The 57,671-nt window shown below is 58.6% G+C and carries 52 protein-coding genes (2 of these 52 cut by a window edge); 34 read left to right on the top strand and 18 right to left on the bottom strand.

Features of this window, described 5'->3' with window-relative positions; all coding sequences use genetic code 11:
- Window positions 1-254, bottom strand: partial view of a glycosyltransferase family 2 protein gene (locus HYH07_RS05925; protein WP_220001604.1) — the 5' end (the start) only. The gene continues 700 nt to the left of window position 1, outside the view; 254 of the gene's 954 nt are visible here — the first part of the coding sequence; the start codon lies at window positions 252-254; the stop codon falls past the left edge of the window.
- A gap of 123 nt (window positions 255-377) precedes the next feature.
- On the opposite strand from HYH07_RS05925, the gene HYH07_RS05920 reads away from it, so the two are divergent.
- From HYH07_RS05920 to HYH07_RS05905, 4 genes are all read left to right on the top strand, one after another.
- Window positions 378-1,151 (top strand): WecB/TagA/CpsF family glycosyltransferase, encoded by a 774-nt coding sequence (locus HYH07_RS05920; protein WP_220001603.1) that lies wholly within the window; start codon window positions 378-380, stop codon window positions 1,149-1,151.
- A 1-nt stretch (window position 1,152) separates the two neighbouring features.
- Window positions 1,153-2,277 (top strand): non-hydrolyzing UDP-N-acetylglucosamine 2-epimerase, encoded by a 1,125-nt coding sequence (gene wecB / locus HYH07_RS05915; RefSeq protein ID WP_220001602.1) that lies wholly within the window; start codon window positions 1,153-1,155, stop codon window positions 2,275-2,277.
- Complete coding sequence (gene wecC / locus HYH07_RS05910; protein ID WP_220001601.1) at window positions 2,270-3,532, top strand: UDP-N-acetyl-D-mannosamine dehydrogenase; 1,263 nt, start codon at window positions 2,270-2,272, stop codon at window positions 3,530-3,532. The genes wecB and wecC overlap by 8 nt, the downstream gene beginning before the upstream one ends.
- Window positions 3,533-3,705: 173 nt before the next feature.
- Window positions 3,706-4,698 carry an NAD-dependent epimerase/dehydratase family protein gene (locus tag HYH07_RS05905; protein WP_220001760.1) on the top strand — a complete coding sequence of 331 codons (993 nt, stop codon included), beginning with the start codon at window positions 3,706-3,708 and terminating at the stop codon, window positions 4,696-4,698.
- Window positions 4,699-4,756: 58 nt separating this feature from the next.
- On the opposite strand, the gene asnB is transcribed toward HYH07_RS05905, so the two are convergent.
- Together asnB and HYH07_RS05895 are read right to left on the bottom strand one after the other, a co-directional pair.
- On the bottom strand, window positions 4,757-6,424 hold the full coding sequence (asnB, locus tag HYH07_RS05900; RefSeq protein ID WP_220001600.1) for an asparagine synthase B: 1,668 nt from the start codon (window positions 6,422-6,424) through the stop codon (window positions 4,757-4,759).
- Window positions 6,425-6,499: 75 nt separating this feature from the next.
- Window positions 6,500-7,423 carry a thioesterase domain-containing protein gene (locus HYH07_RS05895; RefSeq protein ID WP_220001599.1) on the bottom strand — a complete coding sequence of 308 codons (924 nt, stop codon included), beginning with the start codon at window positions 7,421-7,423 and terminating at the stop codon, window positions 6,500-6,502.
- A 410-nt stretch (window positions 7,424-7,833) separates the two neighbouring features.
- On the opposite strand from HYH07_RS05895, the gene HYH07_RS05890 reads away from it, so the two are divergent.
- From HYH07_RS05890 to HYH07_RS05875, 4 genes are all read left to right on the top strand, one after another.
- A complete protein-coding gene (locus HYH07_RS05890) occupies window positions 7,834-8,976 on the top strand; it encodes an acyl-CoA dehydrogenase family protein (RefSeq protein ID WP_220001759.1) in 1,143 nt (380 codons plus the stop codon).
- A complete protein-coding gene (locus HYH07_RS05885) occupies window positions 8,973-10,904 on the top strand; it encodes an amino acid adenylation domain-containing protein (RefSeq protein ID WP_220001598.1) in 1,932 nt (643 codons plus the stop codon). The genes HYH07_RS05890 and HYH07_RS05885 overlap by 4 nt, the downstream gene beginning before the upstream one ends.
- Window positions 10,901-12,232, top strand: coding sequence for a methyltransferase (locus HYH07_RS05880; RefSeq protein ID WP_220001597.1), 1,332 nt, complete (start codon window positions 10,901-10,903; stop codon window positions 12,230-12,232). The genes HYH07_RS05885 and HYH07_RS05880 overlap by 4 nt, the downstream gene beginning before the upstream one ends.
- A gap of 115 nt (window positions 12,233-12,347) precedes the next feature.
- Window positions 12,348-13,226 carry a polysaccharide deacetylase family protein gene (locus HYH07_RS05875; protein ID WP_312016647.1) on the top strand — a complete coding sequence of 293 codons (879 nt, stop codon included), beginning with the start codon at window positions 12,348-12,350 and terminating at the stop codon, window positions 13,224-13,226.
- Between the two features lie 23 nt (window positions 13,227-13,249).
- Here HYH07_RS05875 and HYH07_RS05870 read toward each other — a convergent pair whose 3' ends face one another.
- Complete coding sequence (locus HYH07_RS05870; protein ID WP_312016646.1) at window positions 13,250-14,290, bottom strand: glycosyltransferase family 2 protein; 1,041 nt, start codon at window positions 14,288-14,290, stop codon at window positions 13,250-13,252.
- 174 nt (window positions 14,291-14,464) lie between these two features.
- Window positions 14,465-15,907: an oligosaccharide flippase family protein gene (locus HYH07_RS05865; RefSeq protein ID WP_220001595.1), complete on the bottom strand. Its 1,443-nt coding sequence runs from the start codon at window positions 15,905-15,907 to the stop codon at window positions 14,465-14,467.
- Window positions 15,908-16,235: 328 nt separating this feature from the next.
- Between HYH07_RS05865 and HYH07_RS05860 the strand changes: the two genes are divergently transcribed.
- Genes HYH07_RS05860 through HYH07_RS05850 form a run of 3 tightly spaced genes read left to right on the top strand, consistent with a single transcriptional unit; the run spans window position 16,236 to window position 19,514 of the window.
- Window positions 16,236-17,069 (top strand): class I SAM-dependent methyltransferase, encoded by an 834-nt coding sequence (locus HYH07_RS05860; protein ID WP_220001594.1) that lies wholly within the window; start codon window positions 16,236-16,238, stop codon window positions 17,067-17,069.
- A gap of 51 nt (window positions 17,070-17,120) precedes the next feature.
- On the top strand, window positions 17,121-18,641 hold the full coding sequence (locus HYH07_RS05855) for a hypothetical protein (protein ID WP_220001593.1): 1,521 nt from the start codon (window positions 17,121-17,123) through the stop codon (window positions 18,639-18,641).
- 39 nt (window positions 18,642-18,680) lie between these two features.
- Window positions 18,681-19,514, top strand: a complete 834-nt coding sequence (locus HYH07_RS05850; RefSeq protein ID WP_220001592.1) for a TylF/MycF/NovP-related O-methyltransferase — start codon at window positions 18,681-18,683, stop codon at window positions 19,512-19,514.
- A gap of 135 nt (window positions 19,515-19,649) precedes the next feature.
- Here HYH07_RS05850 and HYH07_RS05845 read toward each other — a convergent pair whose 3' ends face one another.
- Window positions 19,650-20,954, bottom strand: coding sequence for an O-antigen ligase (locus tag HYH07_RS05845; protein ID WP_220001591.1), 1,305 nt, complete (start codon window positions 20,952-20,954; stop codon window positions 19,650-19,652).
- Window positions 20,955-21,105: 151 nt separating this feature from the next.
- Between HYH07_RS05845 and HYH07_RS05840 the strand changes: the two genes are divergently transcribed.
- The 4 genes from HYH07_RS05840 (at window position 21,106) to HYH07_RS05825 (ending at window position 25,270) form a co-directional block, all read left to right on the top strand.
- A complete protein-coding gene (locus HYH07_RS05840) occupies window positions 21,106-21,900 on the top strand; it encodes a glycosyltransferase family 2 protein (protein WP_220001590.1) in 795 nt (264 codons plus the stop codon).
- Window positions 21,897-22,970, top strand: a complete 1,074-nt coding sequence (locus tag HYH07_RS05835) for a hypothetical protein (RefSeq protein ID WP_220001589.1) — start codon at window positions 21,897-21,899, stop codon at window positions 22,968-22,970. Before HYH07_RS05840 ends, HYH07_RS05835 begins: the two co-directional genes overlap by 4 nt.
- Window positions 22,971-23,036: 66 nt before the next feature.
- The gene (locus HYH07_RS05830; RefSeq protein ID WP_220001588.1) at window positions 23,037-23,981 is read left to right on the top strand and encodes a bifunctional 2-polyprenyl-6-hydroxyphenol methylase/3-demethylubiquinol 3-O-methyltransferase UbiG; all 945 of its coding nucleotides are present in this window, start codon (window positions 23,037-23,039) and stop codon (window positions 23,979-23,981) included.
- 236 nt (window positions 23,982-24,217) lie between these two features.
- Window positions 24,218-25,270: a right-handed parallel beta-helix repeat-containing protein gene (locus tag HYH07_RS05825; protein ID WP_220001587.1), complete on the top strand. Its 1,053-nt coding sequence runs from the start codon at window positions 24,218-24,220 to the stop codon at window positions 25,268-25,270.
- Here HYH07_RS05825 and HYH07_RS05820 read toward each other — a convergent pair.
- Both HYH07_RS05820 and HYH07_RS05815 read right to left on the bottom strand, forming a co-directional pair.
- Entirely contained in the window at window positions 25,205-25,978 is a 774-nt protein-coding gene (locus tag HYH07_RS05820) for a class I SAM-dependent methyltransferase (RefSeq protein ID WP_220001586.1), read from the bottom strand. The two genes, HYH07_RS05825 and HYH07_RS05820, sit on opposite strands and share 66 nt — an antisense overlap.
- Window positions 25,979-26,157: 179 nt before the next feature.
- A complete protein-coding gene (locus HYH07_RS05815; RefSeq protein ID WP_220001585.1) occupies window positions 26,158-26,448 on the bottom strand; it encodes a hypothetical protein in 291 nt (96 codons plus the stop codon).
- Between the two features lie 114 nt (window positions 26,449-26,562).
- Here HYH07_RS05815 and HYH07_RS05810 point away from each other — a divergent pair, with 114 nt between their 5' ends.
- Both HYH07_RS05810 and HYH07_RS05805 read left to right on the top strand, forming a co-directional pair.
- Window positions 26,563-27,462, top strand: coding sequence for a GNAT family N-acetyltransferase (locus HYH07_RS05810; protein WP_220001584.1), 900 nt, complete (start codon window positions 26,563-26,565; stop codon window positions 27,460-27,462).
- Between the two features lie 16 nt (window positions 27,463-27,478).
- Window positions 27,479-28,771, top strand: a complete 1,293-nt coding sequence (locus HYH07_RS05805; RefSeq protein ID WP_220001583.1) for a glycosyltransferase family 4 protein — start codon at window positions 27,479-27,481, stop codon at window positions 28,769-28,771.
- 308 nt (window positions 28,772-29,079) lie between these two features.
- Here HYH07_RS05805 and HYH07_RS05800 read toward each other — a convergent pair whose 3' ends face one another.
- On the bottom strand, window positions 29,080-29,307 hold the full coding sequence (locus HYH07_RS05800) for a PilZ domain-containing protein (protein WP_220001582.1): 228 nt from the start codon (window positions 29,305-29,307) through the stop codon (window positions 29,080-29,082).
- Window positions 29,308-30,472: 1,165 nt separating this feature from the next.
- Here HYH07_RS05800 and HYH07_RS36715 point away from each other — a divergent pair.
- The 3 genes from HYH07_RS36715 (at window position 30,473) to HYH07_RS05785 (ending at window position 35,558) form a co-directional block, all read left to right on the top strand.
- Window positions 30,473-32,215 (top strand): Ig-like domain-containing protein, encoded by a 1,743-nt coding sequence (locus HYH07_RS36715; protein WP_220001581.1) that lies wholly within the window; start codon window positions 30,473-30,475, stop codon window positions 32,213-32,215.
- A 70-nt stretch (window positions 32,216-32,285) separates the two neighbouring features.
- The gene (locus HYH07_RS05790; protein ID WP_220001580.1) at window positions 32,286-34,241 is read left to right on the top strand and encodes a type I secretion system permease/ATPase; all 1,956 of its coding nucleotides are present in this window, start codon (window positions 32,286-32,288) and stop codon (window positions 34,239-34,241) included.
- 3 nt (window positions 34,242-34,244) lie between these two features.
- Window positions 34,245-35,558 (top strand): HlyD family type I secretion periplasmic adaptor subunit, encoded by a 1,314-nt coding sequence (locus HYH07_RS05785; RefSeq protein ID WP_220001579.1) that lies wholly within the window; start codon window positions 34,245-34,247, stop codon window positions 35,556-35,558.
- A gap of 38 nt (window positions 35,559-35,596) precedes the next feature.
- On the opposite strand, the gene HYH07_RS05780 is transcribed toward HYH07_RS05785, so the two are convergent.
- Both HYH07_RS05780 and HYH07_RS05775 read right to left on the bottom strand, forming a co-directional pair.
- On the bottom strand, window positions 35,597-36,673 hold the full coding sequence (locus tag HYH07_RS05780) for a nucleotidyltransferase family protein (RefSeq protein ID WP_220001578.1): 1,077 nt from the start codon (window positions 36,671-36,673) through the stop codon (window positions 35,597-35,599).
- Window positions 36,660-37,715, bottom strand: coding sequence for a PqqD family peptide modification chaperone (locus HYH07_RS05775; RefSeq protein WP_220001577.1), 1,056 nt, complete (start codon window positions 37,713-37,715; stop codon window positions 36,660-36,662). The genes HYH07_RS05780 and HYH07_RS05775 overlap by 14 nt, the downstream gene beginning before the upstream one ends.
- 204 nt (window positions 37,716-37,919) lie before the next feature.
- Here HYH07_RS05775 and HYH07_RS05770 point away from each other — a divergent pair, with 204 nt between their 5' ends.
- The gene (locus HYH07_RS05770; protein WP_220001576.1) at window positions 37,920-38,180 is read left to right on the top strand and encodes a hypothetical protein; all 261 of its coding nucleotides are present in this window, start codon (window positions 37,920-37,922) and stop codon (window positions 38,178-38,180) included.
- 1,293 nt (window positions 38,181-39,473) lie between these two features.
- Here HYH07_RS05770 and HYH07_RS05765 read toward each other — a convergent pair.
- Complete coding sequence (locus tag HYH07_RS05765; protein ID WP_057747573.1) at window positions 39,474-39,815, bottom strand: H-NS family nucleoid-associated regulatory protein; 342 nt, start codon at window positions 39,813-39,815, stop codon at window positions 39,474-39,476.
- Window positions 39,816-40,640: 825 nt separating this feature from the next.
- Here HYH07_RS05765 and HYH07_RS05760 point away from each other — a divergent pair.
- The 4 genes from HYH07_RS05760 to HYH07_RS05745 all read left to right on the top strand — a co-directional run bounded on the left by HYH07_RS05760 (window position 40,641) and on the right by HYH07_RS05745 (window position 43,327).
- Complete coding sequence (locus tag HYH07_RS05760; protein WP_220001575.1) at window positions 40,641-41,339, top strand: response regulator transcription factor; 699 nt, start codon at window positions 40,641-40,643, stop codon at window positions 41,337-41,339.
- Window positions 41,340-42,176: 837 nt separating this feature from the next.
- Complete coding sequence (locus HYH07_RS05755; RefSeq protein ID WP_220001574.1) at window positions 42,177-42,437, top strand: hypothetical protein; 261 nt, start codon at window positions 42,177-42,179, stop codon at window positions 42,435-42,437.
- 51 nt (window positions 42,438-42,488) lie between these two features.
- On the top strand, window positions 42,489-42,905 hold the full coding sequence (locus HYH07_RS05750) for a hypothetical protein (protein ID WP_220001757.1): 417 nt from the start codon (window positions 42,489-42,491) through the stop codon (window positions 42,903-42,905).
- Between the two features lie 185 nt (window positions 42,906-43,090).
- Window positions 43,091-43,327, top strand: a complete 237-nt coding sequence (locus HYH07_RS05745) for a hypothetical protein (RefSeq protein WP_228749264.1) — start codon at window positions 43,091-43,093, stop codon at window positions 43,325-43,327.
- Between the two features lie 33 nt (window positions 43,328-43,360).
- On the opposite strand, the gene HYH07_RS05740 is transcribed toward HYH07_RS05745, so the two are convergent.
- Window positions 43,361-44,566 (bottom strand): hypothetical protein, encoded by a 1,206-nt coding sequence (locus HYH07_RS05740; protein ID WP_220001573.1) that lies wholly within the window; start codon window positions 44,564-44,566, stop codon window positions 43,361-43,363.
- 182 nt (window positions 44,567-44,748) lie between these two features.
- Between HYH07_RS05740 and HYH07_RS05735 the strand changes: the two genes are divergently transcribed.
- The gene (locus HYH07_RS05735; RefSeq protein WP_220001572.1) at window positions 44,749-45,000 is read left to right on the top strand and encodes a hypothetical protein; all 252 of its coding nucleotides are present in this window, start codon (window positions 44,749-44,751) and stop codon (window positions 44,998-45,000) included.
- Between the two features lie 75 nt (window positions 45,001-45,075).
- Window positions 45,076-45,315 (top strand): hypothetical protein, encoded by a 240-nt coding sequence (locus HYH07_RS05730; RefSeq protein ID WP_220001571.1) that lies wholly within the window; start codon window positions 45,076-45,078, stop codon window positions 45,313-45,315.
- A gap of 195 nt (window positions 45,316-45,510) precedes the next feature.
- On the opposite strand, the gene HYH07_RS05725 is transcribed toward HYH07_RS05730, so the two are convergent.
- Window positions 45,511-46,173, bottom strand: a complete 663-nt coding sequence (locus HYH07_RS05725; RefSeq protein WP_220001570.1) for a hypothetical protein — start codon at window positions 46,171-46,173, stop codon at window positions 45,511-45,513.
- 60 nt (window positions 46,174-46,233) lie between these two features.
- Entirely contained in the window at window positions 46,234-46,971 is a 738-nt protein-coding gene (locus HYH07_RS05720) for a metallophosphoesterase family protein (RefSeq protein ID WP_220001569.1), read from the bottom strand.
- Between the two features lie 228 nt (window positions 46,972-47,199).
- Here HYH07_RS05720 and HYH07_RS05715 point away from each other — a divergent pair, with 228 nt between their 5' ends.
- Window positions 47,200-47,829 (top strand): transglutaminase-like cysteine peptidase, encoded by a 630-nt coding sequence (locus HYH07_RS05715; protein WP_220001568.1) that lies wholly within the window; start codon window positions 47,200-47,202, stop codon window positions 47,827-47,829.
- A 10-nt stretch (window positions 47,830-47,839) separates the two neighbouring features.
- On the opposite strand, the gene HYH07_RS05710 is transcribed toward HYH07_RS05715, so the two are convergent.
- The 3 genes from HYH07_RS05710 to HYH07_RS05700 all read right to left on the bottom strand — a co-directional run bounded on the left by HYH07_RS05710 (window position 47,840) and on the right by HYH07_RS05700 (window position 50,176).
- Window positions 47,840-49,102: a hypothetical protein gene (locus HYH07_RS05710; protein WP_220001567.1), complete on the bottom strand. Its 1,263-nt coding sequence runs from the start codon at window positions 49,100-49,102 to the stop codon at window positions 47,840-47,842.
- A gap of 180 nt (window positions 49,103-49,282) precedes the next feature.
- Entirely contained in the window at window positions 49,283-49,558 is a 276-nt protein-coding gene (locus HYH07_RS05705) for a hypothetical protein (protein ID WP_220001566.1), read from the bottom strand.
- 75 nt (window positions 49,559-49,633) lie between these two features.
- Entirely contained in the window at window positions 49,634-50,176 is a 543-nt protein-coding gene (locus HYH07_RS05700; protein ID WP_312016645.1) for a hypothetical protein, read from the bottom strand.
- A 269-nt stretch (window positions 50,177-50,445) separates the two neighbouring features.
- Between HYH07_RS05700 and HYH07_RS05695 the strand changes: the two genes are divergently transcribed.
- The 6 genes from HYH07_RS05695 to HYH07_RS05670 all read left to right on the top strand — a co-directional run.
- Window positions 50,446-51,648, top strand: a complete 1,203-nt coding sequence (locus HYH07_RS05695; RefSeq protein WP_220001564.1) for a polysaccharide biosynthesis/export family protein — start codon at window positions 50,446-50,448, stop codon at window positions 51,646-51,648.
- Window positions 51,649-51,848: 200 nt separating this feature from the next.
- Window positions 51,849-52,430: a hypothetical protein gene (locus HYH07_RS05690; RefSeq protein ID WP_220001563.1), complete on the top strand. Its 582-nt coding sequence runs from the start codon at window positions 51,849-51,851 to the stop codon at window positions 52,428-52,430.
- A 60-nt stretch (window positions 52,431-52,490) separates the two neighbouring features.
- Window positions 52,491-54,017, top strand: a complete 1,527-nt coding sequence (locus tag HYH07_RS05685; protein ID WP_220001562.1) for an O-antigen ligase — start codon at window positions 52,491-52,493, stop codon at window positions 54,015-54,017.
- 86 nt (window positions 54,018-54,103) lie between these two features.
- Window positions 54,104-54,697, top strand: a complete 594-nt coding sequence (locus HYH07_RS05680; RefSeq protein ID WP_228749263.1) for a hypothetical protein — start codon at window positions 54,104-54,106, stop codon at window positions 54,695-54,697.
- Window positions 54,698-54,980: 283 nt separating this feature from the next.
- The gene (locus HYH07_RS05675; RefSeq protein ID WP_220001561.1) at window positions 54,981-57,221 is read left to right on the top strand and encodes a polysaccharide biosynthesis tyrosine autokinase; all 2,241 of its coding nucleotides are present in this window, start codon (window positions 54,981-54,983) and stop codon (window positions 57,219-57,221) included.
- 37 nt (window positions 57,222-57,258) lie between these two features.
- Window positions 57,259-57,671, top strand: partial view of a hypothetical protein gene (locus tag HYH07_RS05670; RefSeq protein ID WP_220001560.1) — the 5' portion only. It continues 307 nt past the right edge of the window; only the first 413 of its 720 coding nucleotides appear in the window; its start codon is at window positions 57,259-57,261; its stop codon lies beyond the right edge, outside the window.

Here is a 57,671-nt window from a genome sequence, read left to right as displayed (position 1 = left end):
GGGGTGATCTCGCGGAGCAGTGTTGCGCCTGGGTGCCTGGCAACGGCTTCGATCGGAACTGTTGCGGAACCGTTATCGACCACAATGACCTCAAACTTGTCGCGGTCCAGCAGCTGGCGATCGAGGGTGGAGAGGCAAATCTCCAGCGCCGCAGCTTGATTTAAATGCGGAATAATTACCGAGACCGTCGGTTTAATCTCGCGTGGGATGGCGCCGCTACTCCAGGCGCTTGTATCCGGCTCTTTTCCAGCCATTCGCCGCCTCATTTTTCCGCCGATTTTAGATCGCTTGCATATTAAATTGTGCTGGACATTATATGTATTATAAATTTAAATCTATAATGTTTTGATTTTAGGTCAGTCGAATTAGGGGTTCCCATGCGTGCATCTTTTCTGGATTGCCCCATTGATATTCTCACGATGGACGAGACGGTCGAACTTGGGCGTCAAGCCATGCGGACACGAAAGCGACTGCAGCACGTCGCACTGAACGTCGCCAAATTCGTCAACATGCGCTCCGATGCGGTGCTCGCCGCGGATGTGACCAGCAGCGACATCGTCGGCATCGACGGCATGGGAATCGTCTGGGCCGCGCGAGCACTTGGGCTTCCGGTCACCTCGCGCGTGGCTGGCGTGGACCTCCTTTGCGAATTGCTGAAGGTCTGTGCGGAGGATGGTTTCAGACCATATTTCTTGGGAGCCACTCCCGCCGTGCTCGATCAGGCCGTTCGTCGCGTCCGCGACAAGCATCCTGCCCTCGTCTTCGCCGGTTGGACGGATGGCTACTTCGATGATCACGAAGAGCGCGAGATTGTCCGAAAGATCCGATCGAGTGGGGCCGACTGCCTTTTTATTGGAATGCCCACGCCGCGCAAAGAGCGATTTCTCGCGGCTCACCGCGACGAACTAGGCGTACCCTACATTATGGGGGTCGGTGGCGCGTTTGATATTCTGGCCGGCGCGGTTCGACGAGCACCGGTTCGCATCCAGCAACTCGGCTTTGAGTGGCTGTATCGGATCTATCAGGAGCCCCGGCGCATGTGGTGGCGTTACGCCAAGACGAATACTCTGTTTGCGGCCATGCTAGCGCAGGCGATGATCATGCGACCGTCCGTACAAGGAGCACTCCCGCCCAGCCGAGTCGGAGGATGAGATGCAGAAGCATTTCCTGATCCTGCTGGGGACCCGGCCGGAGGCGATCAAACTCTTTCCAGTGATCAATCGACTGAAGTCCGAAAAGAGAAAGGACGTCGCGATCACCGTCTGCGCGACGGCTCAGCACCGGCAGTTGCTCGATCAGGTGCTCAAGTTGGCCGAAGTGATACCGGATTTCGATCTGGACATAATGACAAGCAACCAGACTCTCGATCATCTCACGGCCCGGTTATTGGCTCAGATCGGGGACATGCTCGAGAAAGTCAGGCCCACAAGGGTCATCGTTCAGGGCGATACGGCGACTGCGATGACGGGAGCGCTTTCAGCTTACTACCACAGAATTCCAGTCTCGCATGTCGAGGCTGGATTAAGAAGTGGAGATATCTTCGCTCCATGGCCCGAGGAGGTGAACCGAAAAATTGTTGGCTCGATTGCGGACCAACATTTTGCGCCGACCGAGCGGGCCGCGCAGGCCTTGCGATCCGAGAATGTCCCGAAAAACCGTATTCATGTGACAGGCAACACTGTCGTTGATGCGCTGATCCTTGCGAAGGCCAGGGTTGAAGGCGATCCCGCGCTTTCGGCGCGATGGAACGGGATCAGGCAGTGCCACGGAAACCGCCGCATTATCCTGGTAACGTGTCATCGGCGTGAGAATTTCGGAGGCGGTATCCTCAACATCGTAGCTGCTTTGGAGACAATCCTTGCACGGGAGGATGTTGCGGTGGTTCTGCCTGTTCACCCGAATCCAAACGTCAGGGACGTGTTCGTTAGCAGGTTCTCCAATCACCCGCGCGTCGTGCTCATTTCCCCTCAGGAATACACCGACTTTGTCAGTCTGCTATCTCTGTCATATCTCGTCCTAACCGATTCTGGTGGCGTGCAAGAAGAGGCGCCGACATTCGGAAAGCCGGTGCTCGTCATGCGTGACACGACCGAGAGGCCGGAAGGCATTGAGGCAGGAACCGCCCGCCTTGTCGGCGCGAGCCACGAGCGAATTGTGGGCGAAACATTCCGTCTGCTGGATGACGATGAAACTTATGCATCAATGGCGCGCTCTCACAATCCATTCGGGGATGGCCATGCGAGCGAGCGAATCGTGAAGGTTCTACTCGATGCCTGAATTTGCCAAAGTCGCAGTTCTTGGTCTCGGCTATATTGGACTGCCGACCGCTGCGCTGATCGCGAGCCGCGGTTTACGGGTCGTTGGAGTTGATACCAACGAGCGCATCGTGGACACGGTCGGATCCGGTAAGATCCACATTGCTGAGCCCGACTTGGACGGGCTGGTTTCGAAGGTCGTCTCGAGTGGAGCGCTCGCGACCTCCTGCAAGCCCCAGCCGGCCGACGTTTTCATCATCGCGGTGCCGACTCCAATCGACGGAGAAAATCGTCCGGATCTATCAAGCGTGGATGCTGCCATCGAGAGCATCGTCGACCTTCTTACACCTGGTAATCTAGTCATTCTCGAGTCCACCTCTCCGATCGGAACCACTGAAGCAATCGCAAAACGGATTGGTGAACGGAGGCCAGACCTGCACATCGGCACCAACGGCAAGGAGAGCGGTGCGATCTACGTCGCGTATTGTCCGGAGCGCGTGTTGCCGGGACGCATCTTGACCGAGCTTGCCAACAATGACCGCTGCATTGGCGGCATCACCCCGGCGTGCACACGCCGCGCCCAACGCTTCTATAAGATGTTTGTACGTGGTGCTTGCGTCGGCACGACGGCGCGGGCGGCTGAGCTGGTGAAGCTGACGGAAAATGCCTTTCGCGACACCAATATCGCGTTTGCAAACGAGCTCTCGTTGATTTGTGATAGGTTGGAGATCAACGTGTGGGAGGTGATCGACATTGCAAATCGTCACCCGCGAGTGAACGTGCTACGGCCTGGCCCAGGCGTGGGAGGGCACTGCATTGCGGTGGACCCCTGGTTCATAATCGACTCTGCACCCGATCTGGCGCGTATCATGCGGATGAGCCGAGAGGTGAACAAGACCAAGACGCGCACGGTCATCGAGCGTGCGGAGGCGTTGATCGAGGAGCATTCTTACGCCCACATCGCCTGCTGTGGCTTGACCTTCAAAGCCAATGTCGACGACTTGCGCGAGAGCCCGGCGCTGGAAATAGTTTTGCATCTAGCGGAAAAGTATGGTTCGCGCATAAAGGTGGTCGAGCCAAATCTTCGACGGTTGCCACCCGAGCTGGCTGATTGCCGGGTCGGTTTTGTGAGTATCGACGAAGCGCTACGAAGCTGTGAAGTGGCCATCATTCTTGTCGATCACGATGAATTCAGGATGGTCCCGTTAGCTGAACGCCGTCATCTTGACGTCATCGATACGCGCGGCATCTGGCAGGATATGCCGATGAGGGCGTAGTCCTCCGATCTTGATCACCGAGATGGATCCGCTTCATGGCAATGGCTGGTCCCGATAACTTGGTTATCATCGATGAAACCGCCAAGGCTTGCAAAGCGAGGGTCGCGAACACCTCCGACTTGGGATGTTTCAGATGCCTAGTTGCAGACTAAAGGAGAGTGGCGTTGAGTGACCTGAAGGGCAAGCGCATTCTCGTCACGGGCGCTTCCGGCTTCATCGGATCGCATATCGTCGATCTGCTGTGCGAGGAGGGCTGCATCGAGATCGTGGCGCTCGACAACATGCTAACGGGTCGACCGGAGAACCTGCGCAGGGCGCTGACTCGAGGGCCGGTGCGGGTGGTACATGGCGACATGCGTGATATCAAGTTGATGGCCGCGTTGACCAAGTCGACGGACATAGTCTTTCACCAGGCCGCACTACGAAATGCCCGTTGTGCTGCTGAGCCGCGCCTCTTCATGGAGGTAATGGTAAGTGGCACGTTCGAACTGCTTGAGCTTTGTGTGAAGCACGACGTCGAGAAGGTCATAGCGGCCTCTTCAGCTTCCGTGTACGGGCCGGCAGAGGAGCTGCCAACCACGGAACGTGAAGCGCCTTACCGGAACCGTACTCTTCATGGTGCGGGGAAGGCTTTTAGCGAGGGACTGTTGCGCGCCTATAACGAGATGTATGGTCTGGACTACGTGGCGCTCCGATACTTCAACGTCTATGGTAGTCGGATGGGCATTCACGGCCGCTACACTGAAATGCTGATTCGTTGGATGGAGCGAGTTGAAGCGGGATGGCCTCCTATCATCTTTGGCGATGGTCAGCAGACGATGGATTTTGTGCACGTACGTGACGTCGCCCGCGCCAACATACTTGCGGCCAAGGCTCATGTCACGGACGAGGTATTCAATGTGGGGAGCGGCACGGAGACTAGCCTAACGCAACTCGCGGAAGTGCTCGTAGAGATAATGGGGCGTCGCGGACTGGCCCCAGAGTTCGCTCGCGAGCGCTGCCCCAGCCCTGTGCCGCGTTGGTGCGCCTCAACTGGGAAGGCAGAGCGGTTACTGGACTTCCGCGCGTCCATGTCGCTCGAAAAAGGTCTTGCCGAACTGGTGAAATGGTGGCGGCTCGAGCGTGGGCTCGCGGCAGATCGTCAAAGATCCGAGCTGGCCTCGTAACTCCCGCTAACAACCTGCCGCGATTTGCCCAGAGTATCGCTGCGAGTGCTGGCGCTGGTCAGATGGCATCGATCGCACGCACGTGGATCCCCTTGACGGCTCTGCCGGATGGATCATCCATCTTTGTAAACTCCTGCGACCAGCGGAACGCAGCGGGGCTCGAACACGCAATGGAAGGCCCGACAGGTACAGTCAAACAAGCCGTTGGGTTCTTGAAGATGGTGTCAAAGATCATTCTATAGAGATATCCCTCCTTCGAGGTCGGCGTTTGCTTCGGAAAGCGATCGGCTGCCCGGGCCAGCATCTCATCGGAGACTGTTTGCGCCGCCTGTTGCTTCAGGCAATCGATCCAGTTGTACCCGACTCCGTCTGAGAATTGCTCCTTCTGGCGCCACAGGACGTCTTCCGGGAGGAGATCCCGAAACGCCTCCCGCAGTATGTACTTTTCAATTCTTTTGCCCGGACACATCTTGTCGGCGGGGTCTATAGACATTGCGTAATCCAGAAAATCCTTGTCCAGGAACGGTACGCGTGTCTCCACCCCCCACGCTGCCGTTGCCTTGTTCGCGCGACAACAATCATATTTGCTGAGCGCGAATAGCTTGCGCACCGTTTCCTGGTGGAATTCCTCGGCGGTCGGGGCCATGTGAAAATACAGATACCCCCCGAACACTTCATCGGCGCCTTCCCCCGAGAGGACCATCTTGATTCCCATCGATTTTATCTTGCGGGCCATCAGGTACATCGGCGTGGCCGCGCGGATCGATGTGACATCAAAGGTTTCGAGATGGCGGATAACGTCCTTGAGGGCATCGAGGCCCTCCTCGATCGTGAAGATGATCTCGTGATGCACGGTACCAATGTGCGCCGCCACCTTCCGAGCATACTGCATGTCCGGAGCCCCTTCGAGGCCGACCGAGAACGAGTGGAGCCGCGGCCACCATGCCTCCTCGACTTCTCCCGTTTCAATTCTCTTGAAGCGATGCTGCGCGACGATTGCCGCGATCAGCGACGAATCCAAGCCACCTGATATGAGCACGCCATACGGGACATCGCACATCAGCTGCTGTTTGACTGCGGAGTCAAGGGCAGCTCGCAGGGCCGGCAAAGAGACCTTTCGCGCCGGGATCGTGTGTGCCCACTCGGGATCGTACCACTTCACGAACTGTCTATCGCGACTTGTGTAATAGTGGCCTGGCGGGAACTCTTGGATCGTTTCGCATACGTCGTCCAGCGCCTTCATTTCGCTTGCGACGTAGCTCGTCCCGTCGATGCCCCATCCTATATAGAGAGGAACGATGCCCAGATGATCTCGGGCAATGAAAAATTCATTCTGTCTTTCGTCAAACAATGCAAACGCGAAGATGCCACTTAACATTTTGCATACGGCAGGCCCATATTCGTCGTATAGGTACAGAATGATTTCGCAATCTGAATTCGTCGCCCACGGGTGGGCGCGCTTCAGCTCCTGACGCAACGCGAGGTGGTTGTAGATCTCCCCATTCACGGCGAGCACGCGGCGGGCACTTGCATCGATGAGGGGCTGCGCGCCGTGGTCGACGTCGACGATTGAAAGTCGCTCGTGGGCAAGCACCGCGCGATCGTTTACGTAAACTCCACTCCAGTCCGGGCCCCGATGTCGGATGGTCTTGGCCATATCGAGGGCGCGGGCGCGCGCAAATTCCAGCGATTCCTTAAATTCGAAAAGTCCGACAAAGCCGCACACGATGTTTGTCCTATTGCTTGGAAAAAATCGATTGCTCGAAGACCAGATCCGCGGCGTGAAAAAGATTATGCAATGCTAATTCTGAAGTTGATCTAGCCTTCGTTGAAGCGAAGCAGCAAGGAGGCCGACTTTGGGGCCGAGCAAGAGGTCATTGACGGGGTAGTCGCCAACGTGATGCTCGCGCAGGCTTCGGGCAAATCGTCCCCATTGGTGGGATCGGTGCCACTTGTCGCCCGTGACAAATAGGTCGATATGACCGGGATAAGGGCGCGGCGTGTATTTGCGGACCGCCGCTACAGTGGCGCTTTCGACCCGCTCTCTCGCCCTTCGTGCAGCGGGATCCATGAGTGCTTGGGCCCGTTGCCGCTCCAGTCGTTGCCGCAGTCTGCGTAAGAACTCTGCGGGCGCCAGCGCAGTCGCATAGCCGGCAAGGCGAACCCACAGCAGTGAGGTGCGCCCGAACACCGCGGGAAATGGGCTGCCGATGAGCGCGAGGAGGGAGACCTCATGCCCCGCGGCGACGAGTTGTTGTGCAACCTCGAATGCAAGGGTCCCGCCAGCGCAGTGGCCCGCAATTCGATAGGGGCCGTGAGGCTGATACCGGCGTATCTGCTCGATCTCATAGCGTGCCAGCGCTTCGATGGAATGCAAAGGTTCGGTCCCGTCGAGCCCTGGTGGCTGAACGCCGATAACCGGCTGCGCAGCATCCAGGTGGCGTGCCAATGGCAAAAGACAAAAGACATCGCCAGCGTGACCGGATACAGCGAAAATCGGCGCCCTGCTTCCCTCTGGCTTAATCGGAACAATGGAGACAGGTCCGCTCTGCAGCGCCTCCGCCTGGCGCAGCAAGGCGATTATCTCGTCCTTACGGCCCTTCAGCGCTTCGCGCAATGCGAGGTCGAGCGCCCCCACCGGCGCGCTGCACCTGAGCTGGGCATTCTCAATCCACAGCTTCACGTCTCGGGATCGAAGCGTCGACAGCAGTGCGGCAGCATCCATTACAACCAACCTCTCGCGCAGGCGTTGACCCCTAAAGTGCGTCCTCCGCCTCGGCCCTCCAGCCGCTTCTCTCCACTCGAGTCAGCAAGCGGCATTGTTACTTTAAAATTTAATATATGGCAATTAAATCCATGAAAGAAAATACTTGCGAATTATTATATCTGTGTCAGATTAATAATGGCGATGCTTTTTTGGTATTTCCGTTGAGTTCTCGGCGCGAAGTGCATTGGGCGTTTAAATATGAATTTAATGCAGCCATCATTTCGGCCGCGGTTGGCTTCCGGGCGATCGGAGCGCTCCGTGGACATGCTTGCCATCGAAGCAGAATCCGGACTCGCAAAATGGCCTGACCGATCTCGTGGCGATCCGCGGATCCCGACCAAAAGCTGCGCGGAAGAGAAGTGGCGCTGATGAACTGCGAAGCGCCCTGGACCACCGATGATACGCGGGTCTTCAGGAAGACGGCGCGCGAGTTCATTGCAAAGGAGTTTCTCTCGCGCCAGGCCCAGTGGGATGAGCAGGGGCGGCCCGATCGGGAAGCATGGCGCAAGGCAGGCAGGGTCGGCCTGCTGCTCCCAGACGTACCGGAGGAGTACGGCGGGGCTGGTGGGACGTTTGCTCACGAAGCGGTTGTCATTGAGGAGCTCGCCCGGGCAGGAATTCATTCGGGCTTTGGTGTTCAGAGTATCGTCGCGCACTACATTCTTGCTTACGGAAACGAGGAGCAGAAGCGCCGTTGGCTGCCGGGTATGGCCGCCGGCGAGCTGATCGGCGCAATTGGGATGACGGAGCCCAATGCAGGATCTGATGTTCAGGCAATTAAGACAACGGCCCGCAGGGAAGGAGATGAGTACGTCGTCAATGGCTCCAAGACGTTCATCACGAATGGCTCGCAGACAAACCTTCTCTGCCTGGCTGTCCGGACAGGGGGGGCAGCGCCGGGGCCAAGGGCACTCTCTTTGCTCGTGTTGGAAACCAACGATCTGGCAGGTTATCGCGTCGGACGTTCGCTGCACAAGATAGGTCGACATTCTCAGGACACGACTGAGCTGTTCTTCGACGATGTGCGCGTGCCGGCCCGAAATTTGCTCGGTTCGAGTGAGGGTAGGGGATTGTTCCAGATGATGGATCAGCTCTCGTACGAGCGGTTGTCAATCGCAGTGAGCGCGGTCGCTGCCGCGGAGAGCGCGGTGGACCTCACAACGCGCTACGTAAAGGAGCGCAACGCATTCGGCAAGCCGCTCATCGATCTGCAGAACACGAGGTTCAAGCTCGCAGAGTGCAAGACCGACGTGCACATCGGTCGGATCTTCGTGGACAAGTGCATTCAGCAGTTCATCGCGGGCCGGCTCGACTCGATCACCGCGGCGATGGTGAAGTACTGGCTCACCGATTGCCAATGTCGAGTGATCGACGAGTGTGTGCAGTTGCACGGCGGTTACGGCTACATGCAGGAATATCCGATTGCGCGCATGTGGGTCGATAGCCGCATCCAAAAAATCTACGCCGGATCGAATGAGATCATGAAGGAAATCGTAGGGAGCTCTTTATGACGACGCTGAGCGAGGTCCGGGTGCAGGGGGCGACGAAGGCTGCAGGATGGCAATCAGACCATCTCGTCAACAAATGGAACAACACGCGGGCCGAGTTCCCGCAGGTCTGCGCACACGAACTGTTCGAACAGCAAGTCAGTCGTGAACCCGCGGCGATCGCATTGGAGCATGGCCGAGTGCAGATCAGCTATCAGGAGCTGAACGAGCGCGCCAATAAAGTGGCTCATCACTTGCGTCGAAGTGGGGTTGGGCCAGACGTGCTGGTTGGGGTGTGCTTCGACCGCTCTCCGCAAATGGTCGTCGCGCTGCTCGCAGTCTGGAAGGCCGGGGGAGCCTACGTGCCCCTCGATCCGAGTTACCCGCTCGAGCGACTGGCGTTCATGATCGAAGACTCGCGAACGCCCATCCTACTCACCGAGGAGAAGCATCGGCGGCTCTTCGAGGCGGCGGCCACCAGGCTGATCTGCCTTGATTCCGATTGGCCGATGCTGTCCCGAGAGCCGCGCGAGAATCCCTCGCCGATCACGGCTCCAACGAACCTTGCTTACGTGATGTATACCTCCGGCTCGACCGGCAAGCCCAAAGGTGCCATGATCCTTCACCGGGGACTGGTCAATTACCTCTGGTGGGCAATCAAGGCCTACGAGGTCGGGCCCGGGAGTTCGGTGCCCCTTCATAGTTCTATCTCTTTCGACCTTACAGTGACCAGTCTGTACACGCCGCTTCTGGCGGGTGGGTCCGTCGAGCTGCTTTCCGAGGACGTTGCAGCGCAGAGCTTGGTGGCTGCGCTGCTCAGATCGGGGGATCGCGGACTTGTTAAGATCACGCCGGCGCACCTGGAACTGCTGAGCCGTCAGATCGATCGCAGCGAGGCCATGAACTTTTCACGAGCTTTCGTGATCGGAGGTGAAAATCTGCTGGCCGAAACTCTGCAGTTTTGGCGCGATGCTGCGCCTGATACCAGACTGATCAACGAGTACGGCCCGACTGAAACGGTCGTAGGTTGCTGTGTCTATGAGGTGCAACGCGGAGATCCTCGTACGGGATCTGTACCTATCGGGCGACCCATCGCAAATACCCAATTGTACGTCTTGGATGCGAGCTTGGAGCCGGTCCCTCCTGGGGGAACCGGTGAACTATATATCGGCGGTGCAGGTGTAGCGCTCGGGTACCTCAACAGGCCGGAATTGACGGCGGAACGTTTCTTGGCAGATCCGTTCAGCCACGACCCTGAGGCGCGCCTATACAAAACGGGAGACCTCGCCCGCTACCGCAAAGACGGCATGCTTGAATATCTCGGGCGCGTGGACGATCAGGTTAAGATCCGTGGCTATCGAGTAGAGCTTGGCGAGATCGAGGCAGCCCTTGCATCCCATCGCCGTGTTCAGTCATGCACAGTTGTTGCGCGGGAGGACGAGCCGGGAAGAAAAATTTTGGTCGCGTATGTTGTCCCGCACGATTCAAAAACATCAGGTGGTGACGAGCTACGGGCATTTCTGAAGGACACGTTGCCGGACTATATGATTCCTGCCCAGTTTGTATTCCTTGGCTCGCTTCCGCTCACACCAAATGGAAAAGTGGATCGCAAGGCCCTGCCTGTGCCATCGAGAGAAAGCATAGGGGTGGGAAAGGGTGGAGCACCCAGGAGCAGGAGCGAGGAGACGGTCGCGGAGATCTGGAGCGAGCTGCTGAAGGTCGATGGAATTGGTATCCACGATGATTTCTTTGACCTCGGAGCAGATTCGTTGACTGCCACTGCTCTGGTCGCAAAAATTCGCGGGGCCTTTGGCGTCGAACTCAGTCTCGCGAGCCTGTTCGAGAGGCCTACGATCGCGGGAATCGCGGAAATGATCGACGTGCTCGCGCTTGCGGGCGGAGGCCCCGGGGCGCAAGCCGCGTCAGGCCAACGTGAGGAGTTCACGCTATGACGGAAACTGTTGCGCTCCTGTCCGCCCTCCGGCAACGCGATGTGAAACTCTGGATCGAACACGATCAGCTCAAGTGCAGTGCTCCAGCTGGCGCACTTGATGCCGAAATGCGGGCCAGCTTGGCTAACCAAAAGGACCAGCTCTTGGCCCTGTTGCGGCAGTCGAATGGCATCCCGGCTGCGCCAGAAGAACCCGCACCACCGCTCTTGCCGACAATTTCTCGCGAGGTCGGGTTACCCGTGATCCCGGCCAGGGACGAGCAGATATCCGATTTCGTCAGCGCGCTACGGAGTTGCGGATACGACCTCGCGAAATGCGCTGCACGCCTCGGCGTGTTCCCGCGGCTTGGCGTAAATTTTTGGGAGAGGATGAGATCGAACTGGAAGCCTCAGTCGAATGACCCGATCGATAACCTGATTACGCTGTTCATCGACGGCCACCCGGTAAGGGCGGATCTCCTGGCCCGCCAGATTTCAGCCTCGTTCGTAGATACGGCCGTTGAAATGAGGCTGGTTGAAGAACGGGGCCATTTGCTGAGCGCGAACCTATGCCTGTTCCCATGTTTCGGGAAATACATCGTCACCGATCAGGCGGCGAAAAACACGGCCATCAACCAGGTCATGTGGCTTTGGGGGGAGAGTTTCATCTTAGGAGGCTTCGTCGACCGGAAAGTGCGCAGACGCGGCATTGATCTCGGGACCGGTTCGGGGGTGCACGCGATTCTTGCCAGCGATCACTGCTCGCAGGTGGTTGGCGCAGACGTCAGCTCTCGTGCGATTGCTTTCTCCAATTTCAACGCGCAGCTGAACGGGAGCAAAAATATCGATTTTGTTCTGAGCGACCTGCTCGATTCGATCGATGGGTCATGCGACCTCCTGATCGCCAACGTTCCCTATGCCCCCGACACCGCAGCCAGAGCAGGCGACAATTTCTGGAGTGGCGGCATTGATGGCACCGACCTTTTGAGGAGAGTTGTTGAAGCCCTTCCGACAAGATTGGAGAGGGATGGGGTCGCCCACATCAACTCTCTGTTTCCGAATCCTCCGGGAACGCAGATCAAGGATCACTTTGATGCCTGGTTGGGAGGAAAACTCGGCGAGTGGCAGGTGTTGGATCACACGTGGGCAGTACCACGATATCAAGACCTGCTTTCCGACAAGCCGTACGAAGGCGACAAGAGCGCTTGGCGTTTTGGCGTCGTGAGCTTGCGTCGTTCTGGCGGCGGCAATGGCTGGTGGAAGGAACTCGCCGGACGGGGGTGGTTTTTCCGACCCGACGGAAGCTGCGCCGTCGTTGCTGATCACGAACTTCATCAAGAGGCGCCGTAGATCGCCAGGATTGAGCCGGCGCAGGGCGATGCTGAACGGGCCCTGAAGGTTGGTACGATCGGGTCAGCGAAGCTGCGATTGACGATAGCAGGAAGAGCATTGGTGCGGAGTGAGGATGCCGCGAGCTAAGCGAGAGCTAAAGATTGCTATAAGTCTGGTTTACTACGTCCTCCGAAGCATTATGCGGTGCTTGCTCCGCCTTGCCGGACGATCGAGCGCGCAGCGGCTTACGATCCTGTATTATCATGGTGTCCTCCCTGGAGAGCGGACTGCCTTTGCGCGTCAGATGGAGACGCTTCACCGCGCGGCGCGGGTGATCCCGACATCGTACAGGGGGAAACTCCCTCCGGGAAAGAAATGCGTTGCAATAACGTTCGACGACGCGTTCACCAGCGTTGCTGAAAATGCACTTCCAGAGCTAGTCAAACATTCCTTTCATGCGACAATATTCGTCCCGGTGGGGTGGTTAGGGCGAACGCCAGGATGGGCAATGGAGGAAGACGCCTTGGCACGCCCCTCCGCTGCTGGACCCAAGGTTTCCGAGTTGGTGATGTCGTCGGACGATTTGAAGGCGCTCCCGGCCTCTCTTGTCTCGCTCGGGTCTCACAGCATGACGCATCCTCCAATTTCCACATTGGATGCCGAGCGAGCGAGAACAGAAATCGCCGACTCGCGCCAGCAATTGGCTGAATTGAGCGGGCGGGAGATTCTCGAGTTTTCGTTTCCTTATGGTGACTATAACGCGTCCGCCCTGGCGACGTGCCGCGCAGCAGGCTATCAGGTCGCGTATTCGATCAAACCTCAGGAAGTTGATCCCGCTGCTTCCGAGTTCTTGCGCGGACGCACGAAGGTCGATCCGTCGGACAGTCCAATCGAGTTCTATCTGAAATTCAATGGCGCGTACGAATGGTCTAGCTATGCTTCTCTCTTGATGAACGCGTTCCGATGGGCCTGCCGGAGGCCGGTGTCAAAAATCGAAGTCCAAGCGCGGTGAGCCCCTGTTTGAAGGACCTTTACTCAACCGTGAAATTTTGGCCGGCCTGTCTCGCCCCTAATTCCAGCCAATAGTCCCTCTGCAGCAGCTCTGAAATTCTTAGAGGACATGGCAAAGAGATAGGTGATTGCGTAGGCGCAGCCAAAGAAGAGTCCCAACGGAAAATACCGATGCCAGTGCATGCGAACGAAATGAAGGTTGTTCCGGCTTTCGAGGTAGACTGAAAGCCGAGATCTCTCGGCACGCAGACGGGCCGACCCGATCGTCGTGCCGCCCTTATGAGGTACGATCGAGTCCGGCGCATACCCTAACCCGTATCGCTTGGCGCGCATGGACCAGTCCGCATCCTCGTAATACAGGAAGAATCGCTCGTCCATTCTGCCAATTTTTTCGAGACAGGCTCGCGTGACATACATTGATCCCCCTGCGATGCAGTCCAGATCGCCCTCGATCGAGCTGAGATCCACCGATGCGCCCGCCTCTTCCCCCAGGCCAATAAAAGCAAGGCTGGTTCGTAACTTGCGCCAGCGGTGACCGGCGCGGCAATAGACGTAGTTGTGGTCAGCAGATGACACGATGGTACTGCCGACCATGCCTTTGCGGCCGGCGACGGCGCGATCTGTGAGAGCTTGCAAAGCGCGAGGATGAGGCTCGGAGTCCGGATTCAAGACCCAGATTCCGGCCCAGCCCGCGCTTGATAGCAGCCGGTCGATCCAAATGTTGAGCCCCCCAGCGTAGCCAAGATTCTCCGCAGCGCAGCCCAACCATACGCGCGCGCCTCTACCCTTCAGGGCCAAGAGTTTGACCTCGGCCAACCGTCCCGATGGGGTGATCAAGGCATCTTGTGCCAACTCGCCCGAAATCGGCCTGCAGGCCCCCTGAGGGGCCACCAATCTCTCACACAGTTCGCGAAATGCGCCGGGGCCGCCATTTTCACATATGAAGACGTCGAAACGAGGTTCTTCGGTCAACTGGGCGAGGGCGGCTAGACAGGCTTGTACGTCCTCCGGATTGCGAAAGCTGACGATCAGGATTGCCACTCGAAACGGATCTGCGTCAATCACACGACACTCCAACTGTATCTGTAACGCCGACCGTCTCCGCATTCAGCAGCGCAAATCCGTTGCACGGACCCGGTAACGTCGACCGCATTTCGTCGCTCCTTCCTTTCGCGGGCTTTCTGGAGAAACCCGCAATGTTTACTCTGTTTCAATCGATGCGGCACGAACCCGCGTCGACTAGGGCGCGAGCGCGCCGGCCAAGAACGAGCGTTGTCTCGTCCTCCACGACACGTATGCGCGCCAGAGCAGCACGGACAAGGGCAGCAGACAGGTTGCGGAGAATAACATGCGCGTTGTCCAGGTTGGATTGGGCGCCGACCAGATCATAAGGCCGAATAAGCTGACCGAGGCCAAGCTGAAAACCATGCACTGGAGAATGATGCGTCCGGAAGATCTTAAGCTCGTGAAGGCGACCCAGTGAAAGACAGCAATGGAAATGATATCGCCGAACAGTCTTCCGGCCAGAACCGACTCTGGGGCGGGGTGCGTTACAACCAAGAGCGCGCCAGCAACGACGCCGAGGCCGACGGTGGCATTTGCGAACGCGAGTTTCGCCGTCTCACCTAAGCTCAGCAGAAGTATGGTATGAGCTCCGCGATACGTCGAGAGGAACACGATTCCCGTGATGAGAACGCGCCATGATGGTGGGACGGAGTAGTGGTTGCCGTAGATGAGCGGGGCCAAGAAATCGAGCGTCAGGCCGACCGCAGCAGCATAAGCGAAGGCAAGAAGCGAAAAGAGCCACAGCAACCAGGTGAACGAAGCAAGCTGCCGCTCCGGCGTGCCTTGACTACGCACCATCATCGACATTCCAAGGGTGCCAAAAATTTCGAACATCGGCGATATCGGGGTCTGTGCGAGACCGACCACGACCGCGTACACCGCAAGCGACTCCACGCCGAGTTTGCCGGCCACAAGGAGCCGGTCCGCCTGGCTTATTAACGCGAGCGCAATTCCGTTCGCGGTCAGCGGTAAACCATACTTAAGCACCTCCCGAATAAACCGCGGAGGGGCACGCCACTCATAGTCAAAGGGAGAAAGCAAATGGCTCAAGACGACCAGCAAGAATGCCTCCCCGGCCAACGATATCAGAATGATCCGATGATCCGGCACCCAGGACACCGCTAGAATCGCGATAGCAAACCCCGCTATGCTGCTCACGCAAACCGAAAGGGCTTGGGGGCGATATTCGTAGTCCCTCTGGATTTGATAGACGCCCAAATGATAGAGCGACCGTACTAATGGAATGAACGCGGCAAGCAGGAAGCTTCCCCAGAATTGAGGCACGCCGAACATCGCGCTCAGCGGAACGCAAAACGAGGCGAGAGGGATCGAGATCACCAGCCCTCGCAGGAGCTGTAGCCCATGCGCCGCTGCCAGGAACTCGCGAGCCTCTGGTCCCGATCTGACAAGCACCACATGATTCAAGCCAACCTCGGAGATCATCTCCGAAGTCGTAATCACGACAGCGATTGCGATCGCTATGCCGAGTTCTGCTGGGGCAAGAAAATGAGACAGCAGGATAGTTCGAAAGAACCGGGATGAGAATCCGACCAGCGGGGCTGCCGCAGCCAACGACAAACGGCGGGTCCATGGGCCGATTTCGAATCCAAGTTTCATGAGACGTATACCTGCGTGCGATGAACAGAAGCTGCCAACCAAGGCGCTCCTCTCAGCACGCGTAAGAACAGGAAAACTTGCCCACTGAATCTAAATCCGAGCTCGCTCCCGCCGCTGTCGCACAGTCGCGCTTGTGCTAGTCGGAGTTGATTCAGTATGGGGATGCATCGCGGAGGTTCCCGCCTCGAGTTTGATTCTCGCATGAGCCCAGACGATGCCCACCCCTTCGGGGTCCAATGAATTAAATGACGATTTGATATTAATATCTTGATCCATTAGTTTCAACTGGTATAATTATATTTGAATTAAATAGATCGGAGGAGGGTACGTGACCTTACAGGATCTGGTGATCCACAATTACCGTCAGGCGCTTGCGAGAGTCGGGTTGGATCATCTTGCTCCCTCGCCGGAGAACGTGTGGCCTTACGTGAAGCACCTAAACCCGTCGCCGCGGCACGGCTCGGGCGAGAGCATGGAGCAGCTCTTCTACAGTCATACTGGGCGGCTCGCCCACAAATGGCATCACTATCATCGCATTTACGATCGTCATTTGGAAAGATTTCGCGGAACTTCCGTGAAATTCCTCGAAATCGGCGTCAGCCATGGCGGATCGCTGCAGATCTGGAGCAAGTACTTCGGACCGAACGCCACCATCTTCGGGATTGATGTCGATCCACGCTGCTCCGTCGTGGACGACCCGCCCTCGATCAACGTGCGAATTGGCTCACAAAGCGATGTGCAATTTCTGCGGTCCGTGGTCGCCGAAATGGGCGGCGTCGATATCGTACTCGACGATGGAAGCCACTGGGTGCCGCACCAGCGAGCAAGCTTTGAAGCCCTGTTCCCGCTGATCTCGGCGCGCGGTGTCTATATTGTCGAGGACCTGCAGACCAACTACTGGCGTGGACGTTACGAGGGAGGTTGGCGCCGCCGCTCGACCTTTTTGGAGCAGATGAAAGACCTCGTCGACGACATGCACAAATGGTGGCACACGAGGCCGCAGCGGCTGCCTGACGCGCATCGGTTCGTTGATGCGGTGCACTTCTACAATGCGATGGTGGTGATCGAGAAGGAGCCGCAAGACAAGCCATCCTCGATACAAATTGGCGAGCCGTCGTTTGTCGATCCTTTCACCGCTCGGGTTGACGAGCCAATTGAGTGAGGGCGTCCTTTATCGTCGCCTGCTCTGAGAACCAACTGCGCGACCCCGATAATGGACCGATTTGGCCTTGCAAGCAGGCTTGCTCTGATCAGCTTCATGGGCGTGCTGAGTTCCATCACGACGATGAGCGCGCGGGGAAGCACCTACTATATCTCCGCCGAGGGCTCCGATCTGAACGGCGGCACCGATAAGGACAATCCCTGGCAGCATGCGCCGGGTATGCCGGATTGCAACGCCGCTTGTTCGGCGGCCACTCCAAAACCCGGCGATCGCTTCATTTTTCGGGGCCGCGACACGTGGCATACGTCTGTAGGCAAGGTTCGCGGAATGCCCTGGATGTGGACCTGGAGTGGGATGACCACGGATCACGTCTACATAGGAGTGGACAACACCTGGTTCAGCGGTTCGTCCTGGGCGCGTCCGATCCTGCACATGGACAATCCATCGAGTACGGAGAGGCCGGAAAGCTGCAGCTACGACGATTCGGACATAACCGGCGTAAGTCTCGAGAACGTGCGGTACGTCGATTTTGACGGCTTCGAATTTACAGGAAAGTGCTGGGGTGGGACCCCGCGGGGAGCTTCGATTTTTCGCAGCGGCTCCTACATCACCGTTTCGAACTCATACTTTCACGGTTGGACGATGACGGCGCATGCCGGCAACGATACTCACTACATGATTTCGGGTGCGGGAAGCGGAACAACGGGCAACGTTGTTGCATCGAATGTCTTTGATGGATCGGATTCGTCCTTGGGGACAACGCCAGGGAAGTCCAGCGGTTTTGCGATTTACGCCGAGTGCTATGAGGTGCATGGCAATGTCTTTCGTCACGTCTCCAACGGAGCTGTGTGTTCGAACCTGACCCATGTTCACGAGAATCTCTTTGAGTATATGTACAACCCGGTTGAGCGGCATTTTGCTCACGGCAATGTTGTGGAATCTCTTGGAGGGCTCGAGCAGGGAACGACATATTTCTATAACAACGTCGTTCGGCATACCGCTGAGGGAGTGACGGTTTGGCTGCAAGCATCGATTTTATATGTCTTCAACAATGTCTTTTATGATATCGGCAATCCAGTTAACTGCCTGATGCAGAACCCGCCGGGCTTTAGGGCCGGCGCTGGCGTCGCCGCCTCCTACATCTACAACAATACATTCGAATCGCCCTGCCATCTTACTTTCAACGCTGCCAACAGCACTACGCCTTCATGGTCCGGCTCGGTCTATTTCGGAAACAACCACCTCGTCGGATACTCAAGTGTTGCCGCTGGCATAGGATGCCGCTCCGCGGCGAGCTGCTATCTTAATGACCAAGGCGGCAATGTCCTTCAAAATAAGGCGAAAGCCGCGGCCGAGGGCTACACGACCGCAAACGGCTACGCTCCCGCCTCTGGGAGTGCTGCGACAATCGGTCGTGCCCTCAACTTATCGGCGATGTGCCCGTCTGTCCCCGCGCTCTGCAGCACCACGAGTTTCGGTGCAATCGATAGGCCGGACCGCACCGTAATCCATCCCGCAATTCCCGTTCTCTCACGACCGAGCGATCATCCCTGGAACGCGGGAGCCTTTTAGCGGAGTTGCGCGCCATGCGAGGAATGACGGAGAGTGTACATGTTACAACGTGACCCATATTTGGAGCTTCTGAAGAAGACCCTGACAGGCTATGTATTCCCCGAATCTGCCTGGCAGCTGATGGAGCCAAGGGATGGCGAGCGGTCGCCCAAAGCGGCCCTCCGTAACCGGGTGCTTAGGTTCGCTGGACGGAACGGGATTCGGCTCATGAAGGCCAATCGCTTCGATCCAGAAAGGCGAGAATATGGCGAGGATTGGCCCAGCATTGCTTACACGATGGTGGGCCTGAAACGTCTGGACAACGTGCAAGCTGCGATCCGGCAGGTCGTTGAAGAAAATATTCCTGGCGATATCGTTGAATGTGGTGTTTGGCGCGGCGGTTGCGCAATTTTCGCAAAGGCGGCTTTAAGGTGTTACGGTGCAAATGACCGTATCCTCTGGGCCGCTGACAGCTTCCAGGGAATGCCCAAGCCGAACCCAGACAAGTATTCGGCTGATACCAGTGCGCCCGATCTCTCGAATTCCGAGTACCTCGAGGCATCTCTCGAAGCGGTCCGCGCGAATTTTCAGCGTTTCGATCTGCTCGATGAGAACGTGCGTTTTCTCAAGGGTTGGTTCGGCCAGACACTTCCCACCGCTCCAATCGACCGGATTGCTGTCCTCCGTGCGGATGGGGATCTGTATGAATCGACAATGGACATTCTGACTAACCTGTACGACCGTATGTCTCCGCGCGGATTCGTGATCATCGATGACTATCATTCTTGGCCAGAATGCAAGAAGGCTGTTGACGAGTTTCGTGGCTCGAGAGACATAAGAGCGCCACTGGAGCCCATAGATCGCATGGCTGTCTTCTGGCGGGTCAGCCACTGATGACGGCGTCGTAACAACCACAGGCGCGACAGGCTGGGGCAACAAGGCGTCCTCGATGACGCCTCCGAAGCATCATCTATCCCGCGATTCCAATTCGCTCACGGCCGGAGAAGGTCCCTGGAACGTTGGGGACTATTAGCGGGTCGAGGATATAACGTGGTGCAGCCCGCTCGCATCATCGAAGGTCAGCCGGCGAGCGTTGGAGCACTGCTCCCGAAGAGAGGCGCGGATTCCGATGCAGAGTCCCCAAAACAACCAAACATTGTTCCAATAATGAACTGTCAGCCCCACGAACATGAGCACGACGAGGCTCAAGGTGAATGCGGTGCAAAGCTGACCGACGTAGGGATCATTCGAAGTGCGGGCGTAAATCTGCCGCGAAGGCCAGAATGAGGCAACATTTGCAAGGAGCAGAGGGATTATCGAGGGAATTCCGAACCGAATGATCATGACGAGCCAGGTGGAATCGACTGAAACGTTCCCGAAGAAATCCTCTGCGGGCGCGTAGCTATCGAATCCGTACCCGACGTAGGGCGACAGGCCAATATAGTAGAACGCAGTGTCCCAGGTGGCGACCCGGAAATAGCCGGTGGATGGATCGAGCGTCAGATTTGCGACAATCCATGACACCGGCCTGTTTGCAACCAAGAAGACAACCAAGAGGAGGGTGAACATGGCCGCGGTTAGAACCTGCCATCGGCAGCGGATGCCATGGAGGAGCCCATCGTAGAGCCGGACAAAGATCGCGATCAAGAAAGCGATTAGCGGTGCGGACGACATTGCGAGCAGGCATCCAAAGAAACACAGGCTGCCATAGCAAACTCTACCAAGGGACGTGCGTTCGGAGTACAAGAAGATGGCCCCGGCCGCAGCGCAGAACGTGCCGAATAAGATCGGATGAGGAAATGTCGAAAATGCGCGCAGCCAGCCGTATCGGTATTCATATCCCGGAATGGGTAAGCCAAACAGCACAAAGCCCACGTGAGTCTGGCTCAATTGCTCGATGCTTGCGAGGGCGATTAAAACGATGCAAATGAGTTTGAGCGCTCGAATAAATGTTTCCAGCGCTGGACGGCCAAAGATATAGGACCGCGCCACCAGGTAGCCGCCCCCGAATTCGGTTATCAGCGCGGCCGTCGACGACCATGACTGGTCCGTCTGGGATACGGCGATCAACAGCCAGGCACAAAACGCACATGTAATTATATCAGGTGCGCCCCGATGCCGGCCTCTTTGCAACAGTTCGACCGCTGCGGGGAACACCAGCAGCGCGATCACCAGCCGAGCGATTGTGAACTTTGCGCCCGCTAGGAAGAAAGTCATGTTTGAGTGAACGGCAAGGCCTATCACGACAGCCCAGATGGCGAAGCTGTTCGGGCTGTTCGGCGCAACCGGAATGGCAGCCTGAGCATCAGGCGAAAAATGACGATCGAACTGCACCCTACTGATGCTCCGGGCTGACAATCTGCAAGCCTCCTCAAATACCGATTTTAAAAAAACGACCGTTGATCTTTATTTTATTATATAATACATTTTTATTTATTGTGGAAATTAAATCTCTGATCGGGCTGAGGTCGAGCTTGAGGTCGCAATGGCGTGGTCCGTACAGATCTGCTGTGTCGCAAACAACAATGCTATCTTGACGCGAAATCTGAAGTCGTCGCCGGACGTGGCCAAATGCCGGGTGCCACTTTCGGTGATATGGGGCGCGAAGGCCGCGTCAGTTGCTTATCGCGAGGCCATTCAAGCAGCTCGTGCGGAGATTGTCGTTTTCGCCCATCAGGACGTCTATTTTCCAGAGGGCTGGTTCTCCAGACTGGAATCCGTCTGCGAGCGGCTGAGTTTAGCCGATCCATCTTGGGCCGTAGCCGGTCTATGCGGCATGACAAACGAGGGCGAATTCGTCGGACACCTCTGGGATGCCGGGCTGGGTGCCGTATGCGGGGGATCGTTCAGCTCCCCCCGAATCGTAACCAGTCTCGACGAAGTGGTCTTGATCGTACGCCGCGCGTCAGGGATCATCTTTGATCCGGCATTGCCGTCGTTCCATCTCTACGGGACCGATATCGTGCTTGAAGCACATCGAGCCGGCATGAAGTCCTACGTCGTCGATCTGCCGGTCATTCACAACAGCAAGGCCGGCGTTCGCTTGGACAAAACCTATATTGCCGCCTATCGCTTTATGGTTCGCAAATGGAGAGCACTGCTTCCGTTGCCGACGGTCATCGTTCGGCTGACGACCAATCCTTGGCCGCTGCTGTTGCGCCGCCTGCGCCTGAGATACAAGGCCATTTTTCGGGCCTCCACATTGCGTCCCATGGTTGAATCGCCCGAGTTGGTCGCGAGACAACTCGGATTTGCCAAGACGCTGGAGGATCGCGTTTGAACGATCTCTCTGGAACGATTGCGTTGCAGTCGACTGGCAGCCCGGTCGCCGCCGCTGCGCCCCCGTCGATGACCATCGTGGTGTGCATCGAATCGGGGTTATTGGAGCCGCTCACGCTGCGAATGGTCGAGAGCTTGCGCCGATTTGGCGGCCGCTTTGCGAGTCTGGACGTGGTTGCTGTAACCCCTCGCTTCACCCCGCCTCTCGCACCGACGACGCGCCGCCGTATGGCGGAATTGGGGATTGATCACTTGCGCGTGCATCCGAGGGATCCGTACGCTTGGCACCACTACATGAACAAGCCGGAAGCGCTCGCGGCTGTCGAGGCACGCACCCGGAGCAATGCAATCGCCTGGCTCGACAGTGACATTCTCTTCTTGCGTGAGCCGAATGAACTTGAGTTGCCGGATGGGGTCGATTTCATCGCGGCTGCTCCGGACGCAGGCGTGATCGGGTCGGCTGGAGCGGGAGATACTAACGACTCGTTCTGGGGACGATCCGCGGCGCTCGTAGGCAAGAGGCTTGACGATTTGCCGTGGTTGCGCACCAGCGACGGGCGCCTCATTCGGTTCTACGTGAACTCCGGCGTGTTTGTTTATCGCCGCGCAACCGGCTTTGGTCGCGCGTATCTTGCCAACTGCAAGAAGTTCTTGGAGTTGAAGGTGGCAAGGACGCATTCCCAAGTGCATTTCCTGGACCAGGTGATGCTCGGCTTAACAGTCATCGAGCGCGGTCTAAGCTGGAAGATGCTACCGGCCTCAAGCAACTTCCCTGTTTGTGGTGCTTTGCCCGACAACTACGAACCCTCCAAAGTCGCCGACGTGAGTGTTCTCCATTTTCACGATTCGATGGGTCGTGCGCTCTGGGGGAAGCTCCTCGATAGCCTGGGACCGGACCATGATCGGGTGCGCGCCTGGCTCGAACCGCAGGGCCCGATAGAGTTGCCGCCGTCGGGCCTGTGTTCGCTCATGCGGGGAGCGCTCCGTGTAACCCGCGGTGTGCGGAGACAAGTGTTCTACGCGCGCTCCGGATTTAGCAAAGCCAGCAGCAGGGCAGGATCGACTTGCTGATCGAAAGTTGGCGCCGGCGGCGGGCTTGCCGGAGCAAGCTTGTCCACAAGGTGGAGGAGGTGGATCGTGGGAATCGACTTGACTGGTCTCAGGGCCTTAAACTTCGCAAATCGCGTCTACAAATTCAATTTTCGAAAGACCGCAACATTGGGCCGGCACGAGATCCATTTCTGGAAGCAGGAATTCGATACCGTGCGGAAGGGTTTCGGCTTCGAATATGACCAGTCGCTCGCGGTAGGTTCGTTCTGCGAACCTCTTCTCAAAAAGCTGGGTGCCGAAGACATCACCTCCATCGATGCGTCCGGCTTCGAAGGTGCATCGCTGGTTCACGATTTCAATCTGCCAGTTCCGGAAACGCTGCACAATCAATTCGATGCGTTCCTGGATTTCGGCTCAATCGAGCATATTTTCAATGTAGCACAAGTGATCGATAACATCGTCAAGTTGGTCAAGCCTGGTGGCCAGGTCCTGATCGCTACCAACGCGAACGGGTTTCCGTCACATGGCTTGTTTCAGTATTCTCCGGAATTCTTCTATAGCGTCTTCAGCGAACGGAACGGCTTCCGGAACACATGCGTTTTTCTGGTCAATACGTCTCGTCCGAAGCTGTGGCATCTCATCGAACAACCAGCCCGTCTCAAGCGCAGGAACCAGCTCCCGTTTGCAAGTCAAATGAGCTTGGTGGTCCTCTCCACCAAAGTAAGCTGCGCGGATAAATTGCACGTGGTCCAGTCCGATTATGATGATACCTGGGCGAGGTTCGATACGGGCAATTGGACCCGTTGGAATCCCGAGCATATCTCGACGTGGAAGAAAGTGCTGCACGGAGTAGTCAACCCGTACGCTTACAAAATGGCGTCGCAGCTCGCTTTGGCCTTTGAGGTACGACAGCAGTACAGAGCCGATCGCATCCTGCTGGACCCGGACAATGTCGATCCAGCAAGATTCAAGAGGGATGGCAGTTCTCGAGCCGGCTCCGAGGCATACGGCGCGGCCGTGGAAGCGCATTGATGGCGGGAAGGAGAACGCGGGTCGGCATCACCAAATCCGGCCTCCTCATGCAGGCCGCCGGTTCGCGTGAACTCGGCTCGACCGACCGTGGCGGACCACTTGACGGCAAGTCCAGGCGCGAACTTGCGCGGTTCGGCTCAGGCTCACGCCCACGGCTGCTGGCGCCGGAGGAACGGAGGACGCGCCGGAGCCGATCCTGGCGGCACCAACAGGCCAATTTGTGGGCCGGAGCGCTCTTGGCCGGATTGATCATTGCCCTTCCAGATCGCTGTGATGCGCGGGATGCGAAGCCAGTCGCTCGACCTGATGCTGAACGCGGAACGACGACCGGAATTGCGACGGGCATCCAAGCCGGGCCGACTGGCTCCGCCCAGAAGGATGATCATCCTCCAGAGCCCGGGGCTTGTGCCGACCAGCATCCGCTTCTCCTGAGCAAATACAGGAAACGGCCGGACTGGCCAGTCGCTGGTGTCGACTTTTGCGTGGGCTACGCGGTGGAGACCGTCTTGAAGGACCCTGCAACGATCTCGCTCGACGGTGCCTCAGTCGATAAGAGGAATCATATTGTCACCTTGACCGGCAGTAACGTTACCCTTGACGGCTATGACTTCTCGCTTGACGGCGGCTGGCAGGTGCGGGTGAAGGCTTCCGGGAGCAGAATCGTGAACTCAAAGTTCGTCGTTGGCTCCAACGATCTTCTACCGATCGTAGGCAGTCCGGAGGCCTCGCACCTGGATATTAGTCATTGCACGATTGACGGCGCGGAGCACGACCCTCCTCCTTGGGGAACAATGGTCGCATATAGTGGGGTCGACCTCACCATCGAATACTCCTGGCTGAAGAATTCCGGCGGCGACATGATTCAGCAGATCGGCGGTACTGGTTCTATCGTCATCGAGCACAATCTCATCGAGAATGGCGGCTTGAGTCCGGGGACACACGGTGACTACACGCAGCTCGAAGGCGGTCCGTTCACCGTCGCCATCAACTACAATACGACGCTGCAGAGTCGCGGCGCCACGCAAGGCCTAATGACCGAGTACGTCGCGGAAGGTGAAATCGGCCACAATACGATGATCGGAACAGTCAGTTACTTCGTGTCGGTGGACCTGTCATCAATCAGAACAACGTTCACGGTTCATGACAACTATTTCGATCCTCGAGGTTACGGATTTGCCTATCCTTCGCGCAATACCGGAACGCCGAACGACTCCAACCCGAAATCAATCTTCACCAACAACGTGAATATGCGTACGGGTGTCGTGCTGCAGGACGCCGTGCGTCGGTGAGTGTCTGTAGACCGCCGCCCCGATTGGTAGGTCCAATCGTTCGAGGAAACCAGATTGGTCGAGTATCTGGGAAAAGATCGGATTGCTATAAACGATGTAGAGTTCGTGGTCGTTCTGCTCGAGCACGCTTCTTAAATTGTCGAGCATGCGCTTGAGGACGTCCTTTCCGAATGGATTATAGAGGAAGAGCACAGTGTCCTCGGTCGGAAATCGATAGGATGCGGCGTCGGCAAGGACTGAGGATATGTCCTGACATCTGGGCGCCATGAGTCTGCTTATATTTTCGGCCGCAATCGCGTTCAGTTCGGCGGCGAACTCGATTCCCAGCACGCGCCGAAACGGGTATTCCGAGGCCACGAGCAAGGTCAGACCCTTGCCGGAGCCTACGTCGATGTACACAAAGCGTTCGAGTGGGATCTGCAGGATTTCGATGGCTCTCCGCACGAAATCCGGGTCGGATGCCTGATACCGCACTCCTTCCGCATGATGAGGGCTCCGGATCTGCAGTTTCCAAAGAGGAATCGTCCCAGCGGTATCGGTTCCGTAACGACGATCGAAAGCGCTTTGCGCTTGCTTGGGAATGGAGAGGCGTCGCACATGCTCGATGCCGCCCTTCACGAACGACGCGAAGCCGTCCTGACGGAGCTTCTGCATACCAAACCGCAGCAGTGTTCTGAGCTGGCTGCGTCCGCTGGTCTCCTCAGACATGTTACAACTCGCGTGCTGGGATAGAGGGCGGTCCTGGCGGGTTGCCGGGGCTTGCAGGCACCGACACAAATATAGCAGGTAAATTATTAATTAAAATAATGCGACCCGCTTTAATCTCCGCGGAATATGTTGTTTAATTTGAAGCCAGGATTTCAGCCATTGTGCGAGCTAACATGGTCTCAGCGGGATACAGGGGGGTCGACCGGGCCGGTTACGTCGCCCAGGGTCCGAGTTCGGGGAACCGTGTTTCTAAAGACGCGGCCAACGACCGCGTCCTGCACGCGGAATCCATGCGAACTACGGCTGTAAGAACGGACGAGGCTGCGCCGCGCCACATCGAGATTCTCCGAACCCGGCTGGAAATCGAAGCGCTTCGGAAGTTTTGGAACGCATGCAATCCACCGCGAGACGCCGATCTCGAGTTTTTCTTGTTCATTTCCGACATCTATCCTGAGGTCGAGCGGCCACATGTCTTGGTTCTCTACGAGGGCGGCGCTCCAAAAGCTCTTCTCGTGGGCCGACTTGAACGGGTTCGCTTACCCCTGCGGCTCGGATATCTCCCGCTCCCTAGTCCGACCGTTCGGATGATTCAAATCGTGCATGGCGGCTGGTTGGGAGCACTCTCCGAAATCAACGCCAAGCTCCTCGTGGAAGGTTTAATTGGCTCGCTCGCGGCGGGAGAGGCCGACGTAGCGTCCTTGCATTCGCCTGATCTTGCTTGCTCCGTCGCTCGGTACGCTCGAACTCTGCCGTCGTGGTGGTGTTCGGACCACACGGTCAGGCCGGAGGCGAGGCGCGTACGCGAGCTTTTGCCGGAAGCCGGCCCATTCTTGCGCAGCCTTTCTCAGAACGAGCGATACCAGCAGCGAAAGCGCGAGCGAAACCTGAGAAGCAGCTTTGGCGAGCCGTTGATCGAGATCTTTACCCGGCCGACCGAGGTCGATCGGCTGATGCGTGACGCCGAGACGGTCGCCTGCAGGTCTTATCAGAGGGGCCTTCACGTAGGCTTCTCGGATACTCCGGTCATTCGCAATCGTCTGCGGTTCGAAGCTGAAAGGGGCTGGTTACAGGGATATGTTCTCTACCTCAACGGCGACCCGGTGGCTTTCTGGATCGGTTCCCTGCGCAACGGTGTTTTCCTTAGTGAGTACCTATCATTTGATCCGGCATATACGAAGTATGCTCCCGGAATGTATCTGATGTTGGTCGTGATGGAGAAACTGCATGACGGTCCCAGTCATGCTCCCGTGCGACTTGTCGATTTCGGCATCGGCGATGCCCCGTATAAGGCACGATTGGCCACTCGTCATTGGCAGGAATCGACGGTTCTCGTCTTCAGTCCGCGGTTGAGGTCCGTTTCGACTAATGCGCTACGTTTGTCTGTCGCGATGGCGAACCGGTGGATGAAGGAGGCACTGCGCTTCACACCCTGGCTCTCGACGTTGAAACGGAGGTGGCGCGCCCGGGTGATGAGCGATGAGTGAGGGGGCGGAGACATCGGTGCATTCTACCCTGGGCCAGAAGTTCGAATTGCCCCGCGAGGCGCGCAACAGCGAAGCGGCTGATTCCGCCCTAAGTCGGGCAAGCCCGGCGCCGCCACCACATGATAAGCACGACCTTGGCGATGCGGCCGCATTGGGTGTGTTGATCCCGCTCCCTCTGAACGGGATGGGCGTTGGCTATACATGCAGCTCCCTTGCCCGCTGGATGGCGGACGAGCGGATCGAAGTCACGGTCGTCACATCCCGTAACGAGCTCGCGCTGCCTTCAATTAAGGTGATCGAGACTTTGCCGCGCTGGGCTCGACATCTGCCTTACCGTTGGATTCGCGGCTATGCGGGTCACAGGATCGAGCAGGACTTCCTTTCATGTTTTGAACAGCGCCGATTGCGAAAGCTCGCGGCTAACCTTTGGCCTGATGCGTCGCTTGGGACAATCCATGAGCTGAAGCGGCGAGGCGTGACTGTTTTTCGAGAGCAGTTCAATTGCCACACGGCTACGGCCAAAAGGATTCTGGACCAAGCATATGGGCGCCTTGGTGTTGAACCAGCACACAAGATCACGGCTGAGACTGTCGAAGGCGAGAGGCGCGTCTTGGACGCGGTGGACTATGTTTTCTGTCCGAGCCCTTTGGTGCGAAGCTCATTGCTCGAGAATGGTATTCCGGCACGCAAGCTGCTGGACACCACCTATGGATGGGATCCCGAGCGGTTCGCAGGACCGCAAAGGCCTCTCGCGCCAGCCGAAGGCATCACGGCTCTTTTCGTAGGCGCGATCTGTGTGCGTAAAGGTGCTCATTTACTGTTGGACTACTGGCAGCAAAGCGGCATCAAGGGGCGCCTGGTGCTGGCCGGTGAACTGGAGCCGATCATCAAGGAAAAATATGGGCTCCTGTTCGGAAGGGATGACATCGTTGTTCTCGACTACTCCAAAGATGTTGGTGCACTCTACAAGTCTGCCGATATGTTCCTGTTTCCATCTCTGGAAGAGGGAAGCCCTCTGGTGATCTACGAGGCGTGCGGTTGTGGGCTGCCGACGGTAACATCTCCGATGGGGGCTGGCAGGATCGTGCGGCACGACTGCGAAGGATTTGTAATCGATCCCTACGATGCAGCAGGCTGGTGTGCGACACTTCGTAAGTTGGCCGCGGACGCGGTATTGAGGCGGCGTATGTCAAATGCTGCCTTCGAGCGTGCGCGATTATACAGTTGGGAGCAGGTGGCAGCCGCCCGGCGGCAACTGATATTTGACGCCCTCCGCGCGACTTCACAATCGGGGGCTGAAAGGTCGTAGGTCAAGCCCCGGTCCGGCGTCGTCCGCTGCTCTCACTGCTTCGGCTGTTTTCGCGATCTTCCGCAGATTGGCTTCCAGATCTGAGACAATGTCGTGCAGCAGATGTGCTGCAAGTGGATCTGTGACCTCGCGCTCTAGGATGCGGTAACGCGCGATTTGCAACTCCTGCTCATTACTTTGGCGCTCTGTCATCGTGTTGCACCCTCGAAAAGGCTACCCGGATGTGACCCCTTCAGTCGTCTATTGGGCGAAGTGCTTCTCGTTTCGGCCGCCATTTCTTCGTCGTGCCCTGAGGCCGGAAAGAAATTCTAGTAGAACGCGACGGCAATTCGAGTTTCCTTGCGCCAGACCACCGCGCAGCGCCTCCGCTCGCCTTCCGGAAGCAGAGTGAGCGCAAATTCCTCCGGAACGCTGCGAGCTTCACGACAGTCGAGGGCTGCACCAAACGGAGAAATGCTCCGGATGTTGCACTCCGTCTGCGAGCGTCCAAAGCTAATCAAGCCCGGATGTGCCGATCGGGGTTTGTTCTCATTCATGACGTGCTCCTAATTGTGAGACTCCGGCTGTTGCTGGGAGTAGCGCACGGAATGGCCCGGCTCCGCAGCTCGGGAGATCGAAGAATAATAACACGTCCACGGTTCCGGTTAAATAATTAATTGTTTAATTTGTGGCAATAAATGTAGGTATCGCGATATTCGGTGGCGTTCCGACGTGCCAGTTCTCCATTTGGGTTCGCCAAGTGGTTGACGCAAGCTATTGAGAATAAAGACATTCAGGTTGCTTCCGGGTCGCCATGTGCTTCTCGATCGACGAGCCCGGACCTTTAACTGGAGATAGAATCAAATAGATGGATTTTTAAAATTAAACCGTCCGGGGCTTTGTTCCCCTTCTGATAATGGGGGGCGGATAGCAGTCGTAGCGACGCGACCACGTTGCGCCCGCGAGCGGCAGTTCATTTGAGCTGTTCATTTGCATACTAAAGGAACGTGCGCCCGCAGCCGGCGGGTCGCGTGCCTAGTGTGAAGCAATCGGTCGCTGCTTGACTCGTTGTCGATTCGACCGGCCGTCACGCCCATGAGTATCTCAGCAGCATCTGGGCGGATCTCCGGTTAGAAACGGTGGCGCAATCGCAACAAATTGTGGCGGCTCGTGTTCGCTCTATTTCATCTGAACAGGTTTTACTCTTGCGTTTTAGAAGCAGACGCCTGCGAAGCAAGATTAAATGAATCCAGATTGCGACAGGTCGAATCCGATCTGGTTGATGATGCGGATCTTTCTCGGAAATTTCATTGTGAGTCACAATCTCGATCCCCGGATTCATACGGTATTTCAAATTGAACTGTGAGCCATTGTCTGGTGGCGGTGAGCCAGTATTCGGCGTTTTGATAATTTAATTTTCTGGTGTGACGTGCCTACCAAAACATCACCCTAGCACAGCCCCGATGTCGTCCAAAAAAAGCCCGCGGTGCCGGCGCAATAGTCTGCCCGCCGGTCCTGACGTGGTCGGCTCGAAAAGAAGCAAGACAGCATGGCGCTCGGGAGCATCCTCGGATGAGCACATGTTGAGGGGAAATAGACATCTGGAGAACAGCTAGAATGGCGCTTAACGACGGCTCAGCTAATGCACCGGTTGGATCACCACAGCTTCCGAGCTTGCTAGACTCTTACGGCGCTAGCCGCCCTGCATGGAGTGTGGCCGGCGTGGATTATCATGTTGGGGTGCCGCAGGGTTTGGCACTCAAGGATCCCTCGACGATTTCGATGGCCGGTGTTTCGGTTGACACGACCAATCACGTGGTGACGGTCTCCGGCAGCAATGTCACTCTTGATGGCTACGACTTTTCGGGCGGCGGTGGCTGGCAAGTAAGTGTCGATGCCGCGAACACGAAGATCCTCAATTCCAATTTCGTCGTCGGCTCCAACAACTACACGCCGATTGTTGGTACCGAACAGGCGTCCAACCTGAGTGTGTCCAATTGCACGATTGACGGGGCAGGACACGACGCGGGAGTGTCGGGCACTCTGTTCTTGTATAGCGGCACCAACTTCAGCATCGACCACTCGTGGCTGAAGAATGCTGGCGGGGACACGATCCAGCAGACTGGTGGCTCCGGCTCCATCGTCATCGAACACAATCTTATCCAGGATGGCGGCCTGAGCCCGACATCTCACGGGGACCTGACGCAGTTCGAGGGCGGCCCATTCACGCTTGCCATGAACTACAATACGACTGTCGAAAACAACGGTGAGACCCAGGGACTGTACACCGAGTTCATCTCTCAAGGGCAGATTACCCACAACACGATGCTCGGTAACCAGAGCTACTTTACGTCAATCGATACCCAATCCCTCACCGGAACCCTGACAGTCCAGGACAACTATTACGACCCGTCCAAAGCGTACGGTTTTGCCTATGAGGGCGGCTCGAGTCCGTTGGCTGTTCTTGATCATAACGTGGATATGACGAGCGGAACGCCCGCTACCACCGTCACAGGCACGTCCACTGCCACGGTCGCGCCCGCTCCGACTGACACGACCACGGCTACTCCGACTGACACGGTGACCGGCACTCCGACTCACCCGTCGACGGCTACTCCGACTGATACGACGGCGGGCACCCCGACCGACACGTCTACGGGTTCTACGGCCGACGCGACGACCGGCACTCCGACTGACCCGTCGACGGCTACTCCGTCTGATACGACGGCGGGCACTCCGACTCACACGTCTACGGGCACTCCGACCGACACGACGACCGGCACGCCGACCGACACGGTTACCGGCGCTCCGACGGATTCGTCGGACGGTCCAACGGAAACCGCTACGGTTGCTCCGAATGCTCCGGTGCTAGTGAGCGATTCGATCGTTCATCATCATGCAACCGTGTCGGGAACGGCCGATCCGGGCACGACCGTGCAGCTCTACGAAGGCACAACGCTGCTCGGCTCGGGGACAACGGACGGTGATGGAAACTGGAGCGTAAGGACCTCTGCCCTCAAGGCCGGGTCACACACCTTCACTGCGACGGCTACGGATGAGGCGGGCAACACGAGTGCCTTGTCTGATCCGCTGGATCCCACTGTCGGTTCGCATAGCGGCTCGCACGGCCAACATGCCAGTACGATCGCCGAGCCGAGCGGCAGCCAGGTCAGTCCGAGCGGTGGTGCTCAGACGGCTGGCAGCGATGGTCTTTCCGGCACGGGAAGCACAGACACGTTCGTCTTCCACGGCAACTTCGGCCACCAAGTCGGAGCTTCCACGGCCGCCGGAGCTGGCCCCGATCAGCTCCAGGCTCACAACAGCGCATTCGACAGTTTTGCCAGCATCCTGTCGCATGCGGCCCAGTCGGGCCACGACGCCGTTGGTCCAACCGGGATTGACACGCTCGCGCTGAAGACCATGAAAGTCGATGCATCTCACAGCCACGACTTCCATTTCGCCTAACCGACAAGCGTAACGACTCAACTCTGCCTTGGGGATGGTCTCGCAAAGGCACGGTTCAGGGGCAAGTGCTATGAGTGATATTGGATGGCGGGGGGTGATCCCCCCGCCGCGGAAGCTTCGCCGAGCGCAGTTCTCAGCGATGGCGAAGTGCCTTGAATATTTCGCGGAGGTCTCCGCTGTCGCTGGCCGCTTCCTCCATGAAGCCGAACTCCGTTCTCGCACTGCCGAGCTGATCGGCTGGACGAAGCAGGTGCTGGAAGCGGTTAGGCTGCGACTGTTCTCAGATCAACAACGGGCCGGCGAGCATTATGACGAGCCGAGCTCCGAGATCTCATCGGTCTTGCGTTCTTGCCGTCTGGTCTTTTGGGCGCTGGCGGCGTTCAGCGGCATGAGCAATCTGTTGATGCTGACCGGATCGTTTTTCATGCTCCAGGTTTACGATCGGGTGCTTCCCGGCCGCAGCATCCCGACCTTGATTGCACTCATTGCGCTGGCAATCACGCTTTATCTGTTTCAGGGCGGGCTCGATCTCGTGAGGAGCCGCATCAGTGTCCGCGTCGGCCGCTACCTGGATGAGCGTCTGGGCATCCGCGTGTTTGATGCGATTGTGCGGCTTCCTCTTCGAACCAAGGCGGACGCCGATGGTTTGCAGCCGCTGCGGGATCTCGATCAGGTGCGCAGCTTCCTATCCGGGGGCGGTCCGGCTGCGCTGTTCGACTTGCCCTGGATGCCCCTTTATCTCGGCATCTGCTTTCTCTTCCATTTTTGGATCGGCGTGACCGCTCTGATTGGAGCGTTCGTTCTGGTCGGCATTACCGTGGCCACCGAGACGCGGACGCGCGGACCGGCCAAGGCATTTTCGCGTCTGGCGGTCTCGCGCAGCGCCTTGGCTCTGGAGGGCCGACGAAATGCCGAGGTTCTGCAGGCCATGGGAATGCGCCGGCAGGCAGCGCTGCGATGGCAAGACGTCAATGCGAAATATCTTGCGGCTCACGAGCGGGCGAGCGACATTGCTGCCGGCCTCGGAGGCGCCTCCAAGATCTTTCGTGCGATCTTGCAATCATCGGTTCTCGCTGTCGGCGCCGTGCTGGTTATCAATCAGGAATCGACGGCCGGCATTATCATCGCGGGATCCATCCTCACGGCTCGGGCGCTTGCGCCTGTCGAAACGGCGATTGCGAATTGGAAGGGATTTGTCGCGGCACGTCAGTCGGGACATCGGCTGGACGGCCTGCTGAAGCTTCTTCCGGCCGAGGAAGAGCGACTGGCTTTGCCGGCGCCGACCGGAACGCTCACGGTCGAGCACCTCTATGTTGCCCCGCCAAATTCCGAGAGGGCAACTCTCAGTGAAATTTCATTCCAGCTGCGAAGTGGAGAGGCGGTCGGTATCATCGGTCCAAGCGGATCGGGAAAATCGACCCTGGCCCGAGCATTGGTCGGGGTGTGGCCGTCTCTTCGCGGCAGGGTCAAGCTCGACAATGCCGCGCTCGAGCACTGGTCAGCCGAGGCGCTTGGCAAGCACATCGGTTATTTGCCCCAGGACGTTGAACTTTTTGACGGAAGCATTGCGATGAACATCGCGCGGTTCGATCCGCAAGCGACTGCCGCGGCGGTCCTGGAAGCGTCGCGCGCGGCAGGCGTGCATGATCTCGTCCTCTCGCTTCCCGACGCCTACAGCACGAAAATCGGGCAGGGCGGCATGGCACTGTCGGCCGGTCAGCGACAGCGTATTGGACTTGCACGCGCGTTCTATGGAAATCCCTTCCTGGTCGTGCTCGACGAGCCATCCTCGAATCTGGATTCGGACGGTGAAGAGGCGCTGAGCAAAGCAATTATGAACGTTCGTCTGCGCGGCGGCATCGTCGTGATTGTCGCGCATCGTCCGAAGGCGCTCGAGGCCGTTGACCATGTGCTCGCGGTCGGGGAGGGACGGCTCCAATCTTTTGGAAAGCGAGAAGAGGTTCTCAGGAAGGTGCTGCGCACGCCTATACCTCTCAAGGTCGTCGCCGAGGGGCATGGGAGATAGGTGATGAGCAGCCAGATCGCTCCTGCGATGCAATCAATGCAGCGTTACATGATTCTGGGCGCGGTCATGTTCGGCTGCGTGATCTTCGGTATGGGCGGCTGGGCAACGACCACCCAGTTGTCGGGCGCGGTCATTGCCCAGGGACTTGTGGTGGTCGATTCCAGCGTGAAAAAAGTTCAGCACGCGACGGGCGGCATTGTCGGCGAGTTGCGTGTTCGGGAGGGAGATCGCGTCAACGCCGGAGACATCCTGATCCGGCTTGACGAGACCCAAACCCTGGCAAATGCGACCATTGTCACGAAAAGCCTGGACGAACTCCTTGCGCGCCAGGCGCGACTGGAAGCCGAGCGCGATGGTGCCGATCAGATCGTCTTTCCCAAAGTGCTCCTCGATCGGACCAAAGAGAGCAGTTCCGAAGCAAGTCGTGCGATCGCAGCGGAGCGTACGCTGTTCAATCTGCGGCGTCAGGCGAGAGGCGGCCAGAGGGCCCAGTTGGAGGAGAAGAGCTCCCAGCTGGAAAATGAGATCAAAGGCTATTCCGGACAGGCTGAGGCCAAGCAGAAGGAGGTCGATCTGATCCGCCAGGAGCTGGAAGGCGTACGCTCGCTTTGGCAGAAGAATCTGGTCCCGATCACGCGGCTCAACTCGCTCGAGCGGGATAGCGCCCGTCTCGAAGGCGAGCGCAGCCAGCTGGCGGGAATGATTGCCCAGTCGAAAGGCAAGATTGCGGAGATCGGACTGCAGATCATCCAGATCGATCAAGACTTGCGAACAGAGGTCGGCAAAGACCTGATCGATACCCGCTCGAAACTATCGGAGCTTTCGGAACGCAAGACGGCAGCGGTCGATCAGCTCAATCGCATTGATATTCGGGCACCGCAGTCCGGCCGTGTTCACGAGCTCAGCGTGCACACCGTTGGCGGCGTCATCGGCCCGGGCGAGCAAATCATGCTGATTGTTCCGGACGCCGACACACTCGCGGTCGAGGTCAGGATTGCTCCGCGCGACATCGACCAAGTCTATGTCGGCCAAATCGCCACGATGCGCTTTGCTGCATTCAACCAGAAGACCACCCCGGAAATTGATGGGGAAGTCAGTCTGGTGTCCGCCGATATCACCCAGGACCAGCGCAGCGGGACCAGCTACTACACCGGCCGGGTGCTGCTTAAGCCGGAGGAAGTGGCGAAATTGGGATCCGCCAAGTTGCTGCCTGGCATGCCGGTTGAGGTGTTCATCAAGACGCCGGGAAGGACCGCGTTGTCTTACCTCTTGAAACCATTGCGGGACCAGGCCGAACACGCCCTGAAGGAACGATAACCGGACATGGCAGGGTGAGCCGCCGGTGCCGCAATTGGCTAGACCTTGCCGGCCCGGTGGGCGCGAGCCCTTTCCATGATGAACCGAAAGGTTTCGGGCTTGGGCATCGCCCAAGTCCCACTACCGGATTGGCCGGCCCGATATTCAGCGCCTAGCCCGCAGCGATAGTTGCGGTAGTCAAGCACGGCGGCGGCAAGAAGCGGCCAGCGCGCCAGCGGGAAACGTGCTTGCATGACTCGCCTTTTGAACTGCAGGCGCGGAATGCGCCGGCTGCGCATCGAAGCGGGAACGTCGACGCCTAACAACTCGGTCAAGGCGATGAGCTGGGTTTCGAGCGCGTTTCGCGCCAGTTTCCCTGGTACATAGCCGGCGAGCCGGATCCAATCCAGCCCGTCCGGCGAGCTGATCAAGTCGCGAAGCTGCAGGAGGTGCCTTAGATCAATTCCGCCTACCCAATAGTCGTAATCCTGGAATTGATCATGCATGGTCAGCAACAGAGCCTGGTAAGCTGCTGTTGGCACGTACGCTGACCCTGAACCAATCGATGTGAGCTTGCATTGCTCCAGGATGTCGCCCGCCGGGCGGTAAAAATACGCGGGGCCCGGCAGGGTCCGGTGCAGATCGATCATTCCCACATCCTGAGGCCGCTTGAGATCGGTGCACCATTTTTCGCTCGCGGCAGGAGTTTGGAAGTGCACGACGTAGCCGATGTCAGCGAGTGCCTGCAGAGAGATCTGCGTTTGCTCCGGCGGGACCAGAAGATCGATATCGGCCATGAGCCTCATTGAGGCTTGCGCGCGTGAGGCTGTAACAAGGGTGGCGGCGCCCTTGAGCAACACGGGCGTCACTCCTCCATCATTAAGTGCAACGACGGCTTCGGTCAGCTGGGCAGTCAGCCGTTGATTCCGAACCTCATTGCGGCGATGGATCTCTCGCACATAGGCGCATACTTCTTCCGGCAAGCTTTGCTGGAACCGGTGCACGAAATCGATCAGGGCCGGCGTCGTTAGCGTCTCGTTCGCAAGTCCCAGAATGGCGAACCAATCGGGATCAGATGGCAGTACACCTCGCAGGCAACCGCACAAACTGAGCAGCGCAGAGCTATGAATTGCCATGACAAAGTCCGGTGAGCACACGCGCGGCATCTGCGGCATCCGAATAGATGAGCTCGAAGCATTCGGAGTCCGCGAGCATCCTCTTCAGTGCGATGAATCGTCTCCGTGATAGCTTACCGTCCGCCGCGAACGAGCCCTCCAGGATTCTACCGATTGCATCGATTTGGCCGATCCGGATTAGCTTGGTCGACAGACCCTCACTCCGCTGGAGGAAGACAATCCATTTGGCTGCAAATCTTCCATGATGCACGTTTACGGCGGGGAGATAGCGCACGCGAGCTTCGTCTGACCGGCGATGGACGGGCTGATCCCTGAGATCGCTGCGCAATCTCGAGATGATGTCCCAAGCCCCCGATTTTACCGTGAGCGGAAACGGCAGTCCCTCGGCCTCTCCGTCTGGTGCAATAAGCACCACGTCGTCGCCGCCATATTGAAATCCGGCGTGGCACAAATGCACAGAGAGCGTTGATTTGCCGACGCCGGGATTGCCACAGACGAGCAGCCCATTGCCCTGTAGTATGAGCGAAGCCGCATGAAGCGCGACATCCGCCCGATCGCTCAGGATGAGGCGCTCGGTCAAACACGCCTTGATCGCGGGTGCCAACTGATCAATTTCGCAGCGGAAGGTCCTGCCCCCGTTGAGGCGAAAAAATGCCTGATCAGCGTTCTCGACCGCCTCTATGAGGATGTCACTCGGACCGTGCCCGCGCGTGGAATGTCCAAAGAGCGGCTCCAATAGGCCGAGCAACCGCTCGTTTGAGCATTGAACGGCAATCGTGCGCTGAGCAAAGCGGGTGTGTAGCGTCCAGTCGCTCGAGGGCTCCCACTCCAGATCGACCAGTCCCAGTTCAAGCCATTGATTTAGGGCCTGCTGCACCAACCGAGAGGCCGCGGCGCCGTCCATTCCGCAATTGCTCAGTTCCTTCGTAATCGCCTCGGTTTTCGCTCTTTCCAGCAATTTGCACCAGATGAAAGCGGCGACGCTGTTGAGTTCGAAGATTTGCTGGTTACGCTCGCTGAAGACCAGGGGCCGATTGTCCATCAATGTGAATGAGCTATCTGAGGCCGGACGGAGAGCTACGGTTGGGCAGGAAACGAGGCCAGCCATATGGGTTGGGGTTGTGGTGCTTACCATCGAAGTCCTCAGATTAATCATCCCGCTGCTCCGCGTTCAAACTCAATAATACCCCTCGACAAAATAAAATAAATATTTAAATTGCAATTTTTAAATCAACGAGAGGCGGACATGTCAATCAAGTTCGTCGGCGACATTGAATGGGATGGCAAGGCTCTCTGCGCGCGGGTCGCTACCGGGTTCGGAGAGGTGCTCTGCAGGGTTCCGCGAGAAACAATTCATGCGCTTCCGGTCTATTCGGACGCGATCGAGCGGGAGATCCGCTCACAGCGGCACGCGATCATGGAAAGGCTTGCTCCGGCTCTCAGAGCAAAGCTTGCCATTGCAAATAGGGATCGGGCGATCGAGCTGCTTCCCTCGGAAGTTCACTAGCAGCAGCCCACGAGCTCTGCGAGCGCGCATAGGGCCCTATCCCGACGCGGCAGAAATATCTCTTTTTGCTGCCTTGCTTGAAAAGATAATTAAAAATAACGCGTCTAAATTAAATCTATCGATCGGGACACTCGTTGGGCGGCAGCGTGCATGACGGCGAGTATCTCATTGCGAGAGCCAATTGCCGAAGGCGCTGCAATTGCGATACCATGCTGGCAAGTGCCAAAGCGGTCGCAGAGAGCTCTTCATCGCGCCGGATCATTTCAGCCAATCGATCTACAACGTCGGGATTTGTGATCATCCGTAACTCGCATGCAAGAGGCGTGCAACTGAATTGGCCGGGGCGGACCAATGCTGCCTGGGACCCCTCAAGTAGTACAGCGATAATTTAGCCCGGAACCAAGTTCGGGCGGTGTGAGGCAATTCACATTTGAAATCTGCCGGACAGCACAAGAAATGCGCAACAAGATGAAGCCAGGCGGCGCCAGGGCTATTCTGGCTTGCTCCCGATGAACGAGCGGTGCTGATTGCACCCATCGTGCTGACAGTTCACCAATGTCGAGTTGCCGAGGATATCAGCTGCGCCATCCTCGTCGGAGCTATGCCACGCTGAAATTGCAAAGTGGAGCGTGAGTAGCAGGCTGCCGATCATCAATAATCCGAGCAAAACGCGATCCACTTGCTATCCCCACCCTGGCCTGCACCGGAGCAGAAGAAACGGTTCTGCTGAGTCGAAAAATGCAGCACGGCTTACCTTGCTTGCATTCTCCCCGAATTTCACTGGCGAGGTGCGAAGCGGAAGGCGCGATTGAAAGCGGGATGCGTTTTGGATTAAATAGCTTAAAATGCCGGCGCCTCATCGATAATCTTGCTGGTTAAATTTGGGGAGGAGATATGAGAGAGCGTGAGAGGGGCTTATTCGAGCCGTCGGGCCTACACGATCGACAGAGCATCGAGAGAACGGGACTGTCGCTGATCCAGCCTGGCAATCGCGTAACGATGAGCAACCTTGGACGTCGTCGCCACCCGAGCTACGCGGGTCTTGAAGGGACGATCGTAGGTCGGAGCGCCTATCCAAGTAGCGTCCGCGTGAAATTCGACCGCCGAATTCAGGTGGAGACCTTCCATCGCGACTACCTCGAGCTCGTGGACCCGACTGCCGCCCGGGCTGCTAGCGAGGTTGTGACTTGTGGGGATCGTTGACGTTCATTGCCGACCCCGCGCATCGGCAAATCAGGTCGGTGCGAGGGATGCGAGCGGAGCGGTGCGCCATGCGCTCGATCTTCCCAGGTCTTACGTCTTTTGACGGCGCTTTCGTTGCGTCGATCGGGCGATCAGAAGATCATCAAGCTTCTTGCCCGCCCGCAGTTGCGCCCTGAGCCAGCGGGGCTGCTTGCCGCGGCCCGACCAAGTCTCGTCCGGATTCTTAGGGTTCCGATATTTCGGCAGCACAGGTGGGTACGGACGGCGTGTGCGCTCCGTTCGAGGATTGCCCTCCCCACCTTCAATCTTGCGCAGTCGTGCCTCAAGCTTGGCCTTTTCTGCGGCCATTCGTCGACTGAGCACAGAGGTCACTTGGTCATAGAGTTCCCACAGCTCAGCCGTGGTCATCGAACCCCAGTCGCCCGTCTCCATAAAGCCGTCCCCAACTACCCCGCTAGGCGCGCAGGGATTTAACAGTCGGGCCGCCTTCGGGCAAGGGCGATGCAGGTCCGATATCGCTAGGGCCGGCTAGGGCGATACCTCCGGGCGGCCTGTCTCTTCCCGATGGACCGTCTGGTGGACCGTCGCCTGCCGAGCATTCTCTGCTCCGCCTCGAGCACGCGATTTCGTAGGCTCTGCAATTCCGTAAATTGTACAACGAGGGACTGATGAGTTTCCCGTAAAGCACCTAAAGGATACATGGGCCACCTACTGGTTACAAACACTGACCCGACCGGCATCGATGATCTGTGAGGAGCCATCTTTCCGGTCGCAGGCACCGGCTAATTAGTATGACTATTGATGAGGGCGCCGCAGCGCTGTCTTGCTAATCTCCCTTTTGCGTGTGGATTATCGTCGACCTTAAATGCCAACAGTAGTGGTCCCTATATATCGTTGGTTATACTCGCGATTCGAGAATGTGAGATCTCGGCCCTCGCGGACAACGGGTGGAAACCCTGAGGTGCCTGCAGCTTGCAGGCGAATATCCTAAGGTTCACTACCGATTAAAAAGAGTTTTACCCAGTTTTTCTTGATCCGCTGGCGCAGGCGGCCTGTCGTACTATTCCGGAGGGCTCTTCACTCAGGGGAAGATATGCGCTAACATAGCTATCGAAGGTTGTTGGCTTGGCAGGCACCGAGCGCGACATTTTTGTCTAATGAAAGTTAATGTATGGGCCGAGGTTTTGAAGAAGATGCCAACGGGCCGGACTAAATTGGTTCGGTGCGGGGTTTGACAATAACAAGATCGAGGACCGCATGCGGCGCACGACGGTAGTCATTGCAGACCGGCAGCCGATCGTACGTGAAGGGATCACCAGCATCCTTGCGGCGCAACCTGACTTTGCAATCGTGGCTGCCTGCCGAGACGGAATCAGCTGCATCGAAGCGATCCGCCGTTTTGTGCCTGACATTGCCGTTTTGGAGCTTTCGATGCCCGATCTCAGCGGGCAGGACATTCTGGCGATGGTAAAAGGCGACCGCCTCGCCACTCGAGTGGTATTCTTCGCGGCCTCTCTCGCGGAGCGGGAGTTGGGCGCGGTGATGGCGGAGGGGGCATACGGTGCGCTCACCAAGGATGCCGAGCCTGAGATATTGGTCCGAATGTTGCGACAGGTTGCACAGGGTCACGCTGTATCGCCGGTGCCTTCGCCTGAACCGGGGGGATATCAGGACGAAACGCCAAACCGCGAGAAGCCCTTACGGCTGCTGACCGATCGCGAACGACAGATCATGGCTCTGGTATCGGAAGGGTTGTCCAACAAGGAGATTGGGCGGCGTCTGAATGTTGCTGATGGAACGATCAAGGTCCACCTGCATCACATTTTTCAGAAGCTTGAAATTGCCAACCGGACAGTGCTGGCGGCGCTAGCGATCTCGCAGCACGAGGCACGTATTGCGCCCGTGGAGATCGATCCGTCCAACACGTCGCTAGAGGATGAGGCCGACGTCAAGTAAGGATTCCATTCGCGGCCCCTCCGGTACCAGATCCTGCCCGCAGCTGCTGTCGCAGCAATCGGCGGTGAAGAGCCAGCATCCAACGACCGCTTGAAACCACCGAAGCCGCTAATTTCCAGTCTGCGCTCAATCTGCAAGGCTGCAGCGCTCACCCGGTGAGCCTGCTCTCATCCGCAGTCTCGGCATGTTGATTCAGGCTGAGGAGGCCCGCATAGAAATTCGGAAAAATAGATGAAGGTCGCTGCGCCCCAGTGCCGTCTTTGAAGAGCTCCGCTCAACCTCCGGGCGATTAATCCTGAAGCAGCCCGTTGCACAAACTTCATCGTCGTCTGACAAAAGTTTCAGCGACGGCCATCTTGAAGTCGTCACATCTGCACGATGAAATGTGATGGGAGGAGCGTTCCGAGCACCTAGGAACAGTCCATGACAGCAATTCTGGTTTTGGCATCGATTTTTGCGGCAGGTTTTGGCTGCGGCTATGGCGTGCGAGCATGGCGCTCACGCAGGCGGTCGGCACGGTATCGACTCTACGCGCCCTATACTCCGGCTTCAATCGGTGCTGGCCGAAGCCCGCCCACCTCGTAACGACCATCGGTTAGGTTAGCTCATCTCTTTCCTTGAGAGCACCGGACTAGGAGTTTAGAGCCTACGAGCCTGTTGCGAGATTTGAAGGACGTCTGCAATTGCGAGGCGTGCGTAAGGAATCGTAGATGGCGTATCTTATTGCATTGCTGGGCCTGACTGCTGGCGCGGTCTCATTGATTGCTTTTGTGTGCATTTATAGTCGACGGCGCGAAGGACTCTCCGGCCCCTGGATCCTCCGTGAGGGTCGTCGTAATGATTGAGCAAAAGCGCCATGCGCCGCGAAGATATTTCGTCGATGCGCAGGGGCATCGCGTTCTGATCGGCCTGTCGTCGGACGAAACGGCGGAATTTGAGGCCCTGGATCTGTCGCCGGTGACCAGTGACATCAGCGACGGGGGCGCCGGTGAAAACGAGGTGAGGTGGCTCGAACTCTACCTCAAGCATGAGGGGGCGTGGCGGACCTGGATCACGCAAAGTCGAGCCGAGCAGGCGACAGCGTTCAAACTTTATTAACCGTATTTGACCGATGGTGGCCGCTTCAAATCCGAACGTGGGATGGCCCAAATGTTTCAGCTATTCCTGAGGGCACGCGCGCACAATCTCCTCAATTCCCGGCGTGAGGACAAGGGCTTCAAAGCCCGCTCGGCCGAGCGCGACGCCGAGACTGATCGCGTCCGGATCGAAGCGATCATGACAGCGCTCGATACTGCGCTGCAGGAGGCGGAAAGGGAGCAGGCCGGCCTCAATCGGCGTGTTGATGACGCGCTTGCGCGCGCCTCGGTCACCATTGGCAACGGCACCGACGAATATCTGGATCGGGAGCCGCTGGACAATCATCATCAAGACCTTTTCGCCGCCGATATCTCGAACGGCCAGCGCAGGCTCAAAGAGCTGAGCAGTACGATTGCGCACCTGAAATTCGTCAAGGCTGCAATGCTGACCCGCTTCCCGGATTTCAAGCCGCCACAGCTCAACAGCTAGTCGGCATCTGTTTCACAGAAGAGCGTCCAGCGCTCGAATCGACGCGCTGTGGCGCGATGATCCGGGCTTCTTTGCGGTTGGGCGTTTCGGCCGTCTTTGATATGGTCCCCCGTCACGCGGCGTGGATCAAAGGAGTGAGCAAGGTGCCCGTCAGAGATATCCGGAGGTTGTTGGGACTAGCGTGCTTGTTTGCGCTGATTGCTCCCGCGACGACGTCTGCCATCACCGCCGAAGTGGCGCGCACATGTGACGCGGCGGCCGCAAAGGCTTTCCCGCCAAAGCAGGTTGGCAATCCGGCCGCCGGCAGTTCCAAGGGCTCTGCGAAGGAGCGGCGTGACTATTTCAACAAGTGTGTCGCGAACAACGGCAAGGTTGACGACGCGCCGGCCGATGCGCCCAAGGATAGCAAAGCCAAAAATTAGGCGGCCAACCCGGCAAGCTGGTGGTCCTCGCGCTTAACGGGGTGGGGGGCAGGGGGAATAAAACGCACCATTAGTCGCGTTGATGCGTTCGACGCATTGATTGGGATTGGTGACGGTCCCTGCGACCGTGAAGTCGTAGCCCATGCCCTTGACCACCACGATGTAGCGTCCCGGGGGAAGTGTGAAGCCATCCTGCTCGGGCTGCAGCAACAGCATTCGTGGCTGGTCCTCAACGGGGCCCACTTTATAGGGGTAGGACATGCTGCGGATGACCCAGGCATCGCCGGCGCTGACCATGGCAGCCTTCCCGGTGGTGTCCACGCCCATCGCGCGGGAGACCTTGGCGACGACCCGAACCTCGGTCACGCTTGTATCCATCCCTCCATCCGGGCGGAACACGATGAATTTGACATCTCCGCTCATCAGCGTGGTCGCGCTTGGCGTGTTGATGGCTGCCGATATCGCGACGCGCCGGTCGGGGATCTTTCCAGGGACCGCCTTGAGCTCCTGGAGTTGGCCGTCGCTGAGGGCGTAGACCCCGAACGTTGTGGGCAACGGCATCGAGGGTTGTGCCGGCGGCGCCGGCTCTTTTTGGTTATCCGGCGTCCGTTCCGCCGTCTCGCGTGGGTTCGGCGGCGCCGCTGGCTGCGGCTGAGCATCCCGGGACGCGGCCTGTCGCGGTGCGAGCGGCGACAGGGCGGCGAACTGTGTCTTCAACCGCGGCCAATAGGCCACTCCGATTCCAACCGCGAGGATCAGCAGGAGCAGGACGGCCAATCGAATGGCAGATGTGAAGGCGCGGCTTCGCTTGCGGCGGTCTGGGGACTTGGACGGTGCGACAGGACTGCGCGGTGGTTCCGCCGGCTGAGGAGCGGCCGCTACGGTCAAATCAGGAGGCGCTGCCGGAATGGGCGGCGGGCTCGGGGAAGCGACAGACGGAGGAACAGCAGCGGATGTTTCCGCGACGTTTTGCGGCGTTGCTGCGACGCTGCCTTTGAAGGAACGCTCGACCTCTTCGATGGCGCGTTCGAGGATTTGCAGGAGATCACGGGATTCCCCCGCGTCGGCGTGGGTAAATTGCTCGCGCAGCTTGACGCGGGCGAGCTCGTAGATGATTTCCCGCAGCTGCCTGGGATCCGCGGAGGTCTCTCCGATGCGATCCGACAGAAGGCGGACAAAGCCGGCCTTGATCTCTCGCGTGTTCGGAGCGTTGGCCGCAGTGTCGCCGGGATCGGTCATTAAGGTCGATCAAGTAGCTCGGATGAGGCTGTTTCGCTAGGCTTTTCCACATCACGCCCGCCTCTCCGAGAGCGGTCGCTCCATGGTCGAGCTTGCAAGAGCCTCTCAGGCCGTCCCAAGGAGCTTGCTTTTGGAAGAAAACCTGTGACATTCCGGCGAGCTTCTCATTCAGGTGTTTGATCATGCGCAACGGTTTATTGGCACTCACATTTGTAGCCCTTTTGGTGCCGCCTTCCTTTGCACAAGGGGTCAAGGATAAGGCCAATCTGACCAGCACCAGCATCGTCACCACGACCACCACCAAGAAGACCCAGACGACCGAGGCTTCTCGCCCCACTGCGATCCGGAATTTGGCGCCGGGTACCCTGCCCAGCGGAACAGCGGCCCAGGGCGTTTGGAGGGACGGCAAGCTCGTCGCGGTGCCGCGGCGGTAAGACCCCAAGGAACCGTGAAGCAGCCGTGAAGGAACGGTGATCGCCACCCTAACGTTGCTGATCGGGAGATATCGCATGCAACGTTTAGCTTTGATCGCGGTCGCGCTGTTCGTGCCCGCAGCCGTCGGGGCGCAGGGGGTCAACGACCCCTCGACGCCTGATCGTAACGTCATTATCGTCAATCCGTCGCAGCCATCGCCGAGCACGGCGACGCCGAATATTCCCAGCCAAATTCAGCCGCCGATCACCAGAGGCGGGCGGGCCCAGCCTTACTACGGCAACAGAACACGGGGCAGCGGCTCAGCTCGGCGTTAAATGCTGGTCGATGCCATAATGCGGTTGTTTTGCCCGACGGGGTGAAGCACATTTCGAGAAAACAGTAGACCTCCCTCCGGCTGTTGCGCTACTGTGCATGGGGTTGTTTTTCGATTTTTGAGGACGGCCGGGCCAGGGGGCCGGCCCCGAAACGGGGGCGCTAACGGGCCGCAAGCGGACAATTCGCGTCCGGTGTCAGTACCGAAGCAGGATATCCTTGAATTTAGGATCGATCATTTGTGCTGATTCCATCAGGAGTGATTTGCCCTGAGGGGTTGCCTGGACATAAGCCGCAATCAGAAGAGGGGCGTAGCGCGCGCGGTTGGCGAGCGCCGAGCGGATGTCGGATTGCGCGAGCAGCCTGATCTCATCGTCGGTCGCAGCCACGCTCGATGTCACCGTCTGGACGCGGGAAAAGGCAACATCAACCGGCACTGCCCCGGTCAGATAGGACATTTGCAATGCGGGCGTCGTCGGCTCCCCCGCTTGCGCCTTGAGCGTACTGAGCGTGAGCCACAATGCGGGACGGATCGGTGAGACCTTGAGCGCGGACATGACGGCATTCTGAGCCGCCTTGTTCTCTTCGGTTCTCTTGGTCGTATCGGATGCCGGACGATGCAGAACGTTCGCAGCCTGCGCGGAGGCATCATTGGCAAGCAAGTCCCCGTCGAAGGAGAAGCGGGCTGCGAGCCGGGCGGTGGTCAGATTGGCGTTGTCGGGCGGAAGCACGCCCGAGAATAAATCCTCCGGTCGAAAGCCCGGCCGCACGAGATCGCTGAAGAAGGTCAAGCCTGCAGAAAGCGCAAGGACAAGCGAGACACAAATTCCGATGATACGAAGCGGGACAATGCGGTTCACAATCGAATCCGAAAAACCAGGTGATGCCGAAAGGCTGAACCAGCCGCGCGGCAACCATTATTAAATTGCGAGCAGACTATCGCCCTGGATGGTCAGCAGCGTCAAGTTGCCGGTCGCGTAGGCGCCGGTGTCGATATTGATGCGGTTGGGGCGGATGTCGGGAGTGCTGACCGGTGTATGACCGTGCACGACATATTTGCCGAAGCGCCGCTCGGATTCGAGAAATTCCTCGCGGATCCAAAGCAGATCCTCGTCCTTTTGGCGGTCGAGGGCGATGCCCGGCTTGACGCCGGCGTGGACGAAGAAAAAGTCGCCGCAGGTGAAGGACGAGGGCAATTGCTGAAGGAAGGCGAGGTGCTCCGGTGGGATCGCCAGGTTCAACGCCTCGATCAGTTCGGCCTGTTGTTCGGCCGTGGGGTTCATCGTCGGCGTGATGCCGTAGGACACCAGCGTCAGAAGCCCGCCGTAATGCCGCCACTCCTGCAGACGTGATGGATCCTTCAAGACCTCGAGCAGGAAGACCTCGTGGTTGCCCTTCAGGCACACCGTCTCGTGCGATTTGGAGCGTTCGATCAACAGATCAAGGACGGCGCGAGAGTCCGGACCGCGATCGACATAGTCGCCAAGAAAGACCTGAATTGCTCGGCGAGGCGCAGACCGGGCAAGGTCGGCGTCGATGACGGTTAACAGCGACTGAAGCAGATCCGCGCGGCCATGCACGTCTCCGATCGCATAGATTCTCACGCCGTCGGGGAGCCGCGGCTTGATCTTCTTGCGTAAGCGTGTGGATAGGCCCATCAGGTCGGTCGAATCGCCTTTTGCGTCGCGAGCGGACGCCGAAACGCTCTTAGCAGAACAAGTCTGGGATCGGTATTCTTAATTGTTTCTGACGAGCAAGGGCGCATTTTGATTAAAGCATCGCGCAGCCCTTGAGCCATATTTCAAGAGGTCTCGCGTAGCGTCTCCCCATCAAGAACGGGGGGCGCGGAATGCGTAGCGTCTCCCACCTAGAACAGGGAGCGCAGAATGCGCAAAGTTGTAAAGTTCCTATTGGCCGTCTCCGCCGTTGTCATTGCTGCGGGGGTGCAGCGGAGCGCGGAAGCCGCCTTTGTTGGAGCGCCCATGGGGTTGCGCGGGGCCATCCAGTACATCAAGTTCGACCAGCCGACGCTGGCGCCGATGGCCTTCACGATCTTTTGCCTCAAGTACAGGGACGAGTGTAAGCCCACAACGCTGCGCATCGTGTTCCGGGGCGGCCGTCTCAAGCTGACGCCCGAGCGTCTGGCGCTGCTTCAAGAGGTCAATCGGGACGTCAATGCCGCGATCCGTCCTGAACCGAACCTGGAAGGGCTGCGCGGGGAAAAGTGGCTGCTGCATCCTGCGAGCGGCGACTGCAACGACTACGCTGTGACAAAACGTCACGACCTGATCGCAAAGGGATTCCCGGCGCGCTCGGTGTTGCTGAGCGAGGTCGTGGTGCCCTGGGGTGAGCATCATCTGGTGGTCGTGGTGCGCACCACGGCAGGCGATCTCGTGCTGGATAACCTTACCGGTCATATCCTGCCGTGGTCGAAGAAGTCCTATCGCTGGGTCCGGATCCAGACCCCGAAGAACCCATACTATTGGGCCTCACTGAGCGGCGATCGCGACGCCTGACGATCTGCTCTTATCGTGAGCTGACGCTCTGCGATAACCCCAGTCCCACGATCACTGAAAGGCATAGGATTGCTGCCGGGCGCAGCAATCCTGGACCTGCGAAGCTCTGAACCAGCGCAAACAACAAGCAGGCTGCGGCCGCCGTTGGAAAGAACGAGTCGCGTCCACGCTGCAAGGCGCCGAAGAACAAGCGGATCAAGGCCAGCACGCACGCCACGCCTGCGACCGCAAGACCAATCCATCCCATGTCGGCGAAGATGGCTGTTGCTGTCGAGGGGGCCAACAAAGCCTCACTTGCGTCGCTCTGGTAGATCCGCCCCACGGCCGAAAAAGTCCCGGCCCCCGCACCGAACCATCGCGTGTCGGCCAACATTCGCTCCAGCGTGGCCTTGGTTTCGGTCCCGACGTCAGGGACGAGGCGCAGGAGGGCAAGCCCGGAGCGTTGTTCGAACAGGAATGTCAGGACAATCGCCGTGCCAATCAGCCCGGCTGCAGCCAGGGCGCCGGCGGCCAATGGCGAAAGGTCAAGTCTGCGGATCACCAGGACCAACAGGATCAACGCGATGCCGAAGCCGGCTGCGACCGCGCTGTTGGCGCTGGAGAAACCGAAGATCGCAAGCGCGCTGACCAATGCACCGAGCAGGCCGTAAAGACCGATCGTGATGGAGCGCAGCAGCGAGTGACGCGTCTCGGCGCGCTCGGCGGCAAGCTGCATGACGGCCATATTGAGCATGATGCCAAGGCCCGCCATGGTGGTGGCCAGATCGGCAGGCGTCGCCGCCATCAATCCGGGCAAGATCCGATGAAGGTCCATGGCCAGGGCCGCGATGGCTGTCGTTCCGCTCAGCACCAGGAGCACCAGTTCAGCGCGGCTGCGGTCGCGGACCACCACGATCGTGACGCCGAGCAGCGAGACCGCAGCTACGGCTTGCAGCAGGGCATTCAGCGTCAAGCCGACGTCGGCCGTGATCGGCCCGAGCGGCACGCCGCCCAGGGCATCATGGGTGCTGGCCCAGATCGGATGCGCCAAGCCCAACCAAACCGGCGCGAGTTGGAGCGCAATGCCGAGCGGAATTGCGATCAGAAGCCATCGGCCCCACGATGTGGCGCGCAGATAGTGCTCGTAATCGGCCTTCTGTGCGCTTGCGGCTGTCGCCAACAAGCCCAGCGCCGCAGCCATGATCCCGAGCTGCGCACCAAATCTGGCACCGGCAATTTCGAGAACGGAAGCGGAAACAATTGCAATGATGAGAGCAAAATAAGCGAGGGACAAACGGCGCGCTCGACGAGAAATCCTGAACCAGTCGGATCACCATACAAGCCGTCGATCCGTTTTGAAACAGCAGGTCTGCTCCTTGCGAACAGCTTCGCCTCAAACCATTCGCGCGCTCGCAGAAGATTTATGGTGGCTCATCAGCCAAAGGAGATCGATCGAGGAGCTCAGCTGAAGAGATCAGCGCGCAGCCTTGGCTGGGCGGGCGACCACGCGGGCGGCGCGAGCGGCCGCGAGAGCGAAGCGAGCGCCGGAGCCGAAGAGATAGCCGGCCTGCAGGCTGATGGCTGCGAACATCGCAGCCTTGAGACCTTCGAGGAAGCCGAGGCTGGTCATCAGGCCGACCGGGAGCACGGTCAGCACCAGGATGAAGGTCACCGGCAGCAGCATCAGGACGCGAAAGCGCTGGCCCAGGACGGCGCCTGCGAGAAAGCTGAAAATCAAAAGCTCGGTCATCCGAAGCACTCCCCTGCTTCGGACCTTAGGTTCCCCACCCTGAAAGGACCCTTAAGTGATATGGCCAAATTTGGCCTATTGGCCGCAATTGGCCACCAGCGAATTATAGGCCTCGCGTAAGCCGGTCAGGGAGACCACGCCTTTGATCTCGCTGTCGCTTTCCTTGATCGTCACCGCCAACGAGGGCGTCGTCTGCCATTTCCCTGATGCAAACGCCGAGACCTCGTCCGGCAACAGGACGGCGGCCCCGGCGGCGGCCATGCTGGCCTCGACCGTCAGCGTCCCGCCATTGCTCGCGGCGATCGTGACCTGGGGGTGACTCCGCGGTGGGAAGGGCCGAATCAGGGCCGCCAGCACATCGACCTTCCCCTTGGGGGCACAGCGGACGATCAAGCCGGCAAAATCCGGGTCGGATTGGATGGTGTCGGCCGTCTTGGTGATGGCGGCAAAGGTCTCCCCGTCGGGGCCCCGCGTGCGAGCGAACGTCCAGACCGAAGAGGCGGCGACCGGGAGGACCGACGCACCGCAATCCTGCCCGTAACAACGGGGCTCAACCGGGCCCTGCTGGGGACCACCGGCCAACAGCAATCCGGTCAGGGCGAAGGCGAAAAGGGGCACGTCGAAGATCCTCGGGGGCTCGGGGGACATCTAGCAGAGCGGGCGCGGATGCGGGAGCGCCATCGTTTTCGGCCGAAATGCCCAGGACCAGGCACGGAAATTACAACAAATGGTCATAGAGGCTTAAGCCCTGGTTCCGAGAAGTTGCGGGGGGGCAACACTCGCCAACATACGGCGCCGTTAACCGTGCTTGAGGGGCCGTACAGCTTGCCGCATCGCCCCCTTGGCCGTACCAATTCCTCTGATTGGGGAACTATTGGGCGCGATTCATGCAATCCATTGCCAAGACTCGTCTCTTGAAGCCGGCATTTTTGCTGGCTGCGCTGGCCTTGGGCGCCTGTTCGACCAACCCGGGCTCTGGTCCGCTGATCGACGATGTTAACAATCACGTCCAGACGGAGAACGCTCCGGCCTATGAGCTGGTGCCAATCAACCCGGCCACGGTTAACATCCTTCACACGCACGAGCCGAAGGGCCTCGCCGGGGCGTTCACCGATAAGCGGCCTCCGGCCAGCATCGTGTTTGGTATCGGCGACGTGGTCAGCGTCACTATTTTCGAAGCCGCGGCAGGCGGTCTGTTCATTCCGGCCGAGGCCGGCGTCCGTCCGGGCAACTTCGTGACGATCCCGGATCAGTCGGTTGACAATGACGGCTTCATCACGGTGCCTTATGCCGGTCAGGTCAAGGCGGCGGGATTGACCGCGGTTCAAATCCAGCGCGCGATCGTCGAGAAAATCTCCAATCGCGCCATCGAGCCGCAGGTTGTTGTTGCGATGGCGAGCCAGCGGACGCAGCTCATCAGCGTGCTGGGCGAGGTCAATTCGCCAGCGCGTTATCCGGCGAGCGCGGCGGGCGCGAAGGATAAGGTGCTCGACGCCATTACACGCGCCGGCGGCATCAAGGGCCAGGGCTTCGAGACCTGGGTCATGCTGGAGCGTGGCGGCCGTCGCGCGACCGTGCCGTTCGAGAACCTCGTGATGGCGCCCGAGAACAACATCTATGTTCGCCCGGACGACAGCATCTATGTCTACCGCGAACAGCAGAAGTTCCTGGCGTTCGGCGCGAGCGGTCAGAGCGGCGAATTCAACTTCGACGCCTGGCGCATCAATCTCGGCGAAGCTGTCGGCAAGGCCGGTGGTCTCCTCGATGGTCAGGCTGAACCGGCTGGCGTGTTCCTCTATCGCCGCGAGCCGCGCGAGGTCGCTGCCCAGCTCGGCATCGACGTCAACAAGTACACCACCGAGACCATCCCGGTCATCTTCAGCATAAACCTGCGCGATCCCGGCGGCTTCTTCCTCGCCACCAAGGTCATGATGAAGAACGGCGACATCATCTACGTCTCGAACTCGCGCAACGTCGAAGTTGCCAAGTTCCTGACCTACCTGCGGGTGATCATGGCGACCGGCGCTGATGCGATTAACCTCGGCAATGATGCGCTGATCTTCCGCAACAACATCAAGCTGGCACCGTAAAACGCCAACCTGATCCAGTACGATCGATGGCACCGGGGCTTTGTCCCGGTGCCATCTTCGTTTAGGGATCTGGGGTTCGTTCGAAGATCCAGGGCCTCGCGTTCACTTGTGACGTGAACTGATCGAGGAGATCCGGATCAAGGCGCCCCCGGGTAAGGCGCACCCGTCATTGGTCACCCTGCAGTGTCGCAAGAGGCATCATGCGCTTTCGAGCAGTCTCGTGTTGTCTGGCACTCGTCCCATTTGCCGTGGGGTTTGCCCCATTGGGGAAGGCCTTTGGCGCGCCTGGTGAGCTCGGCATCCGCCACCGGATCGACGTGGTGGTCTCCGCGGACGCAGACGCCCCGATCTTCCAGCACTTCAGAGGCGCCAAAGGGCAGCTCACCTTCACCGTCCGCCTCTCGGCGAATTCCAAGGAAAGCAGGTTTTTCGGGATGCTGCATCCATCGTTCCCGGACATCACCGTTCCCGACAGTTCGGGAAAGCCACTGGTCCAGCAGACCAAGCTGTGGGAGGAGGAGGTCTGTCACCAGCGGCGCGGCCTGCCCAAGGTCACGGTCACCCAGCTCAGCGGCCATTTCGGCGAGGGGGAGGGGCGGATCGAGATTTCCGCCACCGTCAGGCACATCGGGCTTCTGGTCCCACCCGATGAATTAACCCCTGGAATAAAACTCGATCAGGGGAGTGATCGTCTTGGGCTATTCTACGGTTTCCGGGCGGGGAGCCGGAATAGCCGTCTCAATGTGGATCTGAAGATTTATCCGTTGGATTGTTTCCTCTAAGAGCTCGGGCTTGAGCTCAAGCAAATAGCACCAAAGCAAAGAGCAGCCCAAGAAAGACCGATGCGCCTCCGGCTTCCCCATATCCACTGGTCGTGGAGCTTGCCTGCGGCCTTCATCCTGTACTTCGTCGCAGCTTTCGCGCCGTTTCCGTTTGGCTCAACCAATGATCTGTCGATTGCGTTCTGGTGCCTATGCCTCGGCATCGCATTGATCTTCGCGCCAACGCGCGATCTGCGAAAACCGCATCTGTGGATGATTGCCGGCATCGGCGTCATCGTTGTTGCTTACGCGTTCGTCCTGCACGAACAACTGTCCGATCACCCTTGGGTTGCACCGTTCCAGCCGATCTGGAAACAAGCGTCGGATCTCTTGGGCGTGCCGATCGCCCCGTCAGCCTCTATCGTCAAGAACGAGGCGTTCTTCGCGCTGGGCGCACCGCTTGCCAACATCTTGGCGATCCTCCTTGGTATCACCGTCGGCAGCGACCGCGAGCGCGCACGAGGACTGCTTTGGGTGATCGCGATCTCGGGAGCGCTCTACGCGCTCTATGGCGTGCTGTCGTTCCTGATCGAGCCCACCTTGATCCTGTGGCGGGACAAGACCGCCTATCTCGGCAGCGTGACCGGCACCTTCATCAACCGCAACACGGCGGCGGCGTATTTCGGCTCGTGCGCGGTGATCTGGATGCTGTTGATCCTCGAAGATGTCCGCCGCCGGCTTCCGGAGCGGCACATCCGCTGGCGGCGGCTCACGCGCGACCTGACCGAGATCCCCCCACGCGAGATCCTGCCACAACTCGTGGCTCTGCTTGTCTGCCTCATGGCGATGTTCATGACGACCTCGCGTGCTGGCGTCGGCCTTTCGCTGCTCGCTATGATCGTTTCAACAACGGTTTTCCTCAGGAAGGATCTGCCGCCACGCACCGGCATCTGGATCGCCCTCGGGTCGGGTGTCGTCATTGCTCTCGGCCTCCTACAACTGCTCGGTGGACAGGTTTCCAGCCGCTTCGATAGCCAGGGCCTCGTCGATGAGGGCCGGGTGGAGGCGTGGAAATCGACGCTACGGATCATCGCCGATAACCAATGGTTCGGCACCGGCATGGGCACCTTCCAATGGGCGTTCCCGCCCTACCGCAGCCCACACATCTCGATTCGCGGCGTCTGGGATGCCGCTCATTCGACACCCCTGGAGCTTGCGTCCGAGATCGGCATCCCGATGGCGCTTTTGGTCGCATTGGCCTGGGGGATTATGTTGAAGGTTCTGGCGAAGGGCGCGTTTGTGCGGCGACGCGACGCCATCATCCCGCTCGCGGCGGCGGCGACCGCCACGCTGTCGCTGCTGCATTCATGCCTCGATTTCACGCTTCAGGTCCCTGGCTATAGTATTCCATTCTTTGCGCTTTTTGGCGCTGGGCTGGCCCAATCCTTTCGCACGGCCGAGGCATCCCAGCGCCCTGACGATGCCTCGGCCAGACCGACTGACGATGGGCGCAGGACGGGCACGCAGCGGGCCTTGCGCCGCCCCCCGAGCTTCGTAAAAGTGTCTAGATTTGAAGCAGTTGCGCCGTTTACGAAGTCTTTAGAATAAGTGGACAGCTCCTTCTACTTACAGTACGTTCCGTGCTGCACAGCCATTTGCCCGAGCAGGGGCAACTGATATTTTGGGGGTTGATCATGAGCATTTTGAAGGTTGCGCTGCGTCTGGCTGCAGCCGCAGCGCTCGCCGCGACCATTTCCGCGGCCGCGAGCGCTGCGGTCTATCCGCCGCAGCGTCAGCTGGCGGCGCAACTCATTTCCGATTTCAAGAGCTCGCCCAACAGCCTGTTGCAGCAGTATCCGACCGGCGGCGCGCAGATGATCTCGCGCGTGCGCGACCTCGGCGCGTCCGATCCCACGACGCTGCCGGGCCTGATTGCGCTGTTGAAGGATCCGGCGACCAACAATGACCAGATGCGCGCGATCGTGGCCGGCCTTGCCCAGGTTGCCCGCATGGCCGCACAGAGCGACGCGGCGTTTGCCAACGAAATCCAGACCGCGATCGCCGGCACCGGCAATGCAGATGTTATCGCTGCTTATCAAGCCGCGATCGGCGATGTTGCGATTGCTGCCACTGGTGGCACGGGCGGTGGCGGTTCGACGGGCGGCGGTGGCGCGACGGGCGGCGCCAACAGCAGTTCAACGACGTTCGGCAACAACGGGACCCAGAACACGGCTCCGACCTCCACCGGTTCGGTTACGAGTGCGACGAGCAGCGTCAGCCCGCGCTGAAACATAGGGACGTTAATCTGTGTTGCCGCAGGGTTGCCGAGCGGCAAAGGGATTTGCGAGGCGGCGCCGTCATGGCGCCGTTTCGCGTTTTGATTGTTAATCTTCTTGCGAGTTCTATGGCGCCGGGCGCGTTTGTACTGGGTCAATTTAGTTTCATGTTCGACGTCGACCATGTTATTCCTTGCTACCCGCGTAAGATCTTTTTTGGGCGTACCGGCCCCGCGCGCGAGGGCGATCTCAAGACCAATAATGGATCGACGGCCGAACGATTTCAGGAATTGCGATGCTGCAGGTGAATAAGCGGAAATCGGAGGTCAACCGCGAGTTGAGCGAGTTCGAAAGCTCCGCCTCCCAGCCTCTCACCTCCTATCTGGACATCGTGCGCCGCCAGTTCCCGGCGATGATCGCCATCATTTCGGCCTGCCTCATCCTCGCGTTGCTCTATCTCTTCACCGCCGCGCCGCAATTCACCTCGACCGCCTCAATGGTGATCGACACCCGCAAGGTGCAGCTGTTCCAGCAGCAATCGGTGCTTGGCGATATCGCGATCGACTCTGCAACCGTCGAAACCCAGGTCGAAATCCTGAAGTCCGAAAATATCAGTCTCGCCGTTATCCGTGATTTGCATCTGATCGACGACCCTGAGTTCACGGGCAGCGGTGGTGGCCTGCTTGGTGCGATGATCGGCTCGATTGCCGGGATGTTTTCGACTGGCCATCCCTCCTCCGAATTCGAGCTGACACGGAAAGCGCTGCAGCACTTCGAGCGCAGCCGGACGGTCAAGCGGTTGGGTCTCACCTATGTCATGGAGATCGGCTTCACCTCGCGGGATCCGGCCAAAGCGGCACGGATCGCCAATGCGATCGCGGATTCCTATATTGTCGATCAGCTTGAGGCCAAATATCAGGCGACGCGCCGGGCCAGCGTCTGGCTGCAGGACCGTATCAAAGAGCTGCGTACTCAGGCCTCGACGGCGCAAAAGGCTGTAGTGGATTTCAAGCAAGTCAACAACATCGTCGACACCGGCGGCCGGCTGATGAATGAACAGCAACTCGCGGAGGTCAACAGCCAGCTCATACTTGCGCGTGCCGCCACTGCCGAAGCCAAGGCGAGGCTTGATCGCATGAATGACATCGTCAAGCAGGAAATCCCTGACGCCTCTGTTGCGGACGCACTCAAGAACGACACCATCGTCAAACTGCGTGGGCAATATGTCGATATGGCCGCAAAGGAGGCGATCTGGGCGGCGAAATATGGCTCCGATCACCTCGCCGCGGTTAACCTGCGCCGCCAGATGACTGAGATCAAGAAGAACATTACCGACGAGTTGAGGCGGATCCAAGAATCCTACAAGAGCGATTACGACATTGCCGTCACACGTGAAGAGAGCATCAAAACCAGTCTCGCCAGCGTCGTTTCGGAGTCGCAGCTCACCAATCAGGCGCAGATCCAGCTGCGCGAGCTTGAGAGCACCGCGCAATCTTATCAGGCGATGTATGACAATTTCCTGCAACGCTACATGGAAAGCGTGCAGCAGCAGTCGTTCCCGATTACCGAGGCGAGGGTGATCAGCGCGGCCACAACACCTTTGGTGAAGAGTTCTCCCAAGAGCATGGTCATACTGAGTTTAACTTTGCTCGGCGGATTGATGCTGAGTTTTGGCGTCGCTATGGCGCGCGAGCTCACCGACAAGGTGTTCCGGACCACGGGGCAAGTGGAAGAAGTGCTCGGGACGAACTGCATCGCGATTCTGCCGACGCTGGACGACGCTGCAGCGCCTTCTCTCGGTAAGAGATCAGACAACCCGCGGCCCAATCTCCTGCGCTACGTCGTCAACACACCGCTGTCTCGCTTTGCGGAGGCCGTCCGTTCGTTGAAAGTGGCGATGGACCTTAATTCCATTGTTCGGGAGAACCAGGTCCTGGCAGTCACCTCGACCCTGCCGAGCGAGGGCAAGAGTACACTCTCCAGCAATCTCGCGCAGCTGATGGCGCATAGTGGCGCCCGCGTCATCTTGGTCGATGCCGATTTGCGCAATCCGTCGCTGTCGCGCGCGCTGGCGCCGCACGCAGAGATCGGCTTGGTCGATGTCATCGCGCAGAAAGTCCAGTTGGAAGACGCGCTCATAGTCGATCCCGAAACCAAGCTCTCGGTGCTTCCCGCTGGCAAGACTTCGAAACTGCTGCACACCAACGAGATCCTCGCCTCGCAGCCGATGCGCGACCTCGTGACGCTGCTCCGTTCGAAATACGATTACGTCGTGCTCGACATGCCGCCGATGGCTCCGGTGGTGGACGTTCGCGTCACCTCCTCGTTCGTCGATTCCTACGTCTTCGTAATCGAGTGGGGTAAGACCAAGATGGACGTCGTCAAACACAATTTGCGCGGTGCGCCGGAGATTCAGGATAAGCTGCTCGGGGTGGTTCTGAACAAGGCAGATACCAAGCTACTGGCGCGCTACGAGTCCTACCACGGTCGCTACTATTACCAGAAGTACTACGCCCGCTATGGATATGTGGAATAGCCGCCGGATCGCGCGGCAAGCGTGGAGACGCGCGCCGATGCTGCTGCTTGGCATGGTTGGCGTGATCTGGTCGTTGGCCGCGCTGCCGTCGTTCTGGCGGGTGATGCCCGCCCGCGAGCTTTCCACGCGAATTCTGCTGGATGATCGCTTTAAACCCGGTGGGCTGAGCAGGGTGCTCGCACCGATGGAGCAGCAGCCCGCTCCGTTTTTTGTGCCGCATGAACTTGCGCGCGCGGAAGCGCTGATACGGCTTCGACTTGCGGAAGAGGCCATCGAGCGGGCAAGTTCGGAGGACGCTGATCGCGAGGTGGTTTTGACTTTGAAGAGTGTCAGGTCCTCTCTTTCACTAGATCCGACTGACTCCTTTCTTTGGCTGATGCTCTATTCGGTCGAGACCACCCGGAACGGCTTCGACCGCAACAACGTGAGCTATCTCGACCGATCCTACGC

The organism is Bradyrhizobium sp. BR 10261 (assembly GCF_019455395.1).
Taxonomy (GTDB): domain Bacteria; phylum Pseudomonadota; class Alphaproteobacteria; order Rhizobiales; family Xanthobacteraceae; genus Bradyrhizobium; species Bradyrhizobium manausense.
This window is presented reverse-complemented; position numbering and strand designations above follow the sequence as displayed.

What these genes read in the sequence shown, in the direction of transcription:
- HYH07_RS05920 (WP_220001603.1), top strand. Translation starts at nt 378, where the DNA reads ATGCGTGCATCTTTTCTGGATTGCCCCATTGATATTCTCACGATGGAC.
- wecB (WP_220001602.1), top strand. Translation starts at nt 1,153, where the DNA reads ATGCAGAAGCATTTCCTGATCCTGCTGGGGACCCGGCCGGAGGCGATC.
- wecC (WP_220001601.1), top strand. Translation starts at nt 2,270, where the DNA reads ATGCCTGAATTTGCCAAAGTCGCAGTTCTTGGTCTCGGCTATATTGGA.
- HYH07_RS05895 (WP_220001599.1), bottom strand. Translation starts at nt 7,423, where the DNA reads ATGGATGCTGCCGCACTGCTGTCGACGCTTCGATCCCGAGACGTGAAG.
- HYH07_RS05890 (WP_220001759.1), top strand. Translation starts at nt 7,834, where the DNA reads ATGAACTGCGAAGCGCCCTGGACCACCGATGATACGCGGGTCTTCAGG.
- HYH07_RS05885 (WP_220001598.1), top strand. Translation starts at nt 8,973, where the DNA reads ATGACGACGCTGAGCGAGGTCCGGGTGCAGGGGGCGACGAAGGCTGCA.
- HYH07_RS05880 (WP_220001597.1), top strand. Translation starts at nt 10,901, where the DNA reads ATGACGGAAACTGTTGCGCTCCTGTCCGCCCTCCGGCAACGCGATGTG.
- HYH07_RS05875 (WP_312016647.1), top strand. Translation starts at nt 12,348, where the DNA reads ATGCCGCGAGCTAAGCGAGAGCTAAAGATTGCTATAAGTCTGGTTTAC.
- HYH07_RS05865 (WP_220001595.1), bottom strand. Translation starts at nt 15,907, where the DNA reads ATGAAACTTGGATTCGAAATCGGCCCATGGACCCGCCGTTTGTCGTTG.
- HYH07_RS05855 (WP_220001593.1), top strand. Translation starts at nt 17,121, where the DNA reads ATGGACCGATTTGGCCTTGCAAGCAGGCTTGCTCTGATCAGCTTCATG.
- HYH07_RS05850 (WP_220001592.1), top strand. Translation starts at nt 18,681, where the DNA reads ATGTTACAACGTGACCCATATTTGGAGCTTCTGAAGAAGACCCTGACA.
- HYH07_RS05840 (WP_220001590.1), top strand. Translation starts at nt 21,106, where the DNA reads ATGGCGTGGTCCGTACAGATCTGCTGTGTCGCAAACAACAATGCTATC.
- HYH07_RS05820 (WP_220001586.1), bottom strand. Translation starts at nt 25,978, where the DNA reads ATGTCTGAGGAGACCAGCGGACGCAGCCAGCTCAGAACACTGCTGCGG.
- HYH07_RS05815 (WP_220001585.1), bottom strand. Translation starts at nt 26,448, where the DNA reads ATGTGGCCGCTCGACCTCAGGATAGATGTCGGAAATGAACAAGAAAAA.
- HYH07_RS05810 (WP_220001584.1), top strand. Translation starts at nt 26,563, where the DNA reads ATGATTCAAATCGTGCATGGCGGCTGGTTGGGAGCACTCTCCGAAATC.
- HYH07_RS05800 (WP_220001582.1), bottom strand. Translation starts at nt 29,307, where the DNA reads ATGAATGAGAACAAACCCCGATCGGCACATCCGGGCTTGATTAGCTTT.
- HYH07_RS05790 (WP_220001580.1), top strand. Translation starts at nt 32,286, where the DNA reads ATGAGTGATATTGGATGGCGGGGGGTGATCCCCCCGCCGCGGAAGCTT.
- HYH07_RS05785 (WP_220001579.1), top strand. Translation starts at nt 34,245, where the DNA reads ATGAGCAGCCAGATCGCTCCTGCGATGCAATCAATGCAGCGTTACATG.
- HYH07_RS05780 (WP_220001578.1), bottom strand. Translation starts at nt 36,673, where the DNA reads ATGGCAATTCATAGCTCTGCGCTGCTCAGTTTGTGCGGTTGCCTGCGA.
- HYH07_RS05775 (WP_220001577.1), bottom strand. Translation starts at nt 37,715, where the DNA reads ATGGACAATCGGCCCCTGGTCTTCAGCGAGCGTAACCAGCAAATCTTC.
- HYH07_RS05770 (WP_220001576.1), top strand. Translation starts at nt 37,920, where the DNA reads ATGTCAATCAAGTTCGTCGGCGACATTGAATGGGATGGCAAGGCTCTC.
- HYH07_RS05765 (WP_057747573.1), bottom strand. Translation starts at nt 39,815, where the DNA reads ATGGAGACGGGCGACTGGGGTTCGATGACCACGGCTGAGCTGTGGGAA.
- HYH07_RS05760 (WP_220001575.1), top strand. Translation starts at nt 40,641, where the DNA reads ATGCGGCGCACGACGGTAGTCATTGCAGACCGGCAGCCGATCGTACGT.
- HYH07_RS05755 (WP_220001574.1), top strand. Translation starts at nt 42,177, where the DNA reads ATGATTGAGCAAAAGCGCCATGCGCCGCGAAGATATTTCGTCGATGCG.
- HYH07_RS05750 (WP_220001757.1), top strand. Translation starts at nt 42,489, where the DNA reads ATGTTTCAGCTATTCCTGAGGGCACGCGCGCACAATCTCCTCAATTCC.
- HYH07_RS05740 (WP_220001573.1), bottom strand. Translation starts at nt 44,566, where the DNA reads ATGACCGATCCCGGCGACACTGCGGCCAACGCTCCGAACACGCGAGAG.
- HYH07_RS05735 (WP_220001572.1), top strand. Translation starts at nt 44,749, where the DNA reads ATGCGCAACGGTTTATTGGCACTCACATTTGTAGCCCTTTTGGTGCCG.
- HYH07_RS05730 (WP_220001571.1), top strand. Translation starts at nt 45,076, where the DNA reads ATGCAACGTTTAGCTTTGATCGCGGTCGCGCTGTTCGTGCCCGCAGCC.
- HYH07_RS05720 (WP_220001569.1), bottom strand. Translation starts at nt 46,971, where the DNA reads ATGGGCCTATCCACACGCTTACGCAAGAAGATCAAGCCGCGGCTCCCC.
- HYH07_RS05715 (WP_220001568.1), top strand. Translation starts at nt 47,200, where the DNA reads ATGCGCAAAGTTGTAAAGTTCCTATTGGCCGTCTCCGCCGTTGTCATT.
- HYH07_RS05705 (WP_220001566.1), bottom strand. Translation starts at nt 49,558, where the DNA reads ATGACCGAGCTTTTGATTTTCAGCTTTCTCGCAGGCGCCGTCCTGGGC.
- HYH07_RS05695 (WP_220001564.1), top strand. Translation starts at nt 50,446, where the DNA reads ATGCAATCCATTGCCAAGACTCGTCTCTTGAAGCCGGCATTTTTGCTG.
- HYH07_RS05690 (WP_220001563.1), top strand. Translation starts at nt 51,849, where the DNA reads ATGCGCTTTCGAGCAGTCTCGTGTTGTCTGGCACTCGTCCCATTTGCC.
- HYH07_RS05685 (WP_220001562.1), top strand. Translation starts at nt 52,491, where the DNA reads ATGCGCCTCCGGCTTCCCCATATCCACTGGTCGTGGAGCTTGCCTGCG.
- HYH07_RS05680 (WP_228749263.1), top strand. Translation starts at nt 54,104, where the DNA reads ATGAGCATTTTGAAGGTTGCGCTGCGTCTGGCTGCAGCCGCAGCGCTC.
- HYH07_RS05675 (WP_220001561.1), top strand. Translation starts at nt 54,981, where the DNA reads ATGCTGCAGGTGAATAAGCGGAAATCGGAGGTCAACCGCGAGTTGAGC.